We start from the raw sequence: 57,671 nt of genomic DNA, 5'->3' as shown, positions 1-57,671 counted from the left end.
GTACCGGCGATATCTGGCACGGTTTTCTGGCGGGTGCGAAGCCTGGCCTGCATTACGGCTACCGTGTGCACGGCCCGTGGGAACCCGCTCGCGGGCATCGTTTTAACCCGGCCAAATTACTGCTCGATCCTTGTGCGCAACGTGTTGAAGGAGAAACGCGCGACAACCCGCTGTTTCACGGCGGTTATGACGCGCCGGATCCCCACGATAACGCCGCGCTCGGTTTACGCAGCGTGGTGGTGCATGAAGCCTACGACTGGGAAGATGACGTGCCGCCGCGCATCTCGTGGGGCAACACGGTCATTTACGAAGCGCATGTCAAAGGATTGACGTGGCTGCATCCGGCGATCCCGCCGGAAATACGCGGCACCTACAAGGCGCTGGGCCACCCGGTGATGATCAACTGGTTTAAACAGCTGGGGATCACCGCGCTGGAATTATTGCCTGTGGCGCATTTCGCCAGCGAGCCGCGCCTGCAGCGGCTGGGGCTGTCTAATTACTGGGGCTATAACCCGCTGGCGCTGTTTGCGCTGGAACCCCGCTACGCCAGTAACCCGGCGCAGGCGATTACTGAGTTTCGCGATGCGGTAAAAGCGCTGCATCGGGCGGGGATCGAAGTGATCCTCGATATCGTCCTCAACCATAGTGCGGAAAGCGATCTCGACGGACCGACCTTCTCTCTGCGCGGTATCGACAACCGGAGTTATTACTGGGTTCGCGAGGATGGCGATTACCACAACTGGACCGGCTGTGGTAACACGCTCAATTTGAACAACGCCGAGGTGGTGGATTACGCGCACGCCTGCCTGCGTTATTGGGTGGAAACCTTTCACGTGGATGGTTTTCGCTTTGATCTGGCCTCGGTGATGGGGCGCACGCCGGAATTCAGCCAGCAGGCACCGCTGTTTAACGCCATTAAAAACGATCCGCAGTTGCGCGCTCTGAAGCTGATTGCCGAGCCGTGGGATATCGGCCCTGGGGGTTATCAGGTGGGTAACTACCCGCCGCCTTTTGCCGAGTGGAACGACCATTTCCGTGATGCGACGCGTCGTTTCTGGCTTGAACAATCCCTCTCATTGGGGGAGTTCGCCGGGCGCTTTGCCGCCTCCAGCGATGTGTTCAAACGTGATGGTCGCCTGCCATCGGCCTCTGTCAATCTGATCACCGCCCACGACGGTTTTACGCTGCGGGATTGTGTCTCCTTTGACCATAAACATAACGAAGCCAATGGCGAAGACAACCGCGACGGCACCAACAGTAATCACAGCTTTAACCATGGAACAGAAGGGTTAGGCGGCAGCCTTGATGTGGTTGAAAGACGGCGTGCAAGTATGCACGCGCTGTTAACCACGTTACTGCTTTCGCAAGGCACGCCGATGCTGCTGGCTGGCGACGAAATGGGGCATAGCCAGCACGGCAATAACAACGCGTATTGCCAGGATAACGCCTTAACCTGGCTTGACTGGAGCCAGGTGGATAGCGGGTTGGTGACGTTTACCGCCGCGCTTATCCAGTTGCGCCAGCGGATTCCTGCCCTCACGCGTGACGCGTGGTGGGAAGAGGGTGACGGCAACGTTGCCTGGTTAAATGACGAAGGGCAACCACTGACGCCACAGGCGTGGCAAAACGGGGTGCGCCGCTTACAGATCCTGTTATCAGACAGCGTGTTAATCACCCTCAATGCCACCGCAGAAGTTGCAGAAATTGCTTTACCCGCAGGTGAATGGTGCGCCATTCCGCCTTTTGCCGGAGAGGACAATCCGGTCATCGTCTCTGTCTGGCACGGGCCCGCGCATGGAGTGTGCGTATTTCAGCGGTCATAAAAAAGGAGTTAGTCATGGTGAGATTAGATAAGAACGACCCAACAATGCTGGCGCGCCAGTTGCCACTAAAATCTGTTGCCCTGATCCTGGCGGGCGGCCGGGGGACGCGTCTGAAAGATTTAACCAAAAAACGCGCCAAACCCGCGGTGCACTTCGGCGGCAAGTTCCGCATCATCGATTTCGCGCTGTCCAACTGCATTAACTCCGGCATTCGCCGGATTGGCGTTATCACGCAGTACCAGTCGCATACGCTGATTCAACATATTCAGCGCGGCTGGTCGTTTTTTAACAACGAGATGAATGAGTCTGTCGATCTGCTCCCGGCTCAACAGCGCGTGCATGGCGAAAACTGGTATCGCGGTACAGCGGATGCGGTCACGCAGAATCTCGACATCATTCGTCGTTATCGTGCGGAGTACATCGTCATTCTGGCGGGCGATCATATCTACAAGCAGGACTACTCGCGCATGCTGATTGACCATGTGGAAAAAGAGGCTCGCTGTACCGTTGCTTGCCTGCCGGTGCCCGTCCATGAGGCCACCGCTTTTGGCGTGATGGCCGTTGATGAGAACGACAAAATAATCGACTTCGTGGAGAAACCCGCGTCGCCGCCCTGTATGCCAGGTGACGACAGCAAGGCGCTGGCCAGCATGGGGATCTATATTTTTGATGCGGAGTATCTGTACGACCTGCTGGAGCAGGACGATGAGAATGAAAATTCCAGCCATGATTTCGGCAAGGACATCATTCCGCAGATAGTGAAGTCTGGCATGGCGTATGCGCACCCTTTCCCGTTGTCCTGCGTGCAGTCCGATCCTGATGCCAGCCCATACTGGCGGGATGTCGGTACGCTCGAAGCCTACTGGAAAACGAACCTGGATTTAGCCTCGGTGATGCCAGAACTGGACATGTACGATCAAAATTGGCCTATCCGTACCTATAATCAATCTTTACCCCCGGCGAAATTCGTCCAGGACAGGTCGGGCAGCCACGGCATGACGTTGAACTCGCTGGTTTCCGGCGGGTGCGTTATTTCAGGATCGGTTGTGGTGCAGTCGGTGTTGTTCTACCGCGTGCGCGTCAACTCGTTCTGCAATATCGACTCTTCGGTCTTGCTGCCGGAAGTGTGGGTGGGGCGCTCCTGTCGCCTCCATCGCTGCATTATCGACAGAGGCTGCGTGATACCGGAAGGAACGGTGATTGGTGAAAATGCGGAAGAAGATGCGCGTCGCTTTTACCGTTCTGAAGAAGGCATTGTGTTGGTCACACGTGAAATGTTGCGCAAATTAAAAGCTGAAAGCATCTGATTATAACCTTGCGCGGAAGGGGTCCGCGCGCTGTTTCCCCCTTTCTGGCGTCAAGGCCAACGGGTTTTGAACAGGAGCGATAATGCAGGTTTTACATGTATGTTCTGAGATGTTTCCGTTGCTGAAGACCGGGGGTCTGGCAGACGTTATTGGCGCGTTGCCTGCGGCACAAATTGCCGGTGGTGTTGATACTCGCGTTCTGTTGCCTGCTTTCCCTGATATTCGTCGTGGTGTGAGCGATGCGAAAGTGGTGTCCCGGCGTGAGACGTTTGCCGGCCACATTTCGCTGTTATTCGGTCACTTCAACGGGGTGGGGATTTACATGATCGATGCGCCGCATCTGTATGATCGGCCCGGGAGCCCCTATCACGACACGAATTTGTTCGCCTATACCGACAACGTGCTGCGTTTTGCGTTACTCGGTTGGGTCGGCAGCGAAATGGCCAGCGGGCTTGATCCATTCTGGCGCCCGGATGTGGTGCACGCGCACGACTGGCATGCAGGGTTGGCTCCGGCTTACCTCGCGGCGAAGGGGCATCCGGCCAAGTCGGTATTTACGGTGCATAACCTTGCCTATCAGGGCATGTTTTATGCACAGCATATGAATGACATCGAACTGCCATTGTCGTTCTTTAATATGCACGGGCTGGAGTTCAACGGACAGATTTCGTTTCTCAAGGCGGGGCTGTATTACGCGGATCATATTACCGCTGTCAGCCCGACGTACGCGCGCGAGATCACCGAACCGCAGTTCGCCTATGGCATGGAAGGGCTGTTGCGCCAGCGCCAGCAAGAAGGTCGCCTGAGCGGCATTCTGAACGGCGTCGATGAAAAAATTTGGGATCCGGCCACCGATTTGCTGCTCGGTGCGCGCTACACGCGCGATACGCTGGAAGAAAAAGCAGAAAACAAACGTCAACTGCAAGTGGCGATGGGGCTGAAAGTGAACGACAAAGTCCCGTTGTTTGCGGTGGTGAGCCGTCTGACCAGCCAGAAAGGGCTGGATCTGGTGCTGGAAGCCTTGCCTGGGCTGCTGGAACAGGGCGGTCAACTGGCGCTGCTCGGCGCGGGCGATCCGGTGTTGCAGGAAGGGTTCCTCGCCGCCGCCGCTGAACACTCCGGGCAGGTGGGGGTGCAGATTGGTTACCACGAAGCGTTCTCGCACCGCATTATGGGCGGGGCGGATGTCATTCTGGTGCCAAGCCGCTTTGAACCCTGCGGCCTGACACAGTTGTATGGCCTGAAGTACGGCACGCTGCCATTAGTGCGCCGCACCGGCGGGCTGGCGGATACGGTTTCCGACAGTTCGCTGGAAAACCTGGCGGATGGCGTCGCCAGTGGTTTTGTCTTTGAAGACAGTAATGCCTGGTCGCTGCTCAGGGCCATCAGGCGTGCTTTCGTGTTGTGGTCCCGTCCATCGCTTTGGCGTTTTGTACAGCGTCAGGCGATGGCGATGGATTTTAGCTGGCAGGTCGCCGCGCAGTCATACCGCGATCTTTACTTTCGGTTGAAATAGTTTTCCAGGAATCACTTATATGAATGCACCTTTTACTTATGCTTCACCTACGTTAAGTATTGAGGCGTTAAAACATTCGATTGCCTACAAACTGATGTTCACCATCGGTAAAGATCCGGCTGTCGCCAATCGCCACGAATGGCTGAACGCCACGCTGTTTGCCGTGCGCGATCGGCTGGTGGAGCGCTGGCTGCGCTCCACCCGTGCGCAGCTCTCTCAGGAAGTGCGCCAGGTTTACTACTTGTCGATGGAGTTTTTGATTGGCCGCACCCTTTCTAACGCCTTGCTCTCACTCGGTATCTATGACGATGTGAAAAATGCGCTGGATGAAATGGGGTTCGACCTGGAAGAACTGATTGATGAAGAGAACGACCCCGGCCTTGGTAACGGCGGGCTGGGTCGGCTGGCGGCCTGCTTCCTGGATTCGCTGGCGACGCTGGGATTGCCCGGTCGCGGCTACGGCATTCGTTACGACTACGGGATGTTCAAACAGAACATCGTCGACGGGCGGCAGAAAGAGTCGCCGGATTACTGGCTGGAGTACGGCAACCCGTGGGAGTTTAAACGTCACAACACACGCTATAAGGTGCGGTTTGGCGGGCGCATTCAGCAGGAAGGCAAAAAAAGCCGTTGGGTTGAAACCGAAGAGATCCTCGCCGTGGCCTACGATCAGATTATCCCCGGCTACGATACCGATGCGACTAACACGCTGCGTTTGTGGAATGCGCAGGCGAGTAGCGAAATCAACCTCGGCAAATTCAACCAGGGCGACTACTTTGCCGCCGTGGAAGATAAAAACCATTCGGAAAACGTCTCCCGTGTGCTCTATCCGGATGATTCCACCTACTCCGGGCGCGAGTTACGCCTGCGTCAGGAGTACTTCCTGGTCTCCGCGACGGTGCAGGATATCCTCAGCCGTCACTATCAGCTGCACCAGACTTTCAGCAATCTGGCGGATAAAATCGCCATTCACCTTAATGACACCCACCCGGTGCTGTCGATTCCTGAGCTGATGCGTCTGCTTATCGACGAGCATAAATTCGACTGGGATGACGCCTTTGAGGTGACGTGTCAGGTCTTCTCTTACACCAACCACACACTGATGAGTGAGGCGCTGGAGACCTGGCCGGTGGATATGCTGGGTAAAATTTTGCCGCGCCATCTGCAAATCATTTTTGAAATTAATGATTATTTCCTCAAGACCTTGCAGGAGCAGCATCCGAATAACATCGACTTATTGAGCCGCACCTCGATTATTGACGAATCCAGCGGACGTCGGGTACGTATGGCCTGGCTGGCGGTTGTGGTCAGCCATAAAGTGAATGGCGTTTCCGAGCTGCACTCCAATTTAATGGTTCAGTCGCTGTTTGCCGATTTCGCAGAAATCTTCCCGATGCGTTTTCTCAACGTCACTAACGGCGTGACGCCGCGACGCTGGCTGGCGCTGGCGAACCCGTCGCTTTCACACGTGCTGGATGAAAATATTGGCCGCACATGGCGTACCGATCTCAGTCAGTTGAGCGAGCTGGAGCAGCATATTGATTATCCGACGGTGAACCAGGCGGTGCGCCAGGCGAAGCTGGAAAACAAAAAGCGGCTGGCGACGTTTATTGCTCAGCAACTGAATGTGGTGGTGAACCCGAAAGCGCTCTTCGATGTGCAGATCAAACGCATTCATGAATATAAGCGCCAGTTGATGAACGTGTTGCACGTTATTGTTCGCTATAACCGCATCAAGGCCGATCCCACGGCGCAATGGGTGCCGCGCGTCAATATCTTCGCCGGTAAGGCCGCGTCTGCTTACTACATGGCGAAACATATCATTCACTTGATCAATGACGTCGCGCAGGTGATCAACAACGATCCGCAGATTGGCGACAAACTGAAAGTCGTCTTTATTCCCAATTACAGCGTCAGCCTGGCACAACTCATTATTCCGGCGGCGGATCTTTCCGAGCAGATTTCACTGGCGGGCACGGAAGCTTCCGGCACCAGTAATATGAAGTTTGCCCTCAACGGCGCACTGACGATTGGTACGCTGGACGGCGCGAATGTTGAGATGCAGGAGCACGTCGGCGAAGAGAATATCTTTATCTTCGGTAACACGGCGGATGAAGTCGAAGCGCTGCGGCGCAAGGGCTATAAGCCGCGTGAATACTATGAGAAAGATGAAGAGTTGCATCAGGTGCTGACACAAATCGCCACTGGCCTGTTCAGTCCGCAGGAACCAGGGCGCTATCGCGATCTCGTCGATTCGTTGATTAACTTTGGCGACCATTACCAGGTACTGGCAGATTTCCGCAGCTATATCGACTGCCAGGAAAAAGTGGATGAGCTCTATCTCCATCCGGAAGAGTGGACCACCAAAGCGATGCGCAATATCGCCAATATGGGGTACTTCTCATCGGATCGCACCATTCAGGAATATGCCGAGAATATCTGGCATATCAAACCGGTTCGCTTGTAATAAAAAACCTCTCCCGGTTGGGAGAGGTTTTTTCTTTATTTTGCGATGCCAGCCTTGCGCAGGGAGAGGCTGATCCTGTTACGACGCCAGCGACAGTTCCGCTTTATAATGACGTGTTAACCATTGCGCCACGCGCGACTGCTCTTCCGCATTCAGCCACATGCCGAGTTTGGTGCGACGCCAGATAGCGTCGTCCAGGCGTCTGACCCATTCGTGTTCGACCAGGTAACGCAGTTCGGCTTCGTACAATTCGTGACCGAAATGCTCGCCTAACTCTTCAAGGCTGGTGGCATTCGCCAGTATCAGCTCGCTGTTGCTGCCGTAAGTGCGGGCATAATGGCGCGCCAGCGATTCGCTGATAAACGGATAACGACGGCGCAATTTGGCGGCGTAATCATCACGATCGCCTGCAATGTCTCCACCTGGCAGTACGCAACTTTTCGTCCATGCCGGGCCAATGCCTTTGTAATACGGTGTCAGTTTTTCCAGCGCGTGTTCGGCCAGCTTGCGGTAAGTGGTCAGCTTGCCGCCAAACACTGACAGCAGCGGCGCTTTGCCGTTTTCGTCGTGGATATCCAGCGTATAGTCACGCGTAATCGCCTGTGGTGAATCGGATTCGTCATCGCATAGCGGGCGCACGCCTGAGTAGGTCCAGACAATATCCTCGCGGGTCAGCTGTTTCTTAAAGTGACCGTTATAGACTTTCAGCAGGTAGTTGATCTCGTTTTCGTCGATCTCCACGTGCTTCGGATCGCCTTTATATTCCACGTCCGTGGTGCCGATAATCGAAAACTCATCCATCCACGGAATGACAAACACAATACGCTTATCTTCGTTTTGCAGGATATACGCCTGTTTTTGCGCGTGCGCGCGCGGCACCACAATATGGCTGCCTTTGATCAGGCGGATGCCATACGGGGAAGGCAGATGCATACCGTCATCGAAGAATTCTTTCACCCACGGACCGGTGGCGTTTACCAGGCCGCGCGCCTGCCAGCTAAATTTCTCGCCGGTATCGATATCTTCCGCTTCAACAATCCACATGCCATTTTCACGACGTGCGCTGGTTGCGCGGGTGCGGGTCATCACTTTACCGCCTTTTTGTTCCACCATCTGCGCATTGGCCAATACCAGACGCGCATCGTCCACCCAGCAGTCGGAATATTCGAAACCGCGCACGATTTCCGGTTTCAGCACCGACTCTGAGCCAAAACGCAACCCTTTGGAGGCGGGTAAACTGGTGCGTTTACCCAGGTGATCGTACATAAACAGACCAATGCGGATCATCCACGCCGGGCGCAGGTGCGGGCGGTGCGGCAGGCGAAAACGCATCGGGAAGGCGATGTGCGGCGCCATTTTCAGCAGCACTTCGCGCTCGGCCAGCGCTTCGCTCACCAGGCGAAATTCGTAGTGTTCAAGGTAGCGCAGGCCGCCGTGAATCAATTTAGAGCTGTTGCTGGATGTCGCGCAGGCGAGATCCTGTGCTTCCAGCATCAGCACGGATAAACCACGCCCTGCGGCGTCAACCGCGATACCGGCACCATTAATGCCCCCGCCTATCACAATCAGATCTTTGGTTTCCATGCTGTCCTCATGCACTTTCGTTAAAGCTCAAAAATGTTCGATATCGCTCATAATAGCAAAGGAACGCGCTTTTGGTAACATCAAAAAAACAATTTAGAGTGATATGCATAACATAATGGCGCTAACCCGCCGTCACGACGTACACTTGACGGCAGGATAGCCATTAACTGTGTCAATTAAGAGAACGTCATGGATCACTTTGAGTGTATTAACGTAGAAGAAGCCCACCAAAAATTGCACCAGCAGCAGGCTGTACTGGTGGATATTCGCGATCCGCAGAGCTTTGCGATGGGGCACACGCCAGGCGCGTTTCATCTCACCAACGACACGCTGGGCGCGTTTATGCGTGATAACGACTTCGAAACGCCGGTGATGGTGATGTGCTATCACGGCAACAGCAGTAAAGGCGCTGCGCAATATTTATTGCAGCAGGGCTACGATCAGGTCTACAGCGTGGACGGCGGTTTCGACGCCTGGCATCGTCACTTTCCGTCTGAAGTGATGCACGGCGCGCTGTAGGCATTGCGCTTGTCTTGGGTATACTGTCTTTTTTTGTAGGGACTAAACGACGCCTGCCATGTTGATGATTACCTCTTTTTCCAACCCTCGCGTCGCCCAGGCGTTTGTTGATTATATGCAGACCCAGGGTGTGATCCTCACCCTTCAACACCATCAGCAAAGCGATGTCTGGCTGGCAGATGAAAGCCAGGCGGAGCGCGTGCGTAGCGAACTGGCGCGTTTTATGGAAAACCCCGGCGACCCGCGTTACCAGGCGGCGAGCTGGCAATCTGGCCAAATCGATAGCGGCTTGCACTATCGCCGCTTTCCGCTGCGGGCGGCGCTGCGCGAGCGCGGCGGGCCATTAACGCTGCTGATGTCGGCGCTGTGCGTCGTGGTGTTTGTGATGATGAGCATTATCGGCGATCAAACGATAATGATGTGGCTTGCCTGGCCGTGGGACGCCAGCGTGCAGTTTGAAGTCTGGCGCTACTTCACCCATGCGGTAATGCACTTTTCGCTGGTGCATATCATCTTCAACCTTTTCTGGTGGTGGTATCTTGGCGGCGTGGTTGAAAAACGTCTGGGCACCGGAAAACTGGTGGTCATTACCCTCATTAGCGCCTTATTGAGCGGTTTTGTGCAGCACCAGCTTACTGGCCCGTGGTTTGGCGGCTTATCCGGCGTGGTTTACGCGCTGATTGGCTATGTCTGGCTGCGCGGTATACGTGACCCGGAATCGCAGATTGCGTTACCTAACGGATTGTTTATCTTCACTGTTGTGCTGATGGTGGCGGAGTGGTTCGGTTTGACCGGTTTCGCCATTGCTAACGGCGCGCACACGGCGGGGATGGTGATTGGGCTGGCGATGGCGCTGGTCGACACGAAAAATGTGCGAAAACGAACATAATTATCCAGGGACAATTCATGAAACAAACACAGCGTCATGACGCAATTATTGAACTGGTTAAACAGCAGGGATACGTCAGTACCGAAGAGTTAGTCGAGCAATTTTCCGTTAGTCCACAAACGATTCGCCGCGATCTGAACGATCTGGCGGATCAGAATAAAATTTTGCGTCATCACGGCGGCGCGGCGCTGCCATCAAGCTCGGAAAACACCTCCTGGCACGATCGCAAAGCGACGCAAACGGCGGAAAAAGAGCGTATCGCCCGCAAAGTGGCGGAACAGATTCCCAATGGCGCTACGCTGTTTATTGATATCGGCACCACGCCGGAAGCGGTCGCTCATGCGCTGCTCAACCACAGCGATTTACGCATCGTCACCAACAACCTGAACGTCGCCAATACATTAATGAAGAAAGACGACTTTCGGGTGATTCTGGCAGGTGGCGAACTCCGTAGCCGCGACGGCGGCATTGTGGGTGAAGCGACGCTCGATTTTATTTCTCAATTCCGCCTTGATTTCGGCATCCTCGGCATTAGCGGCATCGATGCCGATGGCTCACTGCTGGAGTTTGATTACCATGAAGTGCGCACCAAACGGGCGATTATTGAAAACTCGCGCCATGTGATGCTGGTGGTGGATCATTCGAAGTTTGGTCGTAACGCGATGGTCAATATGGGGAGCATTAGCATGGTTGACGCGGTTTACACCGATACCATGCCACCCGCCAGCGTAGTGCAGGTGATTACCAGCAACAACGTGCAACTGGAGTTGTGCTAAACCGCCTTGCGGCGGTTTTTACACCCCGTAGCCCATAATCTTCAGCAACTGTTGTGCATGCTGAACCGCATCCTGGCGATGGGCGACGCCGAGCTTCTGATAGAGGTTGCGGATATGGGTTTTAATGGTCGTCGCCGCGACAGCCAGCTCGCCGGCAATTTGTTCATTGCTGTAGCCAGAATAAATCAGCCCCAGCACCTGCCACTCGCGCTGGGTCAACGGGCTGGTGCGGATCAGTTCCGGCACTTCCGGGTGAGTGAGCAGCCGTTCGACAAAATTCTCATCAAAATGCGCGAACTTGTGGCGGTGATGCTGATTAATGTCGCGCAAAATCCGCTGGGCGCGGTGCTGATCCAGCTCCGGCAGCGTGTTGAGCTGAATTAACTGACGCAATTGCTGCGCCATCGCTTCACCTTCAATCACGAAATGACTGATAAATCCGGTGCGGTTAGCCAATTGTAATGCTTCGAGCAACACCCGCTGCGCGTCATTTTTGCGTCCGGCCTGCCAGTAAAGCTGGTTCAACAGCAACAGGTTGCGGTTGATATCGCTCATCAGACGCAGGCTGCGTGCGTTTTCATTTAATTCCTCAAGCACCATTTCCGCCGGGTCGAAATCGCCGAGCAGGATCTGCGCGCGGGCAATATTGCGCCACTGGCTTTGGAGGAAGTGGTTATTGGCAAATTCTGGTTTAGGCGTCTGACGCAGCCACTGCGCCGCCGCTTTTTTATCGCCGGTCATTTGCCAGTAGATCACCCGCACTTTGTCGGCGTTCGACACCCAGTCACTATGATACTGACCATTGCCGAGCAGGTTTTCTAACCGGTGCAGGTGGCTGCGGGCATTATCGAGATCGCCACGCGCCAGCGAGTTTTGCACCAGTAACGCCAGGCACTGCAACTGCTGCTGCGGCTGCAGGGCGGAAAGCACCTCCATACCCTGACGCGCCGCCGCTTCGGACTCGTCCAGCCGCGCCCATGCCCACAGCAGTTGCGCGCGGATGCGCAGTAAAAATTCATGCATCGGCAACTGTTCAAGATGCTGCTCACGGATCAGCGTGAAGGCCTTCTCTTGCATCTCCCAGGCCGCTTGCAGGAAGCCCTGGGCGAACAAAATTTCGCTTTGCTGGATAAGGCTCCACAGCGCGTAGTGCCAGACGTCGTGACGACGCGCCATCTGCTCGGTTTGCTGCATCACCGACAGCGAATTGGTCAGCTCACCTTTGCAGTGCAACACTTCGCCGTGTACCGAGGTGGCCACGATGCGGCTGTAGTAATTGGCCAGCGGCAACTCTTCGAGCGCCACCATCGCCAGCCGTTCGGCTTCCACCGGGTCACCATCGTTGATAGCCACCTGGGCGCGTAAGGCGTTGAAATCGCCGTGCAGCGAGGCGTCCATTTGCGTGGTCATCTCCTGTTCGGCGCGCGCCAGCAGGGTGTTCACTTCGCTGTAGCGGTGCTGGCTTTGCATCAGCCAGGCCTGTAACAGTACCAGCCGTGGGTTTTCCAGCAGGCTTTCCCACGGCAGGGCTTTTAGCGACTCTTCCAGCACGCTCAGCTCGCTGTGGTTGAACAGCCCCCATGCGTGATGCAGCAGAATATCGCGCAGCATAATGCCATCGCCCGCCGCCAGCGCATGGTGAATGGCTTCGCTCGGGAAGCCTTGCGCCATCCAGCTTTCCGCTGCCGCGCGGTGAATATCCGGTAACTCTGTTGCCAGCTCCCACTGGCAGCGCTGGCGCAGGAAGCTGCCAAATAGCGGGTGGTAGCTAAACCATTCGCCGGAATCATCCATCCGTTGCAGGAACAGGCCCTGGCGCTCTATCTCTTCCAGCCGCATCTGTCCGTTCTCTTCGCCGGTTACGCGCACAATAAGCGCATCGTTCATTGAACGCAGCAGCGCGCTTTTCAGCAGGAAATGACGCGTATCGACATCGACATTATCCAGCACTTCATCAACCAGATAATCCGAAAGATGGCTGGCGTTAATGCCCGCCAGACGACGCGCGGACTGGTGCGGTGCGCTGTGGTTTTGCCGGGCGGAAAGCGCGATAAGCTGGAGCGCCGTTGCCCAACCGGCTACGTCGTCGCACAGGCGGCTACTCTCTGCCGCCTCAATCGGTGAACTCAGGCGGCAGTCAAAGAACTGTTTGGCTTCCTGGTGGGTAAAGGCAAGCTGGTGGCTGCCAATCTCCAGCAACTGCTCGCGCACGCGAAGATTCGCGATACCTAACTGCGGCAAGTTGCGCGACAGCACAATCAGCGTCAGGTTTTCTGGTTGATGGCGTAAGAAAAAGCGCATCGCATCGTGGATCACCGGGTTGGTGACGAGGTGGTAATCATCAATCACCAGATACAACGGACGCTGCCATTCGGTCAGCTCAATAAACAGTTGTGAAAAGAGCGACGGCAGGCTGGCGTACTGGCGTTTTTGCGCCATCACTTCGCTGCTGACGCAATGCCCGCCCGTCGCCTGCTGAATGGCGGCGATAAAATAGCTGGCAAAACGCTCCTGCTGGTTGTCGCCTTCATCCAGCGAAAACCAGCCCACATCATTCTTGCCCGCCGCCCACTGGGAAATGAGCGTGGTTTTGCCGTAACCCGCAGGGCTGGTGACCAGCGCAAGCCGATAATTGTTGGCGCCGGAAAGTTTAGCCAGCAGCCGTTCGCGCACCACCGTGTGGTCGAGACGAACCGGGCGACTTAATTTGGACGGAATCAACATAGTTATCACTTCACTGTGCGAAAAAACGGAGGGGACGATTTTTTTTGCGCTTCGTAATTAATAGTAATAAGGTCGGCCAGATGAAGAAATATTGCAAGTTATGTCCGAATCTGGCGATTGTGAATTTGCACCATGTCACATTTCTATTTATGTCGTGAATAAAGAAAGCACAATAATGGCAAAAGAGGGGGAGGCAGGACTGGCGGGCGATGCAGGCCAGGTTGTTAAATACAACTGGCAACTATAAGGTCTTTATAAGAAATATTAAGACATTGGCTGACATAAACGCACAAATAGCAAAAAACGAACACGTCCGCGCAGCGAAATATTATTTCGCCAAATTTTCACCAACCAGCCATATTTATTCTCTCCGAAACGTCATTTCATTTTTCCCGGCCGCGCGAGGATTCTTTCACCACCGGTTGCCGTTTTATTGATTGAAAAATGTTCAAAAAAGACGCTACTTTTAAGTGGCGGCGATCACACTTTTCGCTCATCCCCGCTACTCCTCCCCGGCTAATCCCTGGCAGGATGAGGAACTCAGTTACCGAGCCAGGCACACTAGCGCAAACGTCGATTTACTTCATTACAGGACCCGGATTCTTTATGTCAAAGCCAACGTTTAATAAAGCGGAATTTGAAACGGCTCTTACGCGCCAGTGGCAGCGTTTTGGAGTGCAGGCCGCGAGTGACATGACAACCCGCCAGTGGTGGCAAGCAGTCAGCGGTGCGCTGGCAGAACTGCTGGCGGCGCAGCCCGCACCGAAAGTGGTGAAAAAGCAGCGCCACGTCAACTATATCTCAATGGAGTTTTTGATTGGTCGCCTGACCGGCAACAACTTGTTGAATCTGGGCTGGTATGAGGGCGTTGGCGAGGTGTTGAAGCACCATGACATCAATTTGACCGATCTGCTGGAAGAGGAGATCGATCCGGCGCTCGGCAACGGCGGTTTAGGGCGTCTGGCGGCCTGTTTCCTGGATTCGATGGCGACCGTTGGTCAGTCAGCCACCGGTTACGGTCTGAATTATCAATACGGCTTGTTCCGCCAGTCTTTTGTTGACGGGCAACAGCATGAAGCGCCGGATGACTGGCACCGCCGCAGCTACCCATGGTTTAGCCACAACGAACAGCTGGATGTGCAGGTGGGGATTGGCGGTAAAGTCAGCAAAGAGGGGCACTGGCAGCCTGCTTTTACGCTGATCGGCGAAGCCTGGGATCTGCCGGTCATCGGCTATCGCAACGGCATTACCCAGCCGCTGCGCCTGTGGCAGGCGACGCACGCGCACCCGTTTAACCTCACCAAATTTAACGATGGCGATTTCCTGCGTGCCGAACAAACCGGCATTGATGCGGAAAAACTCACCAAAGTGCTCTACCCGAATGACAACCACCAGGCGGGCAAAAAGCTGCGTCTGATGCAGCAATATTTCCAGTGTGCCTGTTCGGTGGCTGATATTCTGCGCCGCCATCATCTGGCCGGGCGCAAGCTGGCGCAACTGCCGGACTATGAAGTTATTCAACTGAACGACACGCATCCGACGATTGCCATTCCTGAGTTGCTGCGGGTTTTGCTCGATGAACATCAACTGAGCTGGGACGATGCGTGGGCGATCACCAGCCGCACTTTCGCCTATACCAACCATACGTTAATGCCAGAAGCGCTGGAGTGCTGGGATGAAACGCTGGTGAAAGCGCTGCTGCCGCGCCATATGCAAATCATCAAGCAGATCAACGACAAGTTTAAAGTGCTGGTTGAGAAAACCTGGCCAGGCGACAAAGCCGTGTGGGCGAAGCTGGCGGTGGTGCATCACAAACAGGTACGCATGGCGAACCTGTGCGTGGTTGGTGGGTTCGCGGTGAACGGCGTTGCGGCGCTGCACTCGGATCTGGTGGTAAAAGATCTGTTCCCGGAATACCACCAGTTATGGCCGGGCAAATTCCATAATGTCACCAACGGTATCACCCCGCGTCGCTGGATCAAACAGTGCAACCCGCAGCTGGCTGCGTTGCTTGATAAGACGCTGAAAAAAGAGTGGGCCAACGACCTCGACCAGTTGATTAACCTGGAGAAATACGCCGACGACGCGGCGTTCCGTAAACAGTACCGCGAGATCAAACAGCACAACAAACAGCAACTGGCGGCGTTTGTGAAAGCGCGTACCGGCATCGACGTTAACCCGCATGCGCTGTTTGATATTCAGATCAAGCGCTTGCATGAGTACAAACGTCAGCATCTTGGCTTGTTACACATTCTGGCGCTGTATAAAGAGATCCGCGAAAACCCGCAAGCCGACCGCGTGCCGCGCGTGTTCCTGTTTGGTGCGAAAGCCGCGCCGGGTTACTACCTGGCGAAAAATATTATCTATGCCATCAATAAAGTGGCGGAAGTGATTAACAGCGACGCTAGCATTGGCGACAAACTGAAGGTCGTTTTCCTGCCGGATTACTGTGTTTCAGCGGCGGAAAAATTGATTCCGGCGGCGGATGTTTCCGAGCAGATCTCCACGGCGGGCAAAGAGGCCTCCGGCACCGGCAACATGAAGCTGGCGCTGAACGGCGCGTTAACCGTCGGTACGCTGGACGGTGCTAACGTCGAGATTGCCGAACAGGTGGGCGAGGAGAATATCTTTATCTTCGGTAACACCGTCGAGCAGGTGAAAGCGCTGAAAGCAAAAGGTTACGACCCGCTGAAGTGGCGCAAAAAAGATAAGCAACTGGATGCGGTGCTGAAAGAGCTGGAAAGCGGTAAATACAGCGATGGCGATAAACACGCCTTCGACCAGATGCTGCATAGCATTGGCAAACAGGGCGGTGACCCGTATCTGGTGCTGGCGGATTTCGCCGATTATGTGGCGGCGCAGAAACGTGTCGATGTGCTCTACCGTGACCAGGAAGCCTGGACGCGAGCGGCGATCCTGAACACCGCGCGCTGCGGGATGTTCAGCTCCGACCGTTCGATCCGCGATTATCAAACCCGTATCTGGCAGGCGAAACGCTAAGGAAGGGTAATGGAGAGTAAACGTCTGGAACAGGCCGCGCTGGCGGCGGGGATCAGCCCAAACTACATCAATGCGCACGGTAAACCGCAATCCATTACCGTGCAAACCAAGCGGCGTTTGCTGGATGCGATGCATCCCGCGCCTGTGGCGGCGGTCAGTGCGCCGCCGGTGCCTGTGGTGCAGGTGTTTATCCATGGCAAGAAAAAAGTGCTGCCGGTTGTTGGTAAAGGCGATTTCCAGTGGCAACTCACCACGGAAACGGGCAAACAGTACCAGGGCGATGTGCGCGGCGGGGCTACTTTAGCGCTGCCAACCGGGCTGGCGCTGGGTTACCACACGCTGACTGTGACGCAGAAAAATCAACACTGGCAGTGCCGGGTCATCATCGCGCCGGCGCGTTGTTATGAACCGCAGGCGCTGCTCGACGGTAAGAAACTGTGGGGCGCATGTGTGCAGCTTTACACTCTGCGTTCTGAGAGTAACTGGGGGATTGGCGATTTCGGCGATCTGAAAAAGATGCTTGGCGAGGTGGCCAGCCGCGGCGGTGCGTTTATCGGCCTGAACCCGATTCACGCGCTCTATCCGGCGAACCCGGAGAGCGCCAGCCCGTACAGCCCGTCATCGCGCCGCTGGTTGAATGTTATCTATATCGATGTGAATGCGGTGGCCGATTTCCGCGATAGCGAAGAGGCACAGGCCTGGTGGCATCTGCCCACGACGCGCGAAACACTGCGGGCCGCGCGCGATGCACAATGGGTGGATTACGCCACCGTCACGGCGCTGAAACTGGAGGCGTTGCGCATGGCATGGCAGCGCTTTCGTCTGCGTGCAGAAGATGATGAACAGGCAGCAGCGTTCCGGCACTTTGTGCAGCAGGAAGGCGACAGCCTTTACTGGCAGGCAGCGTTCGATGCCATTCACGCCAACCAGGTGAAGGAAGATATGCTGCGCTGGGGCTGGCCGGTGTGGCCGGAAGGATACCAGAACACGCGCAGCCCGCAGGTGAAAGCCTTCTGCAAAGAGCATGAGGATGAGGTGAATTTCTACCTCTGGCTGCAATGGCTGGCTTACACCCAGTTCGCCGAGTGCTGGCAAACCAGCCAGGGTTACGCGATGCCGATTGGTCTGTACCGCGATCTGGCCGTGGGGGTGGCGGAAGGGGGCGCAGAAACCTGGTGCGATCGCGAGTTGTATTGCCTGAAAGCTTCCGTTGGCGCGCCGCCGGATATTCTCGGCCCGCTGGGGCAAAACTGGGGTTTGCCGCCGATGGATCCGCATGTGATTCACGCCCGCGCTTATGCGCCATTTATCGATCTGCTACGCGCCAATATGAAAAACTGCGGTGCGCTGCGTATTGATCATGTGATGTCGATGTTGCGTCTGTGGTGGATCCCGTATGGTGAAACGGCCGATCACGGCGCGTATGTGCAGTACCCGGTCGATGACTTGCTCGCCATTCTCGCGCTGGAAAGCCAGCGTCATCAGTGCATGGTGATTGGTGAAGATCTGGGAACCGTGCCGGTGGAGATCGTCGGTAAACTGCGCAGCAGCGGCGTCTACTCTTACAAAGTGCTCTACTTCGAAAACGATCATGAAAAAACGTTCCGCGCGCCGCAGGCGTATCCGCAACAGTCAATGGCGGTGGCGACAACGCATGATCTTCCTACGCTGCGCGGCTACTGGGAAAGCGGTGATTTGACGCTCGGTAAAACGCTGGGGCTCTATCCGGATGAAGTGGTGTTACGCGGGTTGTATCAGGATCGCGAACTGGCGAAACAGGGGTTGCTTGATGCGCTTCATCAGTACGGTTGTTTGCCGCAGCGTGCCGGACATAAAGCATCGCGCACGCCAATGACGTCGGTGCTCAACCGTGGAATGCAGCGCTATATCGCCGACAGCAACAGTGCGTTGTTGGGGTTGCAACCGGAAGACTGGCTGGATATGGCCGGGCCGGTGAATATTCCGGGCACCAGTTACCAGTATAAAAACTGGCGGCGGAAGCTGGCGGTGTCGCTGGAGGCGATGTTTGCCGATGAAAAGGTCAATAAGTTATTAAAAGATCTCGACCGGCGTCGCAAAGCGGCGGCAAAGCGGAAATAAAAAAGGCCCGGTTATCCGGGCCTTTTTACGTGTAGTGACTGAATTAAACCACCATGCCCAACAGCAGGCAGCCAACCAGACCGCAAACCGAAATGATCGTTTCCAGCGCCGACCAGGAGCGCATGGTCTCGCCGATGGTCAGGTTGAAATACTCTTTGAACAGCCAGAAACCCGGATCGTTAACGTGAGAGAAAATCACGCTACCGGAACCGACCGCAATCACCATCAATTCCGGGCTCACGCCGGTGGTGGCAATCAACGGCGCCGCAATACCGCCCGCCGTGATTGCCGCAACGGTGGCGGAACCCAGCGCGATGCGCAGCACTGCGGCAATTGACCACGCCATAAACAGCGGAGAGAGATTGGTGGAATGCATCATTGAAGCAATGTATTTATCGACACCGCTATCAACCAGAACCTGTTTGAACGCACCGCCACCGCCGATGATCAGCAGCATCATGGCAATGATTTTGATAGAGCTGGTCAGCGTTTCGTTGATGTCGTCCATTGAACGGCCACGGTTCAGACCGAAGGTGAATACCGCAATCAGCACCGCAATCATGGTTGCCATGACCGGGTCGCCGAAGAACTCGGCGTAAGGCAGCAGCGCGTGGCCTTTCGGCAGCAGCATTTCTGCTACCGCGCGCAGCGCCATCAGGATCACCGGCACCAGCGATGTCCAGACGCTGACGCCGAAGCCCGGCATCTCTTCTTCGCTGAAGGTTTTCGCGTTGTAGAGGCCATCCGGGATCGGTTTATCAATGCTTTTCAGGAAGCGGGCATAGACCGGGCCAGCAAGGATAACAGTTGGGATACCGAGCAGCGTACCGTAGAGCAGCGTTTTGCCCATATCGGCATGGAAAATGGTCGCAATCGCCGTTGGGCCGGGGTGCGGTGGCAGGAAGCCGTGCGTCACGGACAGCGCTGCTGCCATCGGCACACCAACGTACAGTAACGGAATACGTGCGGATGCCGCGATGGTGAACACCAGCGGCAGCAACAGTACGAAGCCGACTTCATAGAACAGCGCGAAACCGACGGTAAAACCGGTCAGCACCACCGCCCACTGAATGTACTGGCGACCAAATTTTTCGATAAGTGTGGTGGCGATGCGCTGTGCGCCGCCGCAGTCTGCCAGCAGTTTGCCGAGCATGGCGCCAAAGCCCATGATCAGCGCAAGGCTGCCCAGCGTACCGCCGACACCATTTTTAATCGATTTAATAACGGCATCGAGCGGCATGCCCTGCATCATCCCCACGGCGAGCGCCACAAGGATCAGGGCGATAAATCCGTTCAGTTTGAAGCGGATCATTAACAGGAGTAAGAGAGCAACACCGATAGCGACTATGACTAATGGCATGATTTACCTGGCCTTTAAATTGTTATGGGTAACGTCAGTGTTTCTGGCAACCGCTGAAAATTCCCGAAAGAGGAAGGAGCGAGCTGCGGCACCGTTGCGGCTGACATCCATTGCTAAAAATTGTAGTCGGATGTTTTTTAAGTTGTCGGTGCTGGCAAGAATGATACGGGTAACATCCATCAAAAGAGAATCACTCTGGCGATCTAAATGTAAGATCTGAGACGTGCGTCATATTAACGCCGGGAAACTAACCATCTGTGAAAAGGGAAATGTGAGGGGAGAGATACGGGTAACACAAGTTTAACTCTGTAGACCCGGCAAGCAGAACGCCGCCGGGCAATCTACAGCAGAAAGCAGGCTTAGTAGTAAGAGTGCTCGCCGCGCTGGTGCTCGGTCAGATCGCGAACGCCTTTCAGCTCCGGGAACTCGGTCAGCAGTTGCTTTTCGATACCCTCTTTCAGCGTCACGTCGACCATCGAGCAACCGTTACAGCCGCCGCCAAACTGCAGAATGGCGTAGCCTTCATCGGTGATCTCCATCAGCGAGACACGGCCGCCGTGGCCAGCCAGCTGCGGGTTGATTTGGGACTGCAGCAGATACTCCACGCGCTCCATTAGCGGTGCGTCGTCGGACACTTTACGCATTTTTGCGTTCGGCGCTTTCAGTGTCAGCTGCGAACCTAACTGATCGGTAACAAAATCGATTTCCGCATCTTCCAGATACGGCGCGCTCAGCTCATCGACATAGGCAATCAGTTGTTCAAATTTCAGCGCGGTGTCGGTGGCTTCAACCGCGTCCGGCGGGCAATAAGAGACGCCACACTCAGCGTTGGGCGTGCCTGGGTTAATCACAAATACGCGGATTTGTGTCCCTTCTTCCTGATTTGCCAGCAGTTTGACAAAGTGCGCTTGGGCAGCGTCGGAAATACGGATCATAGCAATGGCCTAATAGTTGACTATTTTACTTGGTTATAATACGCCCATCATCGAGGGTCTACAAGGTTCGACACAGGCACCAGACCTGAACAGTTGCTGCGCCGCGGCGTAAAAGCAGCCGGGTGATTTCCGCAACGGTGCTGCCGGTCGTGACGACATCATCCACCACGACGATATGGAGACCGGTAACAGGCAATTCAAGACGAAAGGCATTTTTCAGGTTCTGCTTGCGCAAACGGGCATTGAGTTGGTGCTGTACCGGTGTCGCCCGCACCCGGCGCAGCGCGGCAGGCTGATATGGAGTTTGTAACCAGTGCGCCAGCGCCCGGCACAGGAGATCGCTTTGATTGAACCCTCTGCGCCACTGGCGGCGCGCATGCAGCGGTACGCTTAAGATCATATCCGGTGTCTGCCAGTTTCCGCAGCGGCGTGCGTTTAATACCGCTAACAGCAGCAGACGGGCCAGTGCGCGGGCAATTTCCGGGCGAGGCAAAAATTTAAACTGCTGCACCAGCGGGCTAAGCGGTGGCGCGTAACGACTGACGGCAATCAGCCGCTGCCAGGGCGGCGGTTTTTGCAGACAGCGCCCGCAGGCAATGTCGTCGCGAGCGGCGGGTAAGCCGCACAAAGGGCAAACTTTTTCGCGCACTTTCATGGCGCGCGTGCAGCCGGAACAGATCCCCCACTGGCTCAGCATCAATGGCATTCGACATAGCCAGCATAAGCCTGGCACTGTTAGCATGTGCCACCTCCTTGTGTGAAAGAAGAGAACGATAGCTGATGAAGAACATCTGGTGGCAAACCAAAGGCGAAGGAAATTGTCATCTTGTGCTGCTGCACGGATGGGGGCTGAATGCTCAGGTCTGGGATTGCATTACGCCGGAACTGAGTTCGCACTTTACGCTGCATGTAGTGGATCTGCCAGGCTATGGCAGAAGCGAAGGGTTTGGCGCACTGGGGCTGTCACAGATGGCGGATATCGTATTATCTCACGCACCCCAACGGGCGATATGGCTGGGCTGGAGCCTGGGCGGGCTGGTGGCGAGCCAGATTGCGTTGCAATCACCTGAACGCGTGAGGGCGTTGGTTACGGTTGCCTCATCGCCCTGTTTTAGCGCGCAGGGTGATTGGGCGGGAATCAAGCCTGAAGTGCTGGCTGGTTTTCAGCAGCAATTGAGTGAAGATTTTCAGCGTACCGTTGAACGTTTCCTGGCACTGCAGACGCTCGGCACCGAAACCGCAAGGCAGGATGCGCGTGAGCTTAAAAACGCGGTGTTGTCGCTTCCGATGCCGCCAACGGAAGTGCTGAACGGCGGGCTGGAGATTTTAAAAACGGTGGATTTACGCGACGCACTTGGCGGGCTGACGCTACCGTTTTTACGTATGTATGGCCGTCTTGACGGGCTGGTACCGCGTAAAATTGTGCCATTACTGGATGATATGTGGCCGCAGAGTGAGTCGTTGATTTTCCCGAAAGCGGCACATGCGCCGTTTGTTTCCCATCCTGCGGAGTTCTGCGAGGCGTTGTTGGCGCTGAAAGCCAGGCTTGTTTAACGCAGCGCCCACCACTCGCGAGAGCAGGCGCTTTTCCCTTCCGGGCACTGCTTGCAGCTACCGGTTAAGCAACCGGTAGCCTCTTCCTGAATACGCACCGCTTTACCCATGGCTTCCATGCGACCGAGCATGGCGTCGATCATCGCACGCGGCGTATGCAGCGCGGTGCTCAACTGCTGAGCCTCCATCCGTCCTTGCAATGCCAATAGATCACGCACTTCAATTAACGACGCCATGTTGCTGCTCCTTAGTGACAATCGCCCGCCGGGCTGTCGCAGCAGCTGGCAACGGTTTTACGCGTGGCCAGCAGGTTGACATCCACCCGGCTTCTGGCGCGGCGAAGGGCGCTAATGACCACCACATTAAACAGCAGAACAGCCAGAATGCAGGTCAGGCTGTAGACCGGATGATCGCTAAACGTTGCTGTCTGGTAAAAGAGCGTGGCGAGCGAGTAAGCGATATTCAGCCCCCACAGCACCGAGAAACCCATCCAGCCACGGCTGGATTCGCGGGCGATGGCACCCATCGCGGTGATGCACGGTACGTAAAGCAGCACAAAAATCAGGTAGCTGTAAGCGGCTGCCGCACTGCCAAATTTTTCGCTCATCACGCCCATGGTGCCGGTCGCCATTTCACCGTCGCCTTTGCTGGCTTCGATTGGGTTAGCCAGTACGCTCAGACTGAACGTCTCTTTCACGCTTTTCGCCGTCTCTTCCAGAGCGGCAATCAGCTCACCTGTCAGGCTGAACTCCGCCGGGTTAAAGGCTTCCTGCTCAATATTTTCCGCCGTGTAAAGCGAGTTCAGCGTACCGACGACCACCTCTTTCGCCATGGCGCCCGTGACAAGACCCACGGTGGCTTGCCAGTGATCGCCATGCACGCCAATCGGCTCCAGCAGCGGGGTAAATACGCGACTGACAGAGGCCAGCGCGGATTCATCAATTTTGTGTACGGTACGGCCGTTCAGCGAGAAGCTGTTCATCGCGCTGAGAAAAATACTGACGATGATAATCACTTTCCCTGCGCGGATGACAAAGCCTTTCAGACGCTGCCAGGTTTGCAGCAACAGGCTTTTCAGATGCGGAACATGGTACACCGGCAGTTCCATCACAAATGGCGAGGCTTCGCCGCGCAGCAGCGTATGTTTCAGCACCAGGCCGGTCAGGATCGCCATCACGATACCAATCACATACAGCGAGAAGACGGTGAGCGCCCCTTGCTGGCCGAAAAAGGCGGCAGCGAAAACCGCGAAGATGGCCAGACGCGCGCCGCAGGACATAAATGGCGCCATCATAATGGTGATCAAACGTTCACGCGGAGCGTCTAACGTACGCGCGCCCATCACTGACGGTACGTTGCAGCCGAAACCGACAATCAGCGGTACGAAAGATTTGCCCGGCAGACCCAGCGATTGCATCAAGCGATCCATCACAAACGCGGCGCGAGCCATATAACCGGAATCTTCAAGAAAGGACATAAACAGGTACATCATGCCGAGCTGCGGCACCAGCGGCAGCACAGTGTTGACACCGCCGCCAAGCCCTTGCGCCAGGAACACGGTCAGCCATTCGGGGAAGTGCAGCGTATAACCCAGCCACTGAATACCGTGAATAAAGATGGCGACCGAGCCTGCGTCGAAAATGGGCTGGAATGCGCCGCCGATGTTAATGGCAAACAGAAACATCAAATACATGACGAACAAAAAGATCGGCAAACCCAAAAAGCGGTTGATAATGATGCGGTCAAGTGCGGCGGTGAACTGGCTTGGCTCGGCAGTGAGCGTGTTGCTGACGGTATCGCAAATCGCCGCAATCGACTGGTAGCGAGCATCAGCAATATGCAACGCAGGGTCGTCCATTTCCGTTCCCAGTCGAGCGAGCGAGGCAGCCAGGCTCTGTTCGTTTACGCCAGAATTGGCGCGGCTGTAAATATCACCTTCGAGCATTTGCAGACCCATCCAGCGACGTTGCTGCAACGGCACATCATCGGCCATTTGCTGCGCCAGCACGTCTGCTTCGCGGGAAAGGGGCTGGGCGTAATGCACCAGTTCAACATTGTCGTTGTGTTGATGGCGGTCAACAGCCAATTTAAGCGCTTCAATCCCGCGGCCGCGTGTGGAAACCAGCGGGATCACCGGGCAGCCCAGACGTGCGGCAAGGCCGTCGATATCAATGCGGACTTTCTGCTTTTCGGCGATATCCAGCATGTTGAGGGCGATAATGCACGGCACGCCCAGCTCCAGCAATTGCAGCGTCAGGTAGAGGTTGCGCTCAAGATTGGATGCATCAACAACGTTGATCACCAGATCGGCGTCACCGCTTAAAATGTAATGGCAGGCGATCTGCTCATCCAGCGAGGTTTGCGCGGAAATGGTGGTGAGCGAGTACGTTCCGGGAAGATCGACCAGCGTGACCTGGTGGTTGGTCGTGTTGAACTGGCCCTCTTTGCGCTCAACGGTTACGCCGGACCAGTTTCCCACCCGCTGACGCGCGCCGGTGAGCTGATTAAATAACGTTGTCTTGCCAGAATTAGGATTACCAATTAAGCCAATGGTCAATTTTTTCATTTTTACGTAGCACTCTTTATAACGACTGGCTGATTAACGAGAAACCGCTTCCAGTTCGAGGAACGCGAGATCTTTTTTCCGTAACACTAAATTAACGCGGCGGGTTTCTATATGAATCGGGTCACCCAAAGGGGCGACGCGAACCACATTAAAAGAGGAGCCGGGCAACATCCCTAATGACAGGAGTTTCTGCCGCCAGGCCGGGCTTATTTCTTGGGAGAAACCGGTAATTTTCCACGCACTGTCTGGAGAGAATTGCATAGAGCCTACTTATTTACGCTGCGAGCCAAGAGTTATCACGCGCCGTCTGGCGCACTGTTCGTCATCGAAGGAGTGGAGAAATAATCTACTGAACCAATGATAATGAGAATAGTTTTTATCATCAATCATAAAAATGCGTTTGCCGGGAGCAGAATTGATAATTTGATTCTCTTTTGACGTAGCTCAAAAATTTGTTGGGTTGTGTATTGCCTGCGCAAAACCAGAAAATATTACCGCCGAGTTAAAAAGATAATTTTTATTTTACAAAGTTAATGCTTGTTTCATATTTGTAATATACGCCGCGTAAGAAAAATAACGCAGATACCAATAGCGCAATTAAATATTGGGCGTGATTAGTTAATAATTTTGAAGAGTAAATACCAGGCGAAATAACGAGTTAATTGCATTTCTTTCATTAATCGACAGTTTTAATTGGGAGTTTTTCGAACGTGTTTGCAAAAAATACCCCTCCCGGTGAAGGGAGGGGTAAAGATTAACGTTTTTTACCCATTGCCGCAGCGAGTGCATCCATCATCGCACTGTTGCCGCCCGGCTGACTGTCGCGGCCGCGTGGCGCTTTCGCCGGGCGCGCAGCATTACGATTGCCGTTATCGCGGTTGCTGCTGTTGCCGTTGCCACGACGAGCGCTGGTGTCGCCTGGCTGCTCGTCCAGACGCATGGTCAACGCGATTCGTTTGCGCTGTAAATCCACTTCCAGCACCTTGACCTTCACGATATCGCCCGCTTTCACCACAGTATGCGGATCTTCAACGAACTTGTCCGCCAGCGATGAAATGTGCACCAGACCATCCTGATGCACGCCGATATCAACGAAAGCGCCAAAGTTAGTCACGTTGGTGACCGCGCCTTCGAGCACCATGCCCGGCAGCAGGTCATTCATCGTTTCCACGCCTTCGGCAAAGGTCGCGGTTTTAAACTCCGGACGCGGGTCGCGCCCCGGTTTCTCCAGCTCTTTGATGATGTCGGTCACTGTCGGTACACCGAACTGTGCATCGGTAAAATCGCTGGCTTTCAGCTTGCGCAACTCCGTGCTGTTACCCATCAGATCGCGCAGTGACTGCTCGGTTGCCGCCAGAATACGTTCCACCACCGGGTAGGTTTCCGGGTGAACAGTAGACGCGTCCAGCGGGTTGTCGCCGTGGTTAATACGCAGGAAACCCGCGCACTGTTCAAAGGCTTTCGGCCCCAGACGGCTCACTTTCAGCAACTGCTGGCGGTTCTGGAACTGACCGTTTTCATCGCGCCAGGCGACAATGTTCTGCGCCATCATACGGGTTAAACCGGCAACGCGGGTCAGCAGCGGCACCGAGGCAGTATTCAGATCAACGCCGACGGCGTTTACGCAATCCTCGACGACTGCATCCAGTTTGCGCGCCAGTTGCGTCTGGCTAACATCGTGCTGGTACTGGCCGACACCAATAGATTTCGGATCGATTTTCACCAGCTCCGCCAGCGGATCCTGTAAACGACGGGCGATAGAGACCGCCCCGCGCAATGAAACATCCAGATCCGGGAATTCGAGCGCCGCCAGCTCGGAAGCGGAATAAACCGATGCGCCCGCTTCGCTGACAATCACTTTCTGCGCGGTCACGTTCGGGAACTGTTTCTGCACATCAAGGTAGAAACGTTCCGTTTCGCGCGATGCGGTGCCGTTACCAATCGCCACCAGCTCAACATGGTGTTTTTCGCACAATGCCGCGACGACCATTGCCGCTTTTGCCGCTTGCCCGGTATGCGGATAGATGGTGTCGGTGGCGACCAGTTTGCCGGTGGCATCCACCACCGCGACTTTCACACCGGTACGCAAGCCCGGATCGAGGCCCATCGTGGCGCGCAGCCCGGCGGGTGCTGCCATCAGCAGATCGTGCAGGTTACGGGCGAAAACATTGATGGCTTCGTCTTCCGCGCGTTCGCGCACGGTCCCCATCAACTCCGTTTCCAGGTGCATCAATACCTTGATTCGCCACGTCCAGCTCACCACGCCTTTACGCCAGCTGTCCGCTGGCGCGTTATTCAGGCGCAGGCCGAGGTGGTCGATAATAATTTGCTCGCAGTGGCTCTCTTTGGGCGGCTCATCAAACTGCGGATCGGCGTTCAGCGCCAGTTGCAGCACGCCTTCGTTACGCCCGCGAAACATCGCCAGTGCGCGGTGCGAAGGGACTGTCGAAATTGGTTCGTGATGATCAAAATAGTCGCGGAATTTGGCACCTTCGTCCTCTTTCCCGCTAACCACGGTGGAGACGAGATGGGCATTTTTCCACAAATAGTCACGCACTTTTGCCAGCAACGCGGCATCTTCCGCGAAGCGTTCCATCAGGATATAGCGCGCGCCATCCAGTGCCGCTTTGCTGTCGGTAACACCTTTATCGGCATCGACAAATGTTGCGGCCAGCGTTTCCGGATCTTGCGACGGATCATTCCAGAGGGAATCTGCCAGCGGCTCCAGCCCGGCTTCGATGGCGATTTGCCCGCGCGTTCGGCGCTTTGGTTTATATGGCAGGTAGAGATCTTCAAGCTCGGTTTTGCTCAGCGTACGGTTAATGGCTTTTGCCAGCTCATCGCTGAGTTTGCCCTGTTCGCCAATCGATTTCAGAATCGCCTGGCGGCGCTCTTCCAGCTCGCGCAGATAACCAAGGCGGGTTTCGAGCTGACGCAATTGCGTGTCGTCCAGACCGCCGGTGACCTCTTTACGATAGCGTGCGATAAACGGCACGGTATTCCCTTCATCAAGCAGGCGAACGGCGGATTCCACCTGTTCGGTTCGTGCCTGAAGTTCACCCGCAATAATGCGGCAGAGCGAATCATTCATCATGTCATTTCATCTTCTGAACAAAAATCAGGGGATAGTTATACGGACTGGCATCGCAAAATGCCAGCCGCACAGGGCTTCTCAGACGGTTCTGGGGGTTATTTCACGTATTCAATTTGATTGACGTACCAGGTCGCTTCACCACCGGGCGTTTGCACTACCGCCACGTCGCCTTCCTCTTTCTTGAGCAGGGCGCGCGCCATTGGCGAATCGATAGAGATGTAATCTTTGCGGCCAAAAATTTCATCATAGCCAACGATGCGAAAACGCAGTGTATCGCCGTCGTCGTTTTCGATTTCCACCCATGCGCCAAAAAAGACTTTGCCTTCCTGCTGAGGCGAGTAATCAACGATTTTGAGATTTTCCAGGCATTTGGTGAGATAGCGCACGCGGCGGTCTATCTCGCGCAGGCGTTTTTTGTTGTACTGATAATCGGCGTTTTCGCTACGGTCGCCGAGGCTGGCCGCCCAGGTGACTTTTTTGGTGACTTCCGGGCGCTCCTGACGCCAGAGAAAATCGAGTTCCTGCTTCAGTTTTTCATAACCTTCGCGGGTAATCAGGGGCGTTTTCATTCTTGAGCCTTATTTCCGTGACGTTCTTGCCTGCACACACTTTACAAACGGGACCGTGTAAGGTGCAGATTAATCATGCTTTCTGTGATGACATATGCATATAAGCTGCTGTTAAATATGCTTTGTAACAATTTCGACTAGAATGTATACCAGATTTCGCTGGTCGTGAACGCGCACTTTTCTAGAATACGGAAACATTATTGTCGGAACCTTTGGGAGTATAAACAATGCAAGAGAATTATAAGATTCTGGTCGTGGATGACGACATGCGCCTGCGCGCATTGCTTGAGCGTTACCTTACCGAGCAGGGCTTCCAGGTTCGCAGCGTGGCTAACGCTGAACAGATGGATCGTCTGTTAACCCGTGAATCTTTCCATCTGATGGTGCTGGATCTGATGCTGCCAGGCGAAGATGGCCTTTCTATCTGCCGCCGTTTGCGCAGCCAGAGCAACCCGATGCCGATTATTATGGTGACGGCGAAAGGCGAAGAAGTGGACCGCATTGTGGGTCTGGAAATTGGTGCCGACGATTATATTCCAAAACCGTTTAACCCGCGTGAGCTGCTGGCGCGTATTCGCGCTGTGCTGCGCCGCCAGGCGAATGAACTGCCGGGCGCGCCGTCTCAGGAAGAAGCGGTGATTGCGTTTGGTAAGTTCAAGCTGAACCTGGGTACGCGCGAAATGTTCCGCGAAGATGAACCGATGCCGTTGACCAGCGGTGAGTTCGCAGTGCTGAAAGCACTGGTCAGCCATCCGCGTGAGCCGTTATCGCGCGATAAGTTGATGAACCTGGCGCGCGGCCGTGAATATTCGGCGATGGAGCGTTCTATTGACGTGCAGATCTCACGCTTGCGCCGCATGGTGGAAGAAGATCCGGCACATCCTCGTTATATTCAGACAGTTTGGGGTCTGGGCTACGTGTTTGTGCCGGACGGCTCTAAAGCATGATGCGAGTGCGTTTCTCGCCGCGAAGTTCATTTGCCCGCACTTTGTTACTCATCGTCACCTTGCTGTTCGCCAGCCTGGTGACGACCTACCTGGTGGTGCTGAACTTCGCCATTCTGCCCAGCCTCCAGCAGTTTAATAAGGTTCTCGCGTACGAAGTGCGTATGTTGATGACCGATAAGCTGCAACTGGAGGACGGCACGCAGCTGGTGGTGCCTCCGGCGTTTCGCCGCGAGATTTACCGCGAGCTGGGCATTTCGCTTTACTCCAACGAGGCCGCGGAAGACGCCGGTCTGCGTTGGGCGCAGCATTATGAATTCTTAAGTCAGCAAATGGCGCAGCAGCTTGGCGGCCCGACCGAAGTGCGCGTCGAGGTGAATAAAAGCTCGCCGGTGGTGTGGCTGAAAACCTGGCTGTCGCCCAATATCTGGGTGCGCGTACCGCTGACCGAAATCCATCAGGGTGATTTCTCCCCGCTGTTCCGTTACACGCTGGCGATTATGCTGCTGGCGATAGGCGGTGCCTGGCTGTTTATCCGTATTCAGAACCGCCCCCTTGTTGACCTCGAACACGCCGCGCTGAAGGTGGGGAAAGGGCATATTCCGCCGCCGCTGCGTGAATATGGCGCGTCGGAAGTGCGCTCGGTCACCCGCGCCTTTAACCAGATGGCAGCCGGGGTTAAGCAGCTTGCCGACGATCGTACGTTATTGATGGCCGGTGTCAGTCATGATCTGCGTACGCCGCTCACGCGTATTCGCTTAGCGACGGAGATGATGGCGGAAGAGGATGGCTATCTCGCTGAATCAATTAACAAAGATATTGAAGAGTGCAACGCGATTATCGAGCAGTTTATTGATTATCTGCGTACCGGGCAGGAAATGCCGATGGAAGTGGCCGAACTGAACGCGGTGCTCGGCGAAGTCATCGCGGCGGAAAGTGGCTACGAACGTGAAATCGATACCGGCTTGAAAGAGAGCGAGATTTTCGTGCGTATGCACCCGCTTTCTATTAAACGTGCGGTTGCCAATATGGTGGTCAACGCGGCGCGCTATGGCAATGGCTGGATCAAAGTCAGCAGCGGCACCGAGCACAATCGCGCCTGGTTCCAGGTCGAAGATGACGGCCCGGGCATCAAACCGGAGCAGCGCGAACATCTGTTCCAGCCGTTTGTTCGCGGTGACAGCGCGCGCAGCACCAGCGGCACTGGCCTGGGGCTTGCGATCGTGCAGCGTATTGTGGATAACCATAACGGCATACTTGAACTGGGCACCAGCGAGCGGGGCGGGCTCTGTATTCGCGCCTGGCTGCCGATCCCGATTGCCCGACTGAGCGGGCAGAATAAAGAAGCATAAAAAACCCGCCATCTGGCGGGTTTTGTTTCTCTTGCGTAGCCAAATTACACTTTTGGCCCGGCGCTGACTAACGCGGCACCGGCGGCGGTATCGGTGTACTTCTCGAAGTTTTCAATAAACAACGTTGCCAGCTGCGCGGCTTTCTCCTGCCACTGCTCCACAGAAGCGTAGGTGTTGCGTGGGTCGAGAATGCGCGTATCCACGCCGGGCAGCGAGGTTGGAATTGCCAGGTTGAACATTGGCAGGGTAAAGGTTTCCGCATCGTCCAGCGAGCCATTAAGGATCGCGTCGATAATCGCTCGCGTGTCCTTGATCGAGATACGTTTACCGGTGCCGTTCCAGCCGGTATTGACCAGATACGCTTGTGCTCCGGCGGCCTGCATTCTTTTCACCAGCACTTCCGCGTATTGCGTTGGATGCAGCGATAAAAACGCGGCACCAAAACAGGCAGAGAAGGTCGGTGTCGGCTCGGTGACGCCGCGTTCGGTTCCGGCAAGTTTAGCGGTAAAACCGGAAAGGAAATGGTACTGCGTCTGGCTGGCGGTCAGGCGTGAAACCGGCGGCAACACGCCGAACGCATCTGCCGTCAGGAAGATCACTTTCGTGGCGTGGCCAGCTTTGGAGACCGGTTTTACGATGTTCTGAATATGGTAAATCGGGTAAGACACCCGGGTGTTTTCCGTTTTCGACGCATCATCATAATCAATGCTGCCGTCGGCGCGGACGCTGACATTTTCCAGTAGCGCATCGCGACGGATGGCGTGGAAGATATCCGGTTCAGCCTCTTCCGAAAGCCGAATGGTTTTGGCGTAGCAACCGCCTTCGAAGTTGAAAACACCGTCATCATCCCAGCCGTGTTCATCGTCGCCAATCAAGCGGCGTTTCGGGTCGGTAGAGAGGGTGGTTTTACCGGTGCCGGACAGGCCGAAAAACACCGCAACATCGCCTTTTTCACCGACATTTGCTGAACAGTGCATTGAGGCGATGCCCTGCAACGGCAGCAGGTAGTTCATGATGGAGAACATGCCTTTTTTCATCTCGCCACCGTACCAGGTTCCGCCAATCAGCTGGATGCGTTCGGTGAGATTAAAAGCGACAAAGTTTTCCGAGTTGAGACCTTGCTCTTGCCATTGCGGGTTGGTGCACTTCGCGCCATTCATCACGATAAAGTCTGGCGTAAAGCTTGCCAGTTCTTCTTCGGTCGGGCGAATGAACATGTTCTTCACGAAGTGCGCCTGCCAGGCTACTTCGGTGATAAAACGCACCGAGAGACGCGTGTCCGGGTTTGCGCCGCAAAATGCGTCAATAATAAACAGTCGCTTGCCGGAAAGCTGCCTGGTGACCAGGCCTTTTAGATGTTGCCAGACCTCAGTCGAGATCGGCTTGTTGTCGTTCTTGCCTTTGCCCTTATCGGACCACCACACGGTATCGCGGGTGGTGTCATCACGCACAATATACTTATCTTTCGGCGAACGGCCGGTAAAAATACCGGTGTCGACGGCGACAGCACCAGAATTCGTCAGCACTCCACGCTCATATCCTTCCAGGTCTGGACGGAGCTCCTCCTGATACAGCGTATCGTAATCGGGGTTGTAGACGACATCCTGAACATCGTTGATACCATAAGCCTTGAGATCCTGCGGGGTTAAGCTCTTAACGCGCATGTCACTGCTCCTTAGCCAATATGTACTGCCTGAAATTGTAGGGTTGTTTTTTACCCGCTTACCGGGACGAGGCTCATAGATTTACCTAACTCGACAAACCCAGACTGACGGAAAACACTGTGATTGTGGTCACGTAACGAGACGGATTATGGCAAAAATAGCCTCATTTATGGGGTAAATGTTCCAAAAATGGCGTAAGACGACATTTTTAACCGCGGCTTTGTGACTGTAATCGCTTTCATGAAAGTAAGTTACGTAACACTTTCATTGAGGATTTTAGCGGAAACGTGACGAGTCATGCAAAAGCGCCGCCCGCAGGCGGCGTAGGGGAAGGGATTAATGCACCTGCGGATCGGCAGGAGAAGCGTTGTTGCGGATCTCGGCAATATCCATCGCGTTAAACAGATAGTGGCTACCGCAATAATCGCAGTGCATATCGATTTCGCCCTCTTCCGCGAGGATGCTATCCACTTCTTCGTCAGGCAGCGTCTTCAGCGCACCCGCGCAACGCTCACGGGAACAAGTGCATTTGAATTCCACATCTTGCGGATCGTAAAGCGTGACTTCCTCTTCGTGATACAAGCGCCACAGCACATCTTCCGCCGCCAACGTCAGCAACTCTTCCGCTTTGATGGTTTCTGTCAGCACGGCCAGATGCTCAAAATCGTCGGCCTGCGTTTCCTGCGCCGGTAATACCTGCAGCAGCATACCGCCCGCCGCGGGCTGACCGTCAACCTCGCCGGTGCGGATAAACAAGCGTGTCGGCAGCTGTTCTGAACGCAGGAAGTAATCTTCCAGGCAGGCCGCCAGCGTATCGCCTTCAAGACCCACAACGCCCTGATAACGCTCGCCCTCTTCCGGCGTAATCGTGATAACCAAATAACCGTTACCCACCAGCGTTTTCAGATCCGCATTTTCCGGCACATCGCCCTGAACACGCGCCACACCGCGCATTTGCTGGCGATTATTGCCGTTGATCACCGCAAGGCTCATAGGGCCATCACCCTGCAACTGCACGGTGATATCACCGGCAAATTTCAGCGTTGCGGTCAGCAGGCTGGTGGCGACCAGCAACTCGCCGAGCACCGTTTTTACCGGCAGCGGATAGTTATGGTTTTCGAGGATCTGTTTCCAGGTATGGGAAACGGTCACCAGCTCGCCGCGAACAGCGTAGTTTTCAAAAAGATAGCGGTGTAATTGGTCTTGAATGGCCATGATTATCTCTCTTGCGGGTGAGCGTTATTCGCTATCACCCAATTTAAATTTTATTAGATCGCGACGTTCTTTCTTATCCGGGCGGCGATCGGGGTGGGGCATGGTGAGCGCGTTAAGTTTGCGGGCCAGCGCCATTTTCTCGCGTTTCTCGATGCTTTCTGCCGTCTCTTCATACAGCCCGACAGCTTCATTTGCCGGGCGGCGCTGCTCCGTAATGCCTTTAATGATGACGGTTCGCTCATCATTTCCCTGACGCAGCGTGATCGTAGCGTTCAGTTCGACGATTTTACTCGGCTTACTGCGCTGCCCGTTGTAATGCACTTTGCCGCCGTCAACCATTTCGCGGGCCAGGGCGCGGGTTTTATAAAAACGCGCGGCCCATAGCCACTTATCGAGACGAACGTCCTGTGCAGGCTGCTGTTTCATCACATCTCCTTGAGAAGTGAAGGGATCAGACCGCGGTAGTCATTAGTGCCTGGATGGCGCAGATAATGCTTTTCCGCCAGCTCTGAATCCGGGTTGGTGACGCCCAGGCAATAGCGGATGCCAAATTTCGCCGCCGCATCTAGAATCGGTTCGCTGTCATCAATAAACAACGTCCGTTCAGGATTAAGCCCGGTTTCATGCGCGACAGCCTGCCACAGGCGCTGATCCTCTTTCGGATAACCAAATGTATGGGTGGAAAGTAATAAATCAAGGTGCGACGCAAGCCCCGTGTGCTCAAGTTTGACCGCCAGATTATGCGGGTGCGCATTGGTCAGCAAAATGCGGCGTTTACCGCTTTTTTGTAACGCATCCAGAAATGGCACCGTATCTTCACGCAGCACCGCGCGCGGCCCCTGCTGGGTGGTCATGGCGCAAATATCCAGGCCCAGGCGTTCGCTCCAGTAATCCAGACAGTACCAGTTTAGCGTATGCTGCACGGCGTGATACTCCTGGCGGAGGACGTTCTGCGCTTCTTCTGGCGTTAAGCCTTGTTTGACGCTAAAGGTTTCCGGCACCAGTTTTTGCCAGAAGAAGTTATCAAACGCGAGATCGAGAAGCGTGCCGTCCATATCCAGCAAAACGGTATCGACGTCCTGCCATGCGATATCAAGGTGCATTAAAAACTCCAGCCAGAGAAAACGTGCGCGACAGGTTAACACAGCTCGCACGACAGATCGTTAGCTGCTGAGGCTATCCTGGGTGGGCAGAAACTGGGGGTTCAGACAGCTTGCGTAATACTGCTGAATCTCTTCGATACGTGTGCGATTACGCTGGTAACGCCGCAGCGCCAGCGCACCGTTGTAGAGGCTGCAAATCACCATCGCGACCAGCAAAAGTGTGGTTCCCGCATAACGCCACAGACCACTGGCATCCGGCATGCGATGCAGGCTGATGTGTTTGGTGCCGTTTGCATCGGTATAAATATTGGTAATGATCCCTTCCGCGCGAAACGGCGTCTGCATCAGCATTTGTGCCAGCCGCTGAAATTCATTCCATTGTTCCTGCGCCGGGTAGTCATACAGCGCAATCGGCGGCCAGGGTTGATCAACCAGCTCGCTACCTTCTTCACTGCTAATCACAAAACCGCCCGGTGCCGGGCTGTTCAGCGCCTGCGCGGCACGGGTGGTTTCCCGCATAATGAATGGCGCGGTGGACGTGGTGACCAAATTATCCAGCGACTCGGCGCTTACCGGGCGCAACAAGACGTTCACGCCGGTGAGTTTCCCGTCGCTGGCGCGTTTGGTCAGCGTCTCCCAGTCTTTACTGTTTCCGAGGTTGACCAGTGCATTTTTCAACCGCAGACACTCATCTTCGGCGGCGCACAAATCCTGGGTTTTCAGTACGATATCGGCGAAGTCATCCAGCAGTACCATGCCGGACTTCTGAATGGCTGAGCGCAGAACCGGGCTCACGCGGGAATCTTCTTCAGTAGTGGGATGAAGCTGGCGGCTGACCGCCTGAGCAAGCGCCGTGGCTTTGTTCACAATGTCGGATTCTGGCAACGGCAGGGGTGGGGCGTTGTTCCAGATAATTTGCGAGCAGTCAAACGGCGTAAAGGGCGACGTCTGGCGCGAGGTCCAGTTATTTTGCATGTGAATATTACACATGCCGGTGCCGCTGATGCGCAATGTGTCACCAATCCGCAACCCGGCGGCTTCAAGCTGATTCACGCTGCTGGCTTCAACGGTCTGCGCGCCTTTAATCCACGACACCGTAAATTTGATCGGCATATCCAGCGGCACCCAAATCAACAACATCGCCAGCACCACCAGCGAACCGGTGGAAATGACCGCGCTGCGCACCCAGTGTTGCAGCGGGAAATTTTTCACTTCATCGTGCAGGGAGAGAAAACGTCCCTGGCGCACAACGTGGCGATCAAGGTAGATATCAATATCGGTTTGCTGGCCCAAATCCTGGGTGACAAAGGGCTGCCAGTGACGCGGATAAATCAGGTCGATAATACCTAACGAGATATTATTCATTTGCTCCTGATTATTCTCACCGAACAGCCCCCAGCGCTTTGGCGTGCCACGCAGACAATGGATCTCCCGCAGTGTGTTTTTAGCCGGTGGCGCATATAACCCCCAGAGCCCGGCGGCAAGCAACATCACGCCGCCGCCCGCCAGCCACGGGATAAAGACATCAGGCGAGGCCAGACAGAAGAAAAACAGCAGAAACGAGACCGAAATCAACAGCGCCTCGCGCATGCCATCCGGGCGGCTTAATGCGTACTCTTCCGGCGTTTCGCGGCGAATATTCAGCAGCTCAATTTGCTCGCTCTCTTCGCCACGGATCGCGGATTGGCTCGGCGATACGCGCTCAAGTTCGCCTCCGCGCTCTTCATGCATATATTCGCTAAGCGTGTGCCCATTAAGCGAGATGACCAGCGGCATTGAGTCGGTGCGGATAAGTTCAACATTGTTCTCATCAGTTATGTATTGCTCCCAGGAAGGGGGCAAGTGAACTTCGACGGAATCAAGGTAGTAGCGCCATTTATTCGGGGCGTCAGTAGTGATGCCATAGCGGGTGATCGAGTGCGTGACATACAACACCGTGTTGCTATGTGCGTTAAGACTGATGGAAACAGGAGCGGCTGTCGCACCCGTCGGGGCGAGATTGTTTTGCGTACGGGAGAGCGTTTCCAGATAGCGTTCCGCTGTTTCACGCTCTTCAGGTGTCAATTTACGGGTCGTCGCGCCGGTGAATGCCTGTAAATAAGGCAGTCGATACCGACGTTGCGACCTGAACCTGAAAATCCATCCGGCGAGGAATGCGCAGGCCAGCATAGCAGCGAAAAAAATCAAAATGGTGCTCATGCTTTCCCCATCTTACTTTTTCTAACAGGTGTAGTCAGTTGCACCCTTCCCGTAACAATCTAATGTGGTTGGCCTTTTAAGCAAGCAATTAACTTGAGTATTTTTAAGCGCATACCAATGTCAAAGAGAATAGCAAAACCACCCTAACGGGAATATCAGCAAATTCTTAGTTTTATTTCAAGCTATTGACTTTTGGGTCAAATTGGGAATTGATTTCGAAGAGGTTGCAAGAATGTAAATTAGCGGCAAAGTACATTGCCCAAACAGTGCGTAGTGTCGCACAATAACGAAAGTTTCTCTGCAAAGACCGATAATAATGAGCGAATCATTGCAAAAACCCACCATTCTTAACGTAGAAACGGTCGCGTCTTCACGACTTTTTAACGTAGAAAGTGTGGATCTGGAATTCAGTAACGGCGTGCGCCGTGTTTATGAACGTATGCGTCCCTCTACGCACGAAGCCGTGATGATTGTGCCGATTGTGGACGAGCATCTGATCCTGATCCGTGAATATGCGGTTGGCACTGAATCCTACGAGCTGGGATTTTCCAAGGGGCTTATCGATCCAGGTGAGAGTATATACGAAGCGGCGAACCGTGAACTAAAAGAAGAAGTCGGATTTGGCGCAAAAGAGCTTACTTTTCTGAAAAAACTCAGTATGGCGCCATCTTACTTCTCCAGCAAAATGAACATTGTCGTGGCAGAAGATCTCTATCCTGAATCGCTGCCGGGTGATGAACCAGAACCATTACCGCAGGTACGCTGGCCGCTGAAGCACTTGATGGACCTGCTGGAAGATCCTGATTTCAACGAAGCCCGCAATGTCAGCGCCCTGTTTTTGGTTCGCGAATGGCTGAAAGGTCAGGGTCGGCTCTGAACGCACAGAACAATAAATGAAAAGGGCGCATTCGCGCCCTTTTTGCTAACTGTCAGCCGGGACAAGCCCGGCGCAGAGTTAAAACAGCTCGTGAGACTCACCGTTATCCATTAACGTGGTGCCCACTTCATGGACGGCTTGCTGCGTTGGCTGCGTCCCTTCAATAAAGTACTCCTGGCGGCTGCTACCCCCGTTCGCCAGTTGGCCGGTGCTGCGGTCGATATTCACCGTCACTATGCCTGGCGGCGGCGTTAATGGCTCTTCAGGAACCCCATCCAGGACGACTTTCATATATGCATCCCAGGCAGGTTGCGCGCTTTTCGCGCCGCCTTCATAGCCGGAAATCTGATCTTTAATCGCACCGGAGGCGGTAGTACGCCCCAAATCCCTGCGATGATCGTCAAAGCCGATCCAGACGGAAGTCACCACACCTGGACCATAGCCTGAGAACCAGGCATCTTTCGAACTGTTCGTGGTCCCGGTTTTACCACCAATATCATTGCGTTTGAGGTCACGACCTGCGCGCCAGCCTGTACCCTGCCAGCCGGGCTCGCCAAAAATGTTACTGTTGAGCGCGCTTTTGATCAAAAACGACAGCGGGGTGCTAATAACATGTGGCGCGTACTCTTCGGCGCCGCTTCTTTGCACCAGCGCCTGGTTGGCTTGCTCAAGCTGCGGCTGCGGTACGGCTGCGTTCTGCTGCTCTTGCGAGGTGGCGACGTTTTCCATGTCTTTGTTTTCCAGTACGTTCGATTTCGGCGTATCGCCGTAAATCACCGGAATATCACAATCGGCACAGGCGATTTTCGGACGTACTTCAAACAGCACGTTGCCCTGATCGTTTTCGATTTTGGTAATGAAATACGGATCGATCAGGAAGCCACCGTTCGCCATCACCGAGTACCCACGGGCTACCTGCATTGGCGTAAAGGAAGCAGAGCCCAGCGCCAGCGATTCGGTATGCACAATGTTTTGCGCCGGGAAGCCAAAACGCTGCAGATATTCGGCCGCGTAATCCACGCCCATTGCACGCATTGCTCGCACCATCACCACGTTTTTCGACTGCCCCAAACCCTGGCGTAAACGAATCGGACCGGCATACTCGTCCGGCGAGTTTTTCGGTCGCCAGTCAGAACCTGCACCCGCATCCCAGCGGGAAATGGGCGCATCATTCAGAATGCTCGCCAGCGTCAGACCTTTATCCATTGCCGCGGTGTAAAGGAATGGCTTGATGTTCGAACCCACCTGGCGCAGCGCCTGTGTCGCGCGGTTAAACTTGCTTTGGTTGAAATCGAAGCCGCCCACCAGCGCCAACACGGCACCGTTACGCGGGTTGATGGAAACCAGCGCGGAGTTAACATCCGGCACCTGCGCCAGCCACCACGCGTCATCTACCTGGCGAACCCAAATCTGCTGCCCGGTCTGCACCACGTCGGTGACTTTGCGCGGCGTCGCGCCTTGTTGCGTATCGGAACGATACGGACGCGCCCAGCGCATACCTTCCATGCGCAAAGAGACCGATGTACCATCAGCCATCATCGCCGTCGCTTCTTGTGGATTGGCGCTGGTCACGACTGCTGGCGAAAGCGGGCCGTAAGTCGGCAGCGTTTTCAGCGAATCGGTGATTTTTTTACTGTCCCACGCCGCTTCACCCACTTTCCACAACACATTCGACGGGCCGCGATAACCGTGGCGCATGTCGTAATCCATCACGTTATTACGCACGGCGGCCTGCGCGGCCTGCTGCACTTTGCGGGTAATGGTGGTGTAAACGCGGTAGCCATCTTCGTAGGCTTTATCGCCATAGCGATTGACCAAATCCTGGCGCACCATCTCGGAAAGGTAAGGTGCGGAAAAAGCGATTTCCGGCGCATGGTAATTGGCATCGATAGCTTCGCTGCGCGCCTGGTCATACTGCTGCTCGGTGATGTAGCCTTCGCTCTCCATACGTGCCAGCACAACATTACGGCGCGCGGTAGCGCGATCAAGTGAATAGAGCGGGTTAAACGTAGACGGTGCTTTTGGCAGACCGGCAATCACCGCCATTTCACTTAAGGTTAACTGATCGACCGATTTCCCAAAGTAAACCTGTGCTGCAGCGCCCACGCCGTACGCGCGGTAACCGAGGTAGATCTTATTGAGATAAAGCTCAAGGATCTCATCTTTGCTCAGCAACTGTTCAATGCGGATCGCCAGGAACACCTCTTTAAGCTTACGCATCAGCGTGCGTTCCGGGCTTAAGAAAAAGTTACGTGCCAGCTGTTGGGTAATAGTACTTGCGCCCTGAGACGCGCGCCCGGAAAACATCGCCACGCTGGCAGCGCGGAAAATCCCCACCGGGTCGACACCGTGATGTTCATAAAAACGGCTATCTTCCGTGGCGATAAACGCTTTAACCATTTCAGGCGGGATTTGATTCAGTGTCAGCGGAATACGGCGCTTTTCGCCATATTGCGCGATCAATTCGCCATCAGCGCTATAGACCTGCATTGGAATTTGTAACCGCACGTCTTTCAGCGTGGCGACGTCAGGTAGCTGTGGCTCAATATATTTGTACAGACCGTAAATCGAGCCTGCTCCCAGCAGAATGCAACATACTGCAAGGATGAATAAATACTTTACGAACTTCACTGGAGATTTCCCATTTAGAGTCATTTGGGCAGTTTATAAACAACCGCGCGGTAGTATAAAGGCAAGCCTGATGCATTGATATAGCGTATCCAGCGAGACGATAAGGAGATCGGGATTTATGGCATTCAGGCACTGGCAAATTGGTTTGCATATTCAACAAGATGGCATCTTTATTGTCGCCCTTGCCGCCGGGCGTCGCGGCCAGGCGTTACGCCGTTGGTGGCACCTTCCACTTTCCCCTGGCATCGTGGTGCAGGGGCGGATTAAAGCGCCGGACGAACTGCTCAATGTATTGCGTCCCTGGCGGCAAACGCTACCGCAACGCCATTGCGTACGCATGGCATTTCCCGCCGGGCAAACCCTGCAAAAAAAGCTGCCGCGACCGGCAATCACGCTGCGCGAACCTGCTTTAACAAGCTGGGTTTCGCAGGCAATGGCGCGTGAACTGGAGATGGCGGAAAACGATCTCTGTTTCGACTTCACCGAAGATGAGCCCGGCAAAGCCTACGGCGTTACTGCTGCGCAAAATAAAGATGTGGCGGCATTGCTGGAAATAGCACAGACATTATCCCTTCATCTTTCTTCTATTACGCCGGATGCCAGTGCACTACAGCCACTGTTACCCTGGCTGACCCCACCGGCCCGCTGCCTTGCCTGGTGTGATGAGCGCCAGTGGCTGTGGGCCACGAGAGAGAGCTGGGGGCGACGCGCGCGCGAAGAGGCTGAAAATGTTGCTCAGCTTGCCGCCGTGCTTGGGCTACCCACAGACGAAATCACACAGTGTGGCGAGATGCCCGGCGGATTTGACTGCTGGAGCGCCGTCCCCTCACGCCAGCCGCCTTTACCCGATGCCGGAGAACGCTACGCGATAGCACTGGGACTGGCTGTTGCCAGGGGATACTGATGCAGCCCATCGTGAATTTTCTCCCCTGGCGGCATCAAAAGCGGTTGCGCTGCATACGTCTTTGGGGCGCGGTTTTTATCGCGACAGCGTTGGTGATCGTGCTGGGTGGCGCATTATGGCGGGCATGTGCTGCGGTTGACCTGCGTCAGGCTACGCTGTGGCAGCAATCTGATGTCGCCTTGCTCGCAGGGTTGCATGCCGCCGAGCAGCCGTTGCAGCTTCGACGCCAGCGCTGGCAGCAGGCACAGGCGCAGCTATCACGACTTCAGCGCACTCAAGCGTGGCGACAGACATTGCTCGGCCTGGCGGAAAATCTGCCGCCCAACGCCTGGCTTACTGCTCTGCGCTGGCAGCAAAACCAACTTGAAATCGCTGGCCTGGCCAGCTCCTTTAACGCTTTAAGTGAGCTTGAGCAAAGGTTGCAGAAAACGCCAGGGTTTCAGCTGCAACCCGCAGGCACAGTAGAGCGTGATGCGCAGGGGCGCTGGCAATTCCACTACCAACTGAACCGGGAGGGTAATGATGCTCAACCCTGATGTGTGGTTTGCTTTGTCATTACGAATGCGGGTGTTTTGTTGGCTACTCAGTGCACTTTGCGCACTGGTACTTTTATGGTGGCTGGCGATATGCCCGATCAAAGAGACGCAGATACGTCTGGTTACTCAACAACAGCAACAACGTACGCAGCTGCGAGCACAGTGGCAAAAGTTACACGCGCTGGTGCCACCGTCAGATTCAGTGGCTTTGCCGGAGCGTCTGACATTTAGCCCGCTGGATTTTCAGTCACAGGGGCGCCAGCTTGTACGCTGGCAGCCTGCTCAGGGTGGTGGAGAGCTGGTGCTTGAGACCGGCTGGCAAGCCGTGGCTGAGACGTTTTCACTGCTAACGGCGCGCGGCATGCAGGTTCCTGCGTTTTCATTGATGGCAGGTGAAGGTGCGCTGAATTTTACGCTGCGCGTGGAGCAGGATAATGCGAACTAGACGTCTGTTACTGGCCGCGTTGCTGAGTCTGCTTCTGTGCGGCATGCGCGATCCTTTCCAGCCACCGCCAGATACATGCCAAATCGCACAGCTCGGCAACTGGCATTTTCACGGCGCGGTGGCGGGGGAGCAGCCGATAGGGATCGTGCGCGATGGCACCGGGCGCTGGTATCGCCTTATTGCTGGCGAAACGTTGCCCACTGGATGGCGTGTTATCGCTATCCAGCAAGATGAAATGCTGATTGAGATTGGCAAAGAGTGCACTCCAGCGCAATGGCGCTGGCAACGAGAAGGAACTCAACATGCGAAAATGGATAGCGAGCGCGATGCTCTTTAGCCTGCCGCTTGCCGGCGCGCAGACATCACGTGTCGTCACAATGACCGTCGACGACGTGCCTGTCACCCAGGTATTGCAGGCGCTGGTTGCGCTGGAGAAGCAGAACATGGTGATTTCACCTGAGGTCAGCGGCACGGTGTCGCTGAATCTCAAAGATGTCCCCTGGCAGCAGGCGCTACAAACCGTTGCCGCCAGTGCCGGATTAACGTTACACCAGCAGGGCAACATCTGGCAGGTCCATACCACGGCATGGCGGCAGCAAAAGCAGGCGGAGCAGGAGGCCGCGCAGCGCCAGCGCAAGCAGAACGTACCCTTGCAAACACGCAGTTTTGTATTGCGTTATGCCGATGCGGTGGAGCTGGCAAAAGCCGGGGAAAAACTGCTCAGCCCGCAAGGGGCCATTACGGTTGATGCGCGGCTTAATCGGTTACTGGTGCGTGATAATAAAGAAGGGCTCGCAACGCTGGAAAAATGGGTCGCGCAGATGGATTTACCGGTCGAGCAGGTAGAGCTGGCGGCTTATATCGTCACCATCAATGAAAAAAGCCTGCGCGAGCTGGGTGTGAAATGGGGACTGGCGCAGGATAAACCCGCAGCGCGTGGACAACTTAGCGGCGTTTCTGCCGAACTCTCGGTTCCGGATGCCAGTACGCGCGTCAGCTTTAATATCGGCAGTATCAACGCCCAATTGCTGGAACTGGAGTTGTCAGCCCTTGAGCAAAAACAGCAACTTGAAATTATCGCCAGCCCGCGCTTGTTGGCTTCTCACCGCCAGCCAGCGAGTATCAAACAGGGGAGCGAAATACCTTATCAAGTCGCCAGCGGCGATAGCGGTAGCACGGCGGTGGAATTTAAAGAAGCGGTGCTGGGGATGGAAGTCACACCGACGGTACTGCCTGATAACCGTGTACGACTAAAGCTGCGCATTAGCCAAAATATGCCGGGTCAGGTGCTGCAGCAGGCTGGGGGTGAGGCGATGGCGATTGACAAGCAGGAGATTGAAACACAGGTAGAGGTAAAAAGTGGCGATACGCTGGCGCTTGGCGGGATCTTTTCACAAAAGAACTCCGCCGACAGGGCGCAGGTCCCGGGTTTAGGTTCGATTCCTGGCATCGGCAGGTTATTTCGCCAGGACGCTAAAGATAATGAGCGGCGCGAGCTGGTGGTGTTTATTACGCCCAGGTTGGCGGCGGTACATTAAATCTGCCGTAACTCCCCCTTTTTCAATGGAACTTGGTTCATGTGTTTGACGTGAGACATGATTTAGCTTACAAGGAGTACCGATTTGAGCGTCAGTGGTCTCCGTCGAACAATGAGCAGCATGAAGGATTGCGCGTTTATTCAGTTGCCAAACAAGCCGGAGTACTGAGATAATTTTCGATCTGACTCTCGCACTATCGCATATGAGGTTTCAGTTCATGTCCTGCTACGCCGAATCTTCGCGAAGCGGGTTTATCATCAACGAATAGTCTTAGTAGTACCGAAAAAATGGCAGAGAAACGCAATATCTTTCTGGTTGGGCCTATGGGTGCCGGCAAAAGCACTATTGGGCGTCAGTTAGCTCAACAACTCAATATGGAATTTTACGATTCTGATCAAGAGATTGAGAAACGAACCGGAGCTGATGTGGGCTGGGTCTTCGATGTTGAAGGTGAAGAAGGCTTCCGCGATCGCGAAGAAAAAATCATCAATGAGCTGACGGAAAAACAGGGCATCGTACTGGCGACCGGCGGTGGCTCTGTGAAGTCTCGCGAGACCCGTAATCGTCTCTCCGCCCGTGGCGTAGTGGTTTATCTGGAAACCACTATCGAAAAGCAATTAGCTCGTACTCAACGCGACAAAAAACGCCCGCTTTTGCAGGTGGATACGCCGCCGCGCGAAGTGCTGGAAGCGTTGGCCGACGAACGTAATCCGTTGTATGAAGAGATTGCCGACGTGACCATTCGCACTGACGATCAGAGTGCTAAAGTGGTGGCAAACCAGATTATTCATATGCTGGAAAGCAACTAATTCTGGCTTAATTCACACGCCTGCGGGTTTAAGCAACTAAGGTGGATGTCGCGTCATGGAGAGGATCACAGTCACTCTCGGGGAACGTAGTTACCCTATCACCATCGCGGCTGGTTTGTTTAACGATCCAGCTTCCTTCTCGCCTCTGAAGTCTGGTGATCAGGTTATGCTGGTCACCAATGAAACACTGGCTCCGCTCTATCTTGATAGAGTCCACCATGTTCTTGAGCAGGCTGGCGTGAAAGTAGATAGCGTGATTCTGCCGGATGGCGAGCAGTACAAAAGCCTTGCGGTGATGGACACGGTTTTCACCGCACTGTTGCAAAAACCTCATGGGCGCGATACCACACTGGTCGCGCTGGGTGGCGGAGTGGTGGGTGATTTGACCGGCTTCGCGGCAGCCAGCTATCAGCGCGGCGTGCGCTTTATTCAAGTGCCGACCACGCTCCTTTCTCAGGTTGACTCCTCTGTTGGCGGCAAAACAGCGGTGAACCACCCCCTCGGCAAAAATATGATCGGCGCGTTTTATCAGCCTGCGTCTGTAGTTGTCGATCTTGATTGTCTGGCAACGCTTCCTGCCCGCGAATTGTCCTCCGGCCTCGCGGAAGTGATCAAATACGGCATTATTCTCGACGGCGAGTTCTTTAACTGGCTGGAACAGAACATGGATGCGTTGCTGCGCCTTGATGGCCCGGCGATGGCGTACTGTATTCGCCGTTGTTGTGAGCTGAAAGCAGAAGTTGTTGCCGCTGATGAGCGGGAAACAGGCTTACGTGCTTTACTGAATCTGGGGCATACCTTCGGTCACGCTATTGAAGCGGAAATGGGCTACGGGAACTGGTTGCACGGTGAAGCTGTCGCGGCAGGCATGGTAATGGCGGCGCATGCATCGGAACGTCTTGGCCAGTTCAGCAAAGCAGACACGCAGCGTATAAAGGCGCTGCTGAAACGCGCAGGTTTACCGGTACAAGGCCCGCAGGAGATGTCCGCGCAGGCTTATCTACCGCATATGATGCGCGATAAAAAAGTGTTGGCGGGAGAGATGCGTTTAGTGCTCCCGTTGGCAATAGGGAAGAGTGAAGTTCGCGGCGGAGTGTCGCACGACGTAGTACTTGGCGCTATTGCTGATTGCCAGCAGGCGTAACTATTAGAAAGGTCTGGTCACGCATCGCGTGGCGTTTAACTTCGGGCGAGATGCATGATGTGGCATACGCCTTTGTGTGGGGTGTTAAATGGATGAATTCAAACCAGAAGACGAGCTGAAACCCGATCCCAGCGATCGTCGTACTGGTCGTTCTCGCCAATCTTCCGAGCGTGTTGATGAACCGCATATCAACTTTGATGATGTTGATGTCGATGCGGACGAACGCCGCCCTTCGCGCAGCCGCCGGGCGCGCGATGAGCGTGAAGAAGAGAGCTATGAAGAAGATGAAGAAGCGTTTGACGAGGAGCGCGAAGAGCGTCGTCCGCGTAAGCGTAAGAAAGCAGCCGCCGCGAAACCCGCTTCCCGCCAGTATGTGATGATGGGTGTCGGCATTCTGGTTCTGCTTCTGTTAATCATCGGCATCGGTTCTGCGCTGAAATCCCCCGCACCGACAACGAGCAATGAACAAAACGCACCGGCGGAGAAAAGCATCGATCTCTCCGCGGGCAATAACAACGCGGCCAATACCGGTGCCGCCGATCAGGCAAATGGCGCACAGCCAGCACCTGCTCAGCAACCAACGTCAGGCAGTGCGCCTGCGTCACAGGATGTCTCGCTGCCGCCCATTTCTTCTACGCCATCACAAGCTGAAGCGCCTGCCGCGCCTGCTGGCCAGCAGCGTGTTGAAGTGCAGGGTGATCTGAATAACGCACTGACTCAGCCGCAAAATCAGTCGCAGATAGATAACGCGGTGAATTCGACGTTGCCAACCGAACCTGCAACGGTTGCGCCGGTACGTAACGGCAACGGCGCTGCTGCGCGTCAGACACAATCTGCTGCAACTGAAAACCATACCGCTGCGCCGCGTACCGAACGCAAACAGATGGTTATCGAGCCGAAGGCGGTTGCTAAAGAGCCAGTCGCGAAAGCGGAACCAAAAGCCGAATCCAAAGCTGTCGCTCAGCCGCCGAAACGCACTGAAACCGCCGCTACCGCACCGGTAAAAGCACCTGCGGTAACCTCGTCACCTGCGCAAACGCAGCCCAAAGCCGTGACTGCACCAGCCGCCAGCGCCGCGCCTGCTGCAAGCGCCGGGGCCACCACCGGGAATGTTGGAGCGTTAAAATCTGCGCCGGGTAACCACTACACATTGCAGTTGAGCAGTTCCTCGAACTCCAACAACCTCAATGCGTGGGCGAAGAAAGAGAATCTGAAAAACTTCGTGGTGTACCAGACAACACGTAACGGCCAGCCGTGGTACGTGCTGGTGAGCGGTGTGTACGCATCTAAAGACGATGCGAAACGCGCTGTCGCGGCGTTGCCGGCAGACGTACAGGCGAAAAATCCCTGGGCCAAACCGATACATCAGGTTCAGGCCGATCTGAAGTAATGTATAAAGCGCAGAATGCTGTCGGAGCTTTCTCCACAGCCGGAGAGAGTGTAAGTAATCAGTCAGCATGAAAAAGAATCGCGCTTTTTTGAAATGGGCAGGGGGGAAATACCCCCTGCTGGACGATATCGGAAGGCATCTGCCGCAGGGGGAATGCCTTATCGAGCCGTTCGTCGGCGCGGGTTCGGTGTTTCTCAACACGTCGTTCTCCCGCTATATCCTCGCTGATATCAACAGCGACTTGATTAGCCTCTATAACATCGTTAAAGACCAGCCTGACGAGTATGTGCGCCAGGCACGGGCGCTGTTCGCGCCTGAGACGAATCAGTCTGCGGTTTATTACCAGCTGCGCGAAGAGTTTAACCAGTGCCAGGAGCCTTTCCGGCGCGCGCTGCTGTTTTTATACCTCAATCGCCATGGCTACAACGGCCTGTGCCGCTATAATTTGCGCGGTGAATTCAACGTGCCGTTCGGCCGTTATAAGAAACCCTATTTCCCGGAAGCGGAGTTGTACCACTTCGCCGAAAAAGCGCAGAATGCCTTTTTTTACTGCGAATCCTACGCAGATAGCATGGCGCGCGCTGACGAGAACTCCGTGGTCTACTGCGATCCGCCTTACGCCCCGCTGTCGGCGACGGCCAATTTTACGGCGTATCACACCAACAGTTTCAGTCTTGAGCAGCAGGCGCATTTGGCGGCAATTGCCGAAAGCCTGGTGCAAAACCGGATCCCGGTATTGATTTCCAACCACGACACGCTGTTAACGCGTGAGTGGTACAGTCAGGCAAAATTGCACGTGGTAAAAGTGCGGCGCAGTATCAGCAGTAACGGTGGTACACGTAAAAAGGTGGATGAGCTGCTGGCACTCTATCGCCCGGCTCCGCGATAATTCGCATTCACCGCGCTGCCTGCCGAACCCTACTTTCTCAAGGAGATGCGGATGAAACAGTATTTGATTGCCCCCTCGATTTTGTCGGCTGATTTTGCTCGCCTGGGCGAAGATACCGCCGCCGTACTGGCTGCGGGTGGTGATGTGGTGCATTTCGACGTGATGGATAACCATTACGTGCCGAATTTGACCATTGGCCCGATGGTGCTCAAAGCGCTGCGCAATTATGGCATCACCGCGCCTATAGATGTTCATCTGATGGTGAAACCGGTTGATCGGCTGATCCCGGATTTCGCCGCCGCTGGTGCCAGCATTATCACCTTTCATCCCGAAGCGTCCGAACACGTTGATCGCTCCCTGCAGCTCATCAAAGAACATGGCTGTAAAGCGGGGCTGGTGTTTAACCCGGCAACACCGCTCAGCTACCTGGATTATGTGATGGACAAACTGGACGTGATCCTGCTGATGTCGGTAAACCCCGGTTTTGGCGGCCAGTCTTTTATTCCACACACGCTGGATAAGCTGCGTGAAGTGCGTCGTCGCATTGATGCCTCAGGCTTTGATATCCGTCTCGAAGTCGACGGCGGCGTTAAGGTGAGCAACATCGGCGACATCGCCGCAGCGGGCGCGGATATGTTTGTCGCGGGTTCGGCGATTTTCGATAAACCGGATTACAAACAGGTTATTGATGAAATGCGTAATGAACTGGCAAAGGTAAGTCATGAATAAAATGCAGTCGATTCAGGGTATTGCTTTTGATCTCGACGGTACGCTGGTGGATAGCGCGCCGGGTCTGACCGCCGCGGTGGACAGCGCGCTGTATGCCCTTGAGCTGCCGCAAGCGGGCGAAGCGCGCGTAGTGACATGGATTGGTAACGGCGCGGATGTGTTGATGGAGCGGGCGTTTAACTGGGCTCGCCAGGAGCGCACCAGCCAGCGCGCGGCGCAGGGCAAACCTGACGTTGATAACGACATTCCGCAGGAAGAGCAGATACGCATGCTGCGTAAGTTGTTCAACCGTTATTACGAAGAGACCGTGGAAGAGGGCAGTTTTCTGTTCCCGGACGTGGAACAGACGCTGACGGCTCTGCATGCCAAAGGCTTGCCGTTGGCGCTGGTGACCAATAAGCCGACACCGTTCGTGGCACCGCTGCTGGAGGCGCTGGGTATTGCGCAATACTTCACGTTTGTGGTCGGCGGCGATGACGTGGTGAACAAAAAGCCGCACCCGGAACCGTTGCTTCTGGTGTGCAAAAAGCTCAATATTCAACCTCATGAGTTGCTCTTCGTGGGTGATTCGCGTAATGACATCCTGGCCGCTAAGGCGGCAGGTAGCGCTTCTGTTGGTCTGACCTACGGTTATAACTACGGCGAAGCGATTACCGCCAGCGAGCCGGATTACGTGTTCGATCACTTCAAAGATTTACTGCCCGCACTCGGGCTTTCGCACAGTGAAAATCAGGAAATGAAAAATGACTAAGCCCATCGTCTTTAGTGGCGCACAGCCCTCAGGTGAATTAACCATTGGCAACTATATGGGTGCGCTGCGTCAGTGGGTGAACATGCAGGACGACTATCACTGTATCTACTGCATCGTTGACCAGCACGCGATTACCGTGCGCCAGGATCCGCAAGCGCTGCGCAAGGCGACGCTGGACACGCTGGCACTTTACCTGGCGTGCGGCATCGATCCGCAAAAAAGCACCATCTTCGTTCAGTCCCATGTGCCAGAGCATGCGCAGCTTGGCTGGGCGCTGAACTGCTACACCTATTTCGGTGAACTGAGCCGCATGACCCAGTTCAAAGACAAATCCGCACGCTATGCGGAAAACATCAACGCCGGTCTGTTTGATTACCCGGTGCTGATGGCGGCAGACATTCTGCTGTACCAAACCAACCAGGTGCCGGTGGGTGAAGACCAGAAACAGCATCTGGAGCTGAGCCGCGATATCGCCCAGCGTTTCAACGCCATCTATGGCGATATCTTCAAAGTGCCTGAGCCGTTCATTCCGAAATCCGGCGCGCGCGTGATGTCGCTGCTGGAGCCGACCAAGAAGATGTCAAAATCGGACGATAACCGCAACAACGTTATCGGCCTGCTGGAAGATCCGAAATCGGTGGTGAAAAAAATCAAACGCGCCGTTACCGACTCCGACGAGCCGCCAGTAGTGCGTTACGACATCGCCAACAAAGCGGGCGTCTCTAACCTGCTGGATATTCTCTCTGCGGTAACCGGGCAGAGCATTGCGGAGCTGGAACAGCACTTTGAAGGCAAAATGTACGGTCATCTGAAAGGCGAAGTGGCGGATGCCGTCTCCGGCATGCTGACCGAGCTGCAAGAGCGTTATCATCGCTATCGCAATGACGAAGCCTTCCTGCAGCAGGTGATGAAAGACGGCGCGGAAAAAGCCAGCGCGCGTGCGTCGGAAACCCTGAAGAAAGTCTACGAAGCGATTGGTTTCGTCGCTAAACCGTAATCGCAGACCTTAAAAGCGCTTTATCGCTGAACGTCGTCTTAAACCCTCAGCCAGCCTGGGGTTTTTAGACAATAAAAAGGGCAGGTTTTACCTGCCCTTTTTCTGTTTTTAGAACCATTTGAGCTTATCGCGCAGCCCCACCACGCGACCAACAATGATCAGCGCCGGGCTTTGCACCTGCTGTGCCAGTTCGCCCAACTGCGACAACGCGCCACTGACGACTTTCTGCTGCACCGAGGTGCCGTTCTCAACCAGCGCCACCGGCATATCCGCCTGCATTCCATGCGCTATGAGTTGTGCCTGAATCGTTGCCGCCTGATTCAGTCCCATATAGAACACCAGCGTTTGCTTTTCCGCAGCCAGATTGGCCCAGTCCAGCTCGCCACCGGTTTTCAGGTGGCCCGTCACCAGCCGCACGCTTTGCGCATAATCGCGATGGGTTAGCGGAATGCCGGAGTAAGCTGAACAGCCCGATGCCGCCGTAATCCCCGGCACCACCGAAAAAGGAATGTCTGCGTGGCAGAGCGTTTCCAGCTCTTCACCGCCGCGCCCGAAAATAAACGGATCGCCGCCCTTGAGCCGGACAACGCGTTTACCGCTTTGCGCTTCGCGCAGCAGGATCTGGTTGATCTCCTCCTGCGGCACGCAGTGATAGCCCGCGCGTTTGCCAACAAATACCCGGTCAGCGTCGCGGCGCACCAGATTCATAATCTCATCGGAAACCAGCCGGTCGTAAACCACCACATCGGCTTGCTGGATCTGCTGCAAACCTTTTAAGGTCAGCAGCCCGGCGTCGCCAGGCCCCGCACCAACCAGCACCACTTCACCACGGTTATCCAGCGGCTCAGCCAGCAGCTGCTCGGTCATTTTTTCCACGGCTGCTGTATCCTCGTTCGCCAGCGATTGCGCCAGTCGGTCATTGACGAACAATTTTTCCCAGAAACGGCGGCGCTCGCTCATGCTGGCGAACTGCTTTTTGACCCGGCTGCGTAACGTGCCCGCGAAATGAGCGATATGACCAAGATGCTGCGGCAGCAATGATTCCAGTTTTTCACGCAGCAAACGCGCCAGCACCGGCGATGTGCCACCGGAAGAGACTGCTACCATCAACGGTGAGCGGTCAATGATTGACGGCATGATAAAACTTGCCTGTTTGGGCGCATCCACAACGTTGCAGAAGATTCGGCGCTGCTCCGCCGCATCGCTGACACGCTGATTTACTGCTTCGTCGTCCGTTGCGGCAATCGCCAGCCAGCACGCGTCTAACAGCGTTTCGCTAAATTCGCCTTCAACCAGCGTCAACATGCCTTCTGCAGCCCACACGGTGAACTGAGGAGCAAAGGTGAGCGCGTTGACGGTAAGCCGTGCACCCGCATCCATTAACAGCCGGGCTTTACGTTCTGCGACATCGCCACCACCGACAAGCAGGCACTGGCGATCGCGTAGCTGGCAAAAAATTGGCAAATGGTCCACGACATTACCTCATCATTTTAGTTATTCGCTGTAGCCTGGCTTGCCACGCGGGTGACCGCAGAAGGACGCTCAGATTTTGGCGTAGCATACCAGTAACCTAACCCCATAAATACCGCGCCAGAGAAGGTATTGCCAAGCGTTACCCACAACAGGTTATGCCCAATCCCGGAGAGGGTATACGCCTCGCTGTGATGGCCGAACCAGGAGAGCGCAAAGAGCGTCATATTGGCGATGGAGTGTTCGTAACCCGAGGCGATGAACGCCAGCAGACACCACCAGATAGCGAGGAATTTTGCCGCGCCTTCGGTACGGATTGCCATCCAGATAGCCAGGCATACCAGCCAGTTACACAGCGCGCCCTTAAAGAACAGCACCGTTGCGGGCGCACTGGTTTTGGCTAGCGCGACCGCGTGCACCAGGCTCGTATCTACGGGTAATAAACTGCCGCCGCCCCAGTTGTAAAGCAGCGCGACAAACACTGAGCCGAGCAAATTACCGAGCCAGGTTTGCGGCAAAATAGACCACATTTGCCCGTGGCGAATAGTGCCCGCTTTGACGCCCAGCGTCAGAAACATGGTGTGGCCGGTAAAAAGCTCAGAACCGGCGATAATCACCAGTGTTAAGGCAATGCCAAAGGTTGCGCCCATCACCAGCGGGCGCAACGCCGGATCAAGCAGGTTGCCGAGCGTGAAAATCAGGATAATGCCGAGGCCAACATAAGCGCCCGCCATGGCGGAACTTATCCAGAAACCCAGCGGATTTTGTGCAGAGAGGCGAGCGATACGCGCAGCGTTAGCCGCGCACTTATTAATCGTGTCGGTAAACATAATGTTGATTATCCAAAGTTAAAAAGAAAATGTTTAAAAGGAAAAAATGAAAACGAAAAAGTGAAACAGCGAAACAGCGGGGACATTGCGCCCCCGCAGGGGTATTACGCTTTAATTTGTACTTCGCCGTCTTTCACGCGCGCATCGAAATGCGCGACAGAGCGGCTTTCATCTTCCATGCATACGCCGTCGCGCAGGCGGAAGCGCTGTTTTTTCAGCGGGCTGGCAACCCATAACTCGCCCTGATGTTCAGCGATAAGACCGCGAGACAGCACGCTGGACTCAAAAAACGGGTCGATGTTGCTGATGGCATACACCTGGTCATCATGGCGCGGGCGAAAAATCGCGATTTGCTGACCTTTCACCAATGCGCATACGCCGGTCGCAGGGATGATGTCATCGATGTTGCAGACTGTGTTCCACTGGCTCATGCGTTTTCCTCCACTAACACCACCGGGATACGTTCATACGGCGTTGCCGGGCGATGTTGCGCACGCTCTGGCACTACCTGCACGTTCGGATCGCGGCGGTCGCTGTTGATAAAGTGTTTGAAGCGAAGCTGCGCGGAAGGCGTGTTCACCGTCTCTGTCCACTCGCAGACTACTGCTTCACGCAGGCGGGTCATCTCTTCTTCAAGCTGCGCGTCAAAGCCCAGTTTGTCGTCGATAATCACGCTCTTCAGGTAGTCGATGCCGCCTTCCATGCTGTCGAGCCAGGAGGCGGTACGCGTCAGTTTGTCGGCGGTACGGATGTAGAACATCATAAAGCGATCGAGATAGTGCAGCAGGGTTTCGCGATCGAGATCCGCCGCCAGCAGATCCGCGTGGCGCGGTTTCATGCCGCCGTTACCGCATACATACAGGTTCCAGCCTTTTTCCGTGGCGATAATCCCCACGTCTTTACCCTGCGCTTCGGCGCATTCGCGGGTACAGCCAGAGACGCCGAACTTCATTTTGTGCGGAGTACGGATGCCTTTGTAGCGGTTTTCCAGCTCAACGCCGAAGCCCACGCTGTCGCCGACACCGTAACGGCACCAGGTCGAACCGACACAGGTTTTCGCCATACGCAGCGCTTTGGCGTAGGCATGGCCAGTTTCAAAACCCGCGTTAATCAGCTGACGCCAGATTTCCGGCAGATCGTCTTTTTGCGCGCCGAACAGGCCGATACGCTGAGAACCGGTGATTTTGGTGTAGAGATTGAATTCACGGGCGATACGGCCCACTTCCATCAGCCCTTCCGGGGTGATTTCGCCGCCCGCGGAGCGCGGGATCACGGAATAGGTCCCATCTTTCTGGATGTTGGCGAGGAAGTTGTCGTTGGTATCCTGCAACGGCGTGTGCTGCGGTTTCAGGATGTACTCATTCCAGCAGGACGCCAGCAGGGAACCGACGGTCGGTTTACACACTTCGCAACCATAACCTTTGCCATATTTTGCCAGCAGTTCGTCGAAAGATTTGATGCCTTCGACGCGGATCAGGTGGTACAGCTCCTGGCGAGAGTAAGCAAAGTGCTCACACAGATTATTGGTTACTTCGATGCCCTGTTTCGCCAGTTCAGCGTTCAGCACCTGCGTCACCAGCGGGATACAACCGCCACAGCCAGTGCCGGCTTTGGTCTCGGCTTTCAGGGCGGCAACGGTGTGACAGCCTTTGTTAATCGCGGCAATCAGGTCGCCTTTGGTGACGTCGAAGCAGGAGCAGATCTGCGCGCTGTCCGGCAGCTTATCCACGCCGATAGAGGGTTTACCGCCGGCCGCATGGGCCGGCAGGATCAGCGCGTCCGGATTCTCCGGCAACTCGATGGCGTTCAGCACCAGTTGCAGCAGGTTGCCGAAATCGCTGGTATCGCCCACCAGCACCGCGCCGAGCAGAGTTTTGTTATCCGGGCTGACAATCAGGCGTTTGTAGACTTCTTTGCTTTCGTCGAGATAGACATAGCTACGCGCGCCTGGCGTGCGGCCATGTGCGTCGCCGATACCACCAACATCGACGCCGAGCAGTTTCAGTTTGGCGCTGAGGTCTGCACCTTCAAAGGCGTTGGTGGTGCCGAGGATATGATCCACTGCCACCTGCGCCATTTTGTAACCCGGCGCGACCAGACCATACACGCGATTATTCCAGCTGGCGCACTCGCCGATGGCATAGATATCAGGATCGGAGGTCTGGCAGCTATCGTTGATCATAATGCCGCCGCGCTGCGCTACGTCCAGGCCGCACTGGGTCGCCAGTTTGTCACGCGGGCGAATACCGGTGGAGAATACGATAAAGTCGACTTCCAGCTCGCTACCGTCGGCGAAACGCATGGTTTTACGCGCTTCAGTGCCTTCCTGCACAATCTCTTTGGTGTTTTTGCTGGTGTGCACGCGCACGCCCATGCTTTCGATTTTGCGCTTCAGTTGCTCGCCGCCCATCTGGTCGAGCTGTTCTGCCATCAGCATTGGCGCAAACTCAATGACGTGTGTTTCCACGCCTAAGTTTTTCAGCGCGCCGGCCGCTTCCAGCCCGAGCAAGCCACCACCGACTACCGCCCCGCGGCGGCTACGACGTGCACAGGATTCAATGGCGTTCAAATCTTCAATAGTGCGATAAACGAAGCAGTCTTGTGTTTCGGAACCTTTGATCGGTGGGATCCACGGATAGGAACCGGTAGCCATAATCAATTTGTCGTAATAAACCGTGCGTCCGGCGCTGGAGTGGATCACTTTTTCCTGACGGTTGATGGTGATAGCGCGCTCGCCGACCAGCACTTTTACGCCGTGTTTCTCGTAAAAGCCTTCGCGAACCAGCGACAGCTCTTCAGCCGTATGATGGGAAAAATAGGAAGAGAGGTGGACGCGGTCGTAGGCTTTACGCGGCTCCTCACAGAAGACGGTAATATCGAACTGGCTGGCGTCGGCTTTATCGAGGAGATCCTCAATAAAACGGTGGCCGACCATGCCGTTACCGATAATAGCGAGTTTGACTTTGCTCATTTTTGCCTCGATTTCTTTTCTACTACCACCCACCTTAACGATTCAGCTACCCGGCTTATTGATGTGCATCAAATACATCTTCACATACCACTTAATGGGTAGATATTTGATTTTTATTGGTTTTTATAAGTCGCGGATAACACTGGCTTTTATGGTTTGCAGAATTTGTGTACAAAAAAAGAGGGTTTTTGCACGCGCGTCTGATACAAATTATCTGAAGGAAACAGAGGGAGTCACACTATGTCGGCAGCACCGGTTTGGTTAGTTCAGAATGTGCATTTACCCGATCGCGAAGGGTTATGGCAAATCGCGATTGAGAATGGTCGCTTCGGTGAAATTACCCCGATGAATGAAACACACAGCGACAGCCTGGAAGTATTGAACGCGCACGGTGGGCTGGCGCTACCGCCGTTTGTCGAACCGCATATTCACCTCGATACTACGCAAACGGCCGGAGAGCCGAACTGGAACCAATCCGGCACGCTGTTTGAAGGCATTGAGCGCTGGGCAGAACGTAAGGCGCTGCTGAGCCATGAAGATGTCAAAGCGCGCGCCTGGCAAACATTGAAATGGCAAATGGCGAACGGCGTGCAGCATGTGCGAACTCATGTTGATGTTTCCGACCCCAGGCTGACGGCGCTGAAAGCCATGCTGGAAGTAAAAGAAGAGGTCGCACCGTGGGTTGATCTGCAAATCGTCGCTTTCCCGCAGGAAGGCATTCTCTCCTATCCCAACGGCGCCGCATTACTGGAAGAGGCGCTCCAGCTTGGCGCGGATGTGGTTGGCGCGATCCCGCACTTTGAATTTACCCGCGAATATGGTGTTGAATCGCTGCATATTGCTTTCGCACTGGCGCAAAAATATGACCGTCCGTTGGATATTCACTGTGATGAAATTGACGATGAGCAGTCGCGCTTTGTCGAAACCGTTGCCGCGCTGGCGCTGAAGATGGGCATCGGCCCGCGCGTCACCGCCAGCCATACCACGGCGATGCACTCTTACAATGGCGCGTACACCTCGCGGTTGTTCCGCCTGTTAAAGCTTTCCGGCATCAACTTTGTCGCTAACCCATTAGTAAATATCCACTTGCAGGGGCGCTTTGACGATTATCCCAAGCGCCGGGGAATTACGCGGGTGAAAGAGTTGCTGGCGGCGGGGATCAATGTCTGCTTTGGTCATGACGATGTATTTGATCCCTGGTATCCGCTCGGCACGGGGAATATGTTGCAGGTGCTGCATATGGGGCTGCATGTTTGCCAGTTGATGGGCTACCAGCAAATTAATGATGGGCTGCGTCTTATCACCCATAACAGCGCCAGAACGTTTGGTTTAACGCAGTACGGTATTGCAACGGGTAACCCGGCGAACATGGTTATTTTGCCCGTTGAGAGTGGTTTTGATGCGGTGCGCTGCCAGTCGCCGGTACGCTGGTCGATTCGACAAGGGCGAATCATTGCCAGCACGCAACCCGCACAAAGCTGGATTCAGATGGATAACGGC

General features: G+C 55.0%; 46 protein-coding genes (2 of these 46 cut by a window edge). 26 read left to right on the top strand and 20 right to left on the bottom strand.

Features of this window, described 5'->3' with window-relative positions:
- The 4 genes from glgX to glgP all read left to right on the top strand — a co-directional run.
- A protein-coding gene (gene glgX, locus IP581_RS21635) for a glycogen debranching protein GlgX (protein ID WP_086872743.1) crosses the window boundary here: on the top strand, window positions 1-1,823 show its 3' portion. 154 nt of this gene lie to the left of the window's left edge; only the last 1,823 of its 1,977 coding nucleotides appear in the window; the start codon falls outside the window, past its left edge; it ends in the stop codon at window positions 1,821-1,823.
- A 14-nt stretch (window positions 1,824-1,837) separates the two neighbouring features.
- Entirely contained in the window at window positions 1,838-3,130 is a 1,293-nt protein-coding gene (gene glgC / locus IP581_RS21630) for a glucose-1-phosphate adenylyltransferase (RefSeq protein WP_086872741.1), read from the top strand.
- 82 nt (window positions 3,131-3,212) lie between these two features.
- Window positions 3,213-4,646, top strand: a complete 1,434-nt coding sequence (gene glgA, locus IP581_RS21625) for a glycogen synthase GlgA (protein ID WP_017459547.1) — start codon at window positions 3,213-3,215, stop codon at window positions 4,644-4,646.
- A 19-nt stretch (window positions 4,647-4,665) separates the two neighbouring features.
- The gene (gene glgP, locus IP581_RS21620; protein ID WP_086872739.1) at window positions 4,666-7,113 is read left to right on the top strand and encodes a glycogen phosphorylase; all 2,448 of its coding nucleotides are present in this window, start codon (window positions 4,666-4,668) and stop codon (window positions 7,111-7,113) included.
- Window positions 7,114-7,191: 78 nt separating this feature from the next.
- Here glgP and glpD read toward each other — a convergent pair whose 3' ends face one another.
- The gene (gene glpD / locus IP581_RS21615; protein WP_193821326.1) at window positions 7,192-8,697 is read right to left on the bottom strand and encodes a glycerol-3-phosphate dehydrogenase; all 1,506 of its coding nucleotides are present in this window, start codon (window positions 8,695-8,697) and stop codon (window positions 7,192-7,194) included.
- A 189-nt stretch (window positions 8,698-8,886) separates the two neighbouring features.
- Between glpD and glpE the strand changes: the two genes are divergently transcribed.
- From glpE to IP581_RS21600, 3 genes are read left to right on the top strand one after another with little or no spacing between them, the layout of a single operon-like run.
- Window positions 8,887-9,216 carry a thiosulfate sulfurtransferase GlpE gene (gene glpE / locus IP581_RS21610; protein WP_017459544.1) on the top strand — a complete coding sequence of 110 codons (330 nt, stop codon included), beginning with the start codon at window positions 8,887-8,889 and terminating at the stop codon, window positions 9,214-9,216.
- 58 nt (window positions 9,217-9,274) lie between these two features.
- Window positions 9,275-10,105, top strand: a complete 831-nt coding sequence (gene glpG, locus IP581_RS21605) for a rhomboid family intramembrane serine protease GlpG (RefSeq protein ID WP_193821325.1) — start codon at window positions 9,275-9,277, stop codon at window positions 10,103-10,105.
- 17 nt (window positions 10,106-10,122) lie between these two features.
- Window positions 10,123-10,881 (top strand): DeoR/GlpR family transcriptional regulator, encoded by a 759-nt coding sequence (locus tag IP581_RS21600; protein ID WP_017459542.1) that lies wholly within the window; start codon window positions 10,123-10,125, stop codon window positions 10,879-10,881.
- An 18-nt stretch (window positions 10,882-10,899) separates the two neighbouring features.
- On the opposite strand, the gene malT is transcribed toward IP581_RS21600, so the two are convergent.
- Entirely contained in the window at window positions 10,900-13,605 is a 2,706-nt protein-coding gene (gene malT / locus IP581_RS21595; protein ID WP_097399920.1) for an HTH-type transcriptional regulator MalT, read from the bottom strand.
- A gap of 606 nt (window positions 13,606-14,211) precedes the next feature.
- Here malT and malP point away from each other — a divergent pair.
- The gene (gene malP / locus IP581_RS21590) at window positions 14,212-16,605 is read left to right on the top strand and encodes a maltodextrin phosphorylase (RefSeq protein ID WP_193821324.1); all 2,394 of its coding nucleotides are present in this window, start codon (window positions 14,212-14,214) and stop codon (window positions 16,603-16,605) included.
- Window positions 16,606-16,614: 9 nt separating this feature from the next.
- Entirely contained in the window at window positions 16,615-18,705 is a 2,091-nt protein-coding gene (gene malQ, locus IP581_RS21585; protein WP_193821323.1) for a 4-alpha-glucanotransferase, read from the top strand.
- Between the two features lie 43 nt (window positions 18,706-18,748).
- Here the strand turns inward: malQ and gntT are convergent, their stop codons facing one another.
- The 3 genes from gntT to gntX form a co-directional block, all read right to left on the bottom strand.
- Window positions 18,749-20,065, bottom strand: coding sequence for a gluconate transporter (gntT, locus tag IP581_RS21580; RefSeq protein WP_017459537.1), 1,317 nt, complete (start codon window positions 20,063-20,065; stop codon window positions 18,749-18,751).
- Between the two features lie 359 nt (window positions 20,066-20,424).
- On the bottom strand, window positions 20,425-21,000 hold the full coding sequence (nfuA, locus tag IP581_RS21575) for a Fe-S biogenesis protein NfuA (protein WP_017459535.1): 576 nt from the start codon (window positions 20,998-21,000) through the stop codon (window positions 20,425-20,427).
- A 58-nt stretch (window positions 21,001-21,058) separates the two neighbouring features.
- The gene (gntX, locus tag IP581_RS21570; RefSeq protein ID WP_193821322.1) at window positions 21,059-21,742 is read right to left on the bottom strand and encodes a DNA utilization protein GntX; all 684 of its coding nucleotides are present in this window, start codon (window positions 21,740-21,742) and stop codon (window positions 21,059-21,061) included.
- Window positions 21,743-21,780: 38 nt separating this feature from the next.
- Between gntX and bioH the strand changes: the two genes are divergently transcribed.
- On the top strand, window positions 21,781-22,554 hold the full coding sequence (gene bioH / locus IP581_RS21565) for a pimeloyl-ACP methyl ester esterase BioH (protein ID WP_193821321.1): 774 nt from the start codon (window positions 21,781-21,783) through the stop codon (window positions 22,552-22,554).
- Here the strand turns inward: bioH and feoC are convergent.
- From feoC to greB, 5 genes are all read right to left on the bottom strand, one after another.
- Window positions 22,551-22,790 (bottom strand): [Fe-S]-dependent transcriptional repressor FeoC, encoded by a 240-nt coding sequence (feoC, locus tag IP581_RS21560; RefSeq protein WP_086872719.1) that lies wholly within the window; start codon window positions 22,788-22,790, stop codon window positions 22,551-22,553. The two genes, bioH and feoC, sit on opposite strands and share 4 nt — an antisense overlap.
- 11 nt (window positions 22,791-22,801) lie before the next feature.
- Window positions 22,802-25,120, bottom strand: coding sequence for a Fe(2+) transporter permease subunit FeoB (feoB, locus tag IP581_RS21555; RefSeq protein WP_193821320.1), 2,319 nt, complete (start codon window positions 25,118-25,120; stop codon window positions 22,802-22,804).
- A 33-nt stretch (window positions 25,121-25,153) separates the two neighbouring features.
- Window positions 25,154-25,381 (bottom strand): ferrous iron transporter A, encoded by a 228-nt coding sequence (feoA, locus tag IP581_RS21550; protein WP_017459530.1) that lies wholly within the window; start codon window positions 25,379-25,381, stop codon window positions 25,154-25,156.
- A 493-nt stretch (window positions 25,382-25,874) separates the two neighbouring features.
- Window positions 25,875-28,214: a Tex family protein gene (locus tag IP581_RS21545; protein ID WP_193821319.1), complete on the bottom strand. Its 2,340-nt coding sequence runs from the start codon at window positions 28,212-28,214 to the stop codon at window positions 25,875-25,877.
- A gap of 95 nt (window positions 28,215-28,309) precedes the next feature.
- A complete protein-coding gene (gene greB / locus IP581_RS21540) occupies window positions 28,310-28,783 on the bottom strand; it encodes a transcription elongation factor GreB (protein WP_017459528.1) in 474 nt (157 codons plus the stop codon).
- Between the two features lie 227 nt (window positions 28,784-29,010).
- Here greB and ompR point away from each other — a divergent pair, with 227 nt between their 5' ends.
- Together ompR and envZ are read left to right on the top strand one after the other, a co-directional pair.
- Window positions 29,011-29,730: an osmolarity response regulator transcription factor OmpR gene (gene ompR, locus IP581_RS21535; RefSeq protein ID WP_001157751.1), complete on the top strand. Its 720-nt coding sequence runs from the start codon at window positions 29,011-29,013 to the stop codon at window positions 29,728-29,730.
- Complete coding sequence (gene envZ / locus IP581_RS21530; protein ID WP_017459527.1) at window positions 29,727-31,079, top strand: two-component system sensor histidine kinase EnvZ; 1,353 nt, start codon at window positions 29,727-29,729, stop codon at window positions 31,077-31,079. Before ompR ends, envZ begins: the two co-directional genes overlap by 4 nt.
- A gap of 44 nt (window positions 31,080-31,123) precedes the next feature.
- On the opposite strand, the gene pckA is transcribed toward envZ, so the two are convergent.
- The 5 genes from pckA to IP581_RS21505 form a co-directional block, all read right to left on the bottom strand.
- On the bottom strand, window positions 31,124-32,743 hold the full coding sequence (pckA, locus tag IP581_RS21525) for a phosphoenolpyruvate carboxykinase (ATP) (RefSeq protein WP_193821318.1): 1,620 nt from the start codon (window positions 32,741-32,743) through the stop codon (window positions 31,124-31,126).
- A gap of 336 nt (window positions 32,744-33,079) precedes the next feature.
- Entirely contained in the window at window positions 33,080-33,958 is an 879-nt protein-coding gene (gene hslO / locus IP581_RS21520) for an Hsp33 family molecular chaperone HslO (protein ID WP_086872711.1), read from the bottom strand.
- 24 nt (window positions 33,959-33,982) lie between these two features.
- On the bottom strand, window positions 33,983-34,384 hold the full coding sequence (hslR, locus tag IP581_RS21515) for a ribosome-associated heat shock protein Hsp15 (protein ID WP_097399930.1): 402 nt from the start codon (window positions 34,382-34,384) through the stop codon (window positions 33,983-33,985).
- Entirely contained in the window at window positions 34,384-35,061 is a 678-nt protein-coding gene (gene yrfG / locus IP581_RS21510) for a GMP/IMP nucleotidase (protein WP_193821317.1), read from the bottom strand. The genes hslR and yrfG overlap by 1 nt, the downstream gene beginning before the upstream one ends.
- 60 nt (window positions 35,062-35,121) lie before the next feature.
- A complete protein-coding gene (locus IP581_RS21505; RefSeq protein WP_086872708.1) occupies window positions 35,122-37,260 on the bottom strand; it encodes an intracellular growth attenuator family protein in 2,139 nt (712 codons plus the stop codon).
- Window positions 37,261-37,576: 316 nt separating this feature from the next.
- Here IP581_RS21505 and nudE point away from each other — a divergent pair, with 316 nt between their 5' ends.
- Window positions 37,577-38,137 carry an ADP compounds hydrolase NudE gene (nudE, locus tag IP581_RS21500; protein ID WP_193821316.1) on the top strand — a complete coding sequence of 187 codons (561 nt, stop codon included), beginning with the start codon at window positions 37,577-37,579 and terminating at the stop codon, window positions 38,135-38,137.
- Window positions 38,138-38,215: 78 nt separating this feature from the next.
- On the opposite strand, the gene mrcA is transcribed toward nudE, so the two are convergent.
- Entirely contained in the window at window positions 38,216-40,768 is a 2,553-nt protein-coding gene (mrcA, locus tag IP581_RS21495; RefSeq protein ID WP_176519657.1) for a peptidoglycan glycosyltransferase/peptidoglycan DD-transpeptidase MrcA, read from the bottom strand.
- A 118-nt stretch (window positions 40,769-40,886) separates the two neighbouring features.
- Here mrcA and IP581_RS21490 point away from each other — a divergent pair, with 118 nt between their 5' ends.
- The 12 genes from IP581_RS21490 (at window position 40,887) to trpS (ending at window position 50,900) form a co-directional block, all read left to right on the top strand.
- Window positions 40,887-41,672 (top strand): DNA utilization protein HofM, encoded by a 786-nt coding sequence (locus IP581_RS21490; RefSeq protein ID WP_193821315.1) that lies wholly within the window; start codon window positions 40,887-40,889, stop codon window positions 41,670-41,672.
- Window positions 41,672-42,208, top strand: coding sequence for a PilN domain-containing protein (locus IP581_RS21485; protein ID WP_193821314.1), 537 nt, complete (start codon window positions 41,672-41,674; stop codon window positions 42,206-42,208). The genes IP581_RS21490 and IP581_RS21485 overlap by 1 nt, the downstream gene beginning before the upstream one ends.
- Window positions 42,192-42,653, top strand: a complete 462-nt coding sequence (locus tag IP581_RS21480) for a HofO family protein (protein ID WP_228007794.1) — start codon at window positions 42,192-42,194, stop codon at window positions 42,651-42,653. The genes IP581_RS21485 and IP581_RS21480 overlap by 17 nt, the downstream gene beginning before the upstream one ends.
- Window positions 42,643-42,990: a HofP DNA utilization family protein gene (locus IP581_RS21475; protein ID WP_193821313.1), complete on the top strand. Its 348-nt coding sequence runs from the start codon at window positions 42,643-42,645 to the stop codon at window positions 42,988-42,990. Before IP581_RS21480 ends, IP581_RS21475 begins: the two co-directional genes overlap by 11 nt.
- Window positions 42,956-44,191, top strand: a complete 1,236-nt coding sequence (gene hofQ / locus IP581_RS21470) for a DNA uptake porin HofQ (RefSeq protein ID WP_193821312.1) — start codon at window positions 42,956-42,958, stop codon at window positions 44,189-44,191. The genes IP581_RS21475 and hofQ overlap by 35 nt, the downstream gene beginning before the upstream one ends.
- Before the next feature lie 287 nt (window positions 44,192-44,478).
- Window positions 44,479-45,000 carry a shikimate kinase AroK gene (aroK, locus tag IP581_RS21465; protein WP_017459852.1) on the top strand — a complete coding sequence of 174 codons (522 nt, stop codon included), beginning with the start codon at window positions 44,479-44,481 and terminating at the stop codon, window positions 44,998-45,000.
- Window positions 45,001-45,055: 55 nt separating this feature from the next.
- Window positions 45,056-46,144, top strand: a complete 1,089-nt coding sequence (aroB, locus tag IP581_RS21460; RefSeq protein ID WP_193821311.1) for a 3-dehydroquinate synthase — start codon at window positions 45,056-45,058, stop codon at window positions 46,142-46,144.
- Window positions 46,145-46,232: 88 nt separating this feature from the next.
- The gene (gene damX / locus IP581_RS21455; RefSeq protein WP_193821310.1) at window positions 46,233-47,534 is read left to right on the top strand and encodes a cell division protein DamX; all 1,302 of its coding nucleotides are present in this window, start codon (window positions 46,233-46,235) and stop codon (window positions 47,532-47,534) included.
- Window positions 47,535-47,601: 67 nt separating this feature from the next.
- A complete protein-coding gene (dam, locus tag IP581_RS21450) occupies window positions 47,602-48,423 on the top strand; it encodes an adenine-specific DNA-methyltransferase (RefSeq protein ID WP_086872690.1) in 822 nt (273 codons plus the stop codon).
- A gap of 51 nt (window positions 48,424-48,474) precedes the next feature.
- The gene (rpe, locus tag IP581_RS21445) at window positions 48,475-49,152 is read left to right on the top strand and encodes a ribulose-phosphate 3-epimerase (RefSeq protein ID WP_086872688.1); all 678 of its coding nucleotides are present in this window, start codon (window positions 48,475-48,477) and stop codon (window positions 49,150-49,152) included.
- Complete coding sequence (gene gph, locus IP581_RS21440; RefSeq protein WP_086872686.1) at window positions 49,145-49,903, top strand: phosphoglycolate phosphatase; 759 nt, start codon at window positions 49,145-49,147, stop codon at window positions 49,901-49,903. The genes rpe and gph overlap by 8 nt, the downstream gene beginning before the upstream one ends.
- Entirely contained in the window at window positions 49,896-50,900 is a 1,005-nt protein-coding gene (gene trpS, locus IP581_RS21435; protein ID WP_086872684.1) for a tryptophan--tRNA ligase, read from the top strand. The genes gph and trpS overlap by 8 nt, the downstream gene beginning before the upstream one ends.
- A gap of 108 nt (window positions 50,901-51,008) precedes the next feature.
- Here trpS and cysG read toward each other — a convergent pair whose 3' ends face one another.
- The 4 genes from cysG to nirB all read right to left on the bottom strand — a co-directional run bounded on the left by cysG (window position 51,009) and on the right by nirB (window position 56,171).
- The gene (gene cysG / locus IP581_RS21430) at window positions 51,009-52,373 is read right to left on the bottom strand and encodes a siroheme synthase CysG (protein ID WP_193821309.1); all 1,365 of its coding nucleotides are present in this window, start codon (window positions 52,371-52,373) and stop codon (window positions 51,009-51,011) included.
- A 17-nt stretch (window positions 52,374-52,390) separates the two neighbouring features.
- Window positions 52,391-53,200 (bottom strand): nitrite transporter NirC, encoded by an 810-nt coding sequence (gene nirC, locus IP581_RS21425; RefSeq protein ID WP_193821308.1) that lies wholly within the window; start codon window positions 53,198-53,200, stop codon window positions 52,391-52,393.
- A gap of 104 nt (window positions 53,201-53,304) precedes the next feature.
- Window positions 53,305-53,631: a nitrite reductase small subunit NirD gene (gene nirD / locus IP581_RS21420; RefSeq protein ID WP_193821307.1), complete on the bottom strand. Its 327-nt coding sequence runs from the start codon at window positions 53,629-53,631 to the stop codon at window positions 53,305-53,307.
- Window positions 53,628-56,171: a nitrite reductase large subunit NirB gene (gene nirB, locus IP581_RS21415; RefSeq protein ID WP_193821306.1), complete on the bottom strand. Its 2,544-nt coding sequence runs from the start codon at window positions 56,169-56,171 to the stop codon at window positions 53,628-53,630. The genes nirD and nirB overlap by 4 nt, the downstream gene beginning before the upstream one ends.
- Before the next feature lie 240 nt (window positions 56,172-56,411).
- On the opposite strand from nirB, the gene IP581_RS21410 reads away from it, so the two are divergent.
- On the top strand, window positions 56,412-57,671 hold the 5' portion of the coding sequence (locus IP581_RS21410; RefSeq protein ID WP_097399940.1) for a cytosine deaminase. The gene runs 42 nt beyond the window's last position; only the first 1,260 of its 1,302 coding nucleotides appear in the window; its start codon is at window positions 56,412-56,414; its stop codon lies off the right edge, out of view.

The sequence above is a fragment of the Kosakonia pseudosacchari genome, assembly GCF_015167415.1.
GTDB classification, from domain to species: Bacteria; Pseudomonadota; Gammaproteobacteria; order Enterobacterales; family Enterobacteriaceae; genus Kosakonia; species Kosakonia pseudosacchari.
This window is presented reverse-complemented; position numbering and strand designations above follow the sequence as displayed.

Excerpts from the sequence above, each read along its gene's own strand:
- glgC (WP_086872741.1), top strand. The coding sequence starts at position 1,838 with ATGGTGAGATTAGATAAGAACGACCCAACAATGCTGGCGCGCCAGTTG.
- glgA (WP_017459547.1), top strand. The coding sequence starts at position 3,213 with ATGCAGGTTTTACATGTATGTTCTGAGATGTTTCCGTTGCTGAAGACC.
- glgP (WP_086872739.1), top strand. The coding sequence starts at position 4,666 with ATGAATGCACCTTTTACTTATGCTTCACCTACGTTAAGTATTGAGGCG.
- glpD (WP_193821326.1), bottom strand. The coding sequence starts at position 8,697 with ATGGAAACCAAAGATCTGATTGTGATAGGCGGGGGCATTAATGGTGCC.
- glpE (WP_017459544.1), top strand. The coding sequence starts at position 8,887 with ATGGATCACTTTGAGTGTATTAACGTAGAAGAAGCCCACCAAAAATTG.
- glpG (WP_193821325.1), top strand. The coding sequence starts at position 9,275 with ATGTTGATGATTACCTCTTTTTCCAACCCTCGCGTCGCCCAGGCGTTT.
- IP581_RS21600 (WP_017459542.1), top strand. The coding sequence starts at position 10,123 with ATGAAACAAACACAGCGTCATGACGCAATTATTGAACTGGTTAAACAG.
- malT (WP_097399920.1), bottom strand. The coding sequence starts at position 13,605 with ATGTTGATTCCGTCCAAATTAAGTCGCCCGGTTCGTCTCGACCACACG.
- malP (WP_193821324.1), top strand. The coding sequence starts at position 14,212 with ATGTCAAAGCCAACGTTTAATAAAGCGGAATTTGAAACGGCTCTTACG.
- malQ (WP_193821323.1), top strand. The coding sequence starts at position 16,615 with ATGGAGAGTAAACGTCTGGAACAGGCCGCGCTGGCGGCGGGGATCAGC.
- gntT (WP_017459537.1), bottom strand. The coding sequence starts at position 20,065 with ATGCCATTAGTCATAGTCGCTATCGGTGTTGCTCTCTTACTCCTGTTA.
- nfuA (WP_017459535.1), bottom strand. The coding sequence starts at position 21,000 with ATGATCCGTATTTCCGACGCTGCCCAAGCGCACTTTGTCAAACTGCTG.
- gntX (WP_193821322.1), bottom strand. The coding sequence starts at position 21,742 with ATGCTAACAGTGCCAGGCTTATGCTGGCTATGTCGAATGCCATTGATG.
- bioH (WP_193821321.1), top strand. The coding sequence starts at position 21,781 with ATGAAGAACATCTGGTGGCAAACCAAAGGCGAAGGAAATTGTCATCTT.
- feoC (WP_086872719.1), bottom strand. The coding sequence starts at position 22,790 with ATGGCGTCGTTAATTGAAGTGCGTGATCTATTGGCATTGCAAGGACGG.
- feoB (WP_193821320.1), bottom strand. The coding sequence starts at position 25,120 with ATGAAAAAATTGACCATTGGCTTAATTGGTAATCCTAATTCTGGCAAG.
- feoA (WP_017459530.1), bottom strand. The coding sequence starts at position 25,381 with ATGCAATTCTCTCCAGACAGTGCGTGGAAAATTACCGGTTTCTCCCAA.
- IP581_RS21545 (WP_193821319.1), bottom strand. The coding sequence starts at position 28,214 with ATGATGAATGATTCGCTCTGCCGCATTATTGCGGGTGAACTTCAGGCA.
- greB (WP_017459528.1), bottom strand. The coding sequence starts at position 28,783 with ATGAAAACGCCCCTGATTACCCGCGAAGGTTATGAAAAACTGAAGCAG.
- ompR (WP_001157751.1), top strand. The coding sequence starts at position 29,011 with ATGCAAGAGAATTATAAGATTCTGGTCGTGGATGACGACATGCGCCTG.
- envZ (WP_017459527.1), top strand. The coding sequence starts at position 29,727 with ATGATGCGAGTGCGTTTCTCGCCGCGAAGTTCATTTGCCCGCACTTTG.
- pckA (WP_193821318.1), bottom strand. The coding sequence starts at position 32,743 with ATGCGCGTTAAGAGCTTAACCCCGCAGGATCTCAAGGCTTATGGTATC.
- hslO (WP_086872711.1), bottom strand. The coding sequence starts at position 33,958 with ATGGCCATTCAAGACCAATTACACCGCTATCTTTTTGAAAACTACGCT.
- hslR (WP_097399930.1), bottom strand. The coding sequence starts at position 34,384 with ATGAAACAGCAGCCTGCACAGGACGTTCGTCTCGATAAGTGGCTATGG.
- yrfG (WP_193821317.1), bottom strand. The coding sequence starts at position 35,061 with ATGCACCTTGATATCGCATGGCAGGACGTCGATACCGTTTTGCTGGAT.
- IP581_RS21505 (WP_086872708.1), bottom strand. The coding sequence starts at position 37,260 with ATGAGCACCATTTTGATTTTTTTCGCTGCTATGCTGGCCTGCGCATTC.
- nudE (WP_193821316.1), top strand. The coding sequence starts at position 37,577 with ATGAGCGAATCATTGCAAAAACCCACCATTCTTAACGTAGAAACGGTC.
- IP581_RS21490 (WP_193821315.1), top strand. The coding sequence starts at position 40,887 with ATGGCATTCAGGCACTGGCAAATTGGTTTGCATATTCAACAAGATGGC.
- IP581_RS21485 (WP_193821314.1), top strand. The coding sequence starts at position 41,672 with ATGCAGCCCATCGTGAATTTTCTCCCCTGGCGGCATCAAAAGCGGTTG.
- IP581_RS21480 (WP_228007794.1), top strand. The coding sequence starts at position 42,192 with ATGATGCTCAACCCTGATGTGTGGTTTGCTTTGTCATTACGAATGCGG.
- IP581_RS21475 (WP_193821313.1), top strand. The coding sequence starts at position 42,643 with ATGCGAACTAGACGTCTGTTACTGGCCGCGTTGCTGAGTCTGCTTCTG.
- hofQ (WP_193821312.1), top strand. The coding sequence starts at position 42,956 with ATGCGAAAATGGATAGCGAGCGCGATGCTCTTTAGCCTGCCGCTTGCC.
- aroK (WP_017459852.1), top strand. The coding sequence starts at position 44,479 with ATGGCAGAGAAACGCAATATCTTTCTGGTTGGGCCTATGGGTGCCGGC.
- aroB (WP_193821311.1), top strand. The coding sequence starts at position 45,056 with ATGGAGAGGATCACAGTCACTCTCGGGGAACGTAGTTACCCTATCACC.
- damX (WP_193821310.1), top strand. The coding sequence starts at position 46,233 with ATGGATGAATTCAAACCAGAAGACGAGCTGAAACCCGATCCCAGCGAT.
- dam (WP_086872690.1), top strand. The coding sequence starts at position 47,602 with ATGAAAAAGAATCGCGCTTTTTTGAAATGGGCAGGGGGGAAATACCCC.
- rpe (WP_086872688.1), top strand. The coding sequence starts at position 48,475 with ATGAAACAGTATTTGATTGCCCCCTCGATTTTGTCGGCTGATTTTGCT.
- gph (WP_086872686.1), top strand. The coding sequence starts at position 49,145 with ATGAATAAAATGCAGTCGATTCAGGGTATTGCTTTTGATCTCGACGGT.
- trpS (WP_086872684.1), top strand. The coding sequence starts at position 49,896 with ATGACTAAGCCCATCGTCTTTAGTGGCGCACAGCCCTCAGGTGAATTA.
- nirC (WP_193821308.1), bottom strand. The coding sequence starts at position 53,200 with ATGTTTACCGACACGATTAATAAGTGCGCGGCTAACGCTGCGCGTATC.
- nirD (WP_193821307.1), bottom strand. The coding sequence starts at position 53,631 with ATGAGCCAGTGGAACACAGTCTGCAACATCGATGACATCATCCCTGCG.
- nirB (WP_193821306.1), bottom strand. The coding sequence starts at position 56,171 with ATGAGCAAAGTCAAACTCGCTATTATCGGTAACGGCATGGTCGGCCAC.